54 protein-coding genes and 2 other annotated features (2 of these 56 running past the window's edge) are annotated in these 57,671 nt (G+C 43.4%); of the genes, 8 read left to right on the top strand and 46 right to left on the bottom strand.

Translation table 11 applies throughout. The features are described 5' to 3' along the window. On the bottom strand, nt 1-251 hold the 5' portion of the coding sequence (gene nadB, locus JOC78_RS09365; RefSeq protein ID WP_204554487.1) for an L-aspartate oxidase. The gene continues 1,348 nt to the left of window position 1, outside the view; 251 of the gene's 1,599 nt are visible here — the first part of the coding sequence; its start codon is at nt 249-251; its stop codon lies off the left edge, out of view. A gap of 106 nt (nt 252-357) precedes the next feature. On the opposite strand from nadB, the gene JOC78_RS09360 reads away from it, so the two are divergent. Both JOC78_RS09360 and JOC78_RS09355 read left to right on the top strand, forming a co-directional pair. Next, nucleotides 358-1,482 (top strand): IscS subfamily cysteine desulfurase, encoded by a 1,125-nt coding sequence (locus JOC78_RS09360; protein WP_204554485.1) that lies wholly within the window; start codon nt 358-360, stop codon nt 1,480-1,482. A gap of 71 nt (nt 1,483-1,553) precedes the next feature. Then, nucleotides 1,554-2,096, top strand: a complete 543-nt coding sequence (locus JOC78_RS09355) for a transcription repressor NadR (protein WP_204554695.1) — start codon at nt 1,554-1,556, stop codon at nt 2,094-2,096. A 45-nt stretch (nt 2,097-2,141) separates the two neighbouring features. On the opposite strand, the gene pheA is transcribed toward JOC78_RS09355, so the two are convergent. The 30 genes from pheA to JOC78_RS09205 all read right to left on the bottom strand — a co-directional run bounded on the left by pheA (nt 2,142) and on the right by JOC78_RS09205 (nt 29,081). Beyond that, nucleotides 2,142-2,996 carry a prephenate dehydratase gene (gene pheA, locus JOC78_RS09350; protein ID WP_204554692.1) on the bottom strand — a complete coding sequence of 285 codons (855 nt, stop codon included), beginning with the start codon at nt 2,994-2,996 and terminating at the stop codon, nt 2,142-2,144. A 72-nt stretch (nt 2,997-3,068) separates the two neighbouring features. After that, nucleotides 3,069-3,524: an ACT domain-containing protein gene (locus JOC78_RS09345; RefSeq protein WP_204554483.1), complete on the bottom strand. Its 456-nt coding sequence runs from the start codon at nt 3,522-3,524 to the stop codon at nt 3,069-3,071. Nucleotides 3,525-3,552: 28 nt separating this feature from the next. Next, entirely contained in the window at nt 3,553-4,842 is a 1,290-nt protein-coding gene (gene obgE, locus JOC78_RS09340; protein ID WP_204554481.1) for a GTPase ObgE, read from the bottom strand. A 35-nt stretch (nt 4,843-4,877) separates the two neighbouring features. Next, a complete protein-coding gene (locus JOC78_RS09335) occupies nt 4,878-5,435 on the bottom strand; it encodes a Spo0B C-terminal domain-containing protein (protein WP_204554479.1) in 558 nt (185 codons plus the stop codon). A gap of 384 nt (nt 5,436-5,819) precedes the next feature. Next, nucleotides 5,820-6,104 carry a 50S ribosomal protein L27 gene (gene rpmA, locus JOC78_RS09330; RefSeq protein ID WP_204554477.1) on the bottom strand — a complete coding sequence of 95 codons (285 nt, stop codon included), beginning with the start codon at nt 6,102-6,104 and terminating at the stop codon, nt 5,820-5,822. A gap of 15 nt (nt 6,105-6,119) precedes the next feature. After that, on the bottom strand, nt 6,120-6,452 hold the full coding sequence (locus JOC78_RS09325) for a ribosomal-processing cysteine protease Prp (protein WP_204554475.1): 333 nt from the start codon (nt 6,450-6,452) through the stop codon (nt 6,120-6,122). A 15-nt stretch (nt 6,453-6,467) separates the two neighbouring features. Beyond that, a complete protein-coding gene (gene rplU, locus JOC78_RS09320; protein WP_204554473.1) occupies nt 6,468-6,776 on the bottom strand; it encodes a 50S ribosomal protein L21 in 309 nt (102 codons plus the stop codon). 13 nt (nt 6,777-6,789) lie between these two features. Continuing rightward, nucleotides 6,790-6,868 (bottom strand) — a sequence feature (ribosomal protein L21 leader region). A 59-nt stretch (nt 6,869-6,927) separates the two neighbouring features. Next, on the bottom strand, nt 6,928-8,385 hold the full coding sequence (locus JOC78_RS09315) for an Rne/Rng family ribonuclease (protein WP_204554471.1): 1,458 nt from the start codon (nt 8,383-8,385) through the stop codon (nt 6,928-6,930). Nucleotides 8,386-8,444: 59 nt separating this feature from the next. Then, nucleotides 8,445-9,305: a M50 family metallopeptidase gene (locus JOC78_RS09310; RefSeq protein WP_338023194.1), complete on the bottom strand. Its 861-nt coding sequence runs from the start codon at nt 9,303-9,305 to the stop codon at nt 8,445-8,447. 1 nt (nt 9,306) lies between these two features. Then, nucleotides 9,307-9,966 (bottom strand): peptidoglycan DD-metalloendopeptidase family protein, encoded by a 660-nt coding sequence (locus JOC78_RS17730; RefSeq protein ID WP_204554467.1) that lies wholly within the window; start codon nt 9,964-9,966, stop codon nt 9,307-9,309. 190 nt (nt 9,967-10,156) lie between these two features. Next, on the bottom strand, nt 10,157-10,966 hold the full coding sequence (minD, locus tag JOC78_RS09300; RefSeq protein ID WP_204554465.1) for a septum site-determining protein MinD: 810 nt from the start codon (nt 10,964-10,966) through the stop codon (nt 10,157-10,159). Continuing rightward, complete coding sequence (gene minC, locus JOC78_RS09295) at nt 10,959-11,645, bottom strand: septum site-determining protein MinC (protein WP_204554463.1); 687 nt, start codon at nt 11,643-11,645, stop codon at nt 10,959-10,961. Before minC ends, minD begins: the two co-directional genes overlap by 8 nt. 72 nt (nt 11,646-11,717) lie before the next feature. Next, the gene (gene mreD, locus JOC78_RS09290; RefSeq protein ID WP_204554461.1) at nt 11,718-12,233 is read right to left on the bottom strand and encodes a rod shape-determining protein MreD; all 516 of its coding nucleotides are present in this window, start codon (nt 12,231-12,233) and stop codon (nt 11,718-11,720) included. After that, nucleotides 12,230-13,123, bottom strand: coding sequence for a rod shape-determining protein MreC (gene mreC / locus JOC78_RS09285; protein WP_204554459.1), 894 nt, complete (start codon nt 13,121-13,123; stop codon nt 12,230-12,232). The genes mreD and mreC overlap by 4 nt, the downstream gene beginning before the upstream one ends. Nucleotides 13,124-13,275: 152 nt before the next feature. Continuing rightward, a complete protein-coding gene (locus JOC78_RS09280) occupies nt 13,276-14,292 on the bottom strand; it encodes a rod shape-determining protein (RefSeq protein WP_204554457.1) in 1,017 nt (338 codons plus the stop codon). Between the two features lie 132 nt (nt 14,293-14,424). Continuing rightward, the gene (radC, locus tag JOC78_RS09275; protein ID WP_239587092.1) at nt 14,425-15,114 is read right to left on the bottom strand and encodes a RadC family protein; all 690 of its coding nucleotides are present in this window, start codon (nt 15,112-15,114) and stop codon (nt 14,425-14,427) included. A 19-nt stretch (nt 15,115-15,133) separates the two neighbouring features. Continuing rightward, the gene (locus tag JOC78_RS09270) at nt 15,134-15,727 is read right to left on the bottom strand and encodes a Maf family protein (RefSeq protein WP_204554455.1); all 594 of its coding nucleotides are present in this window, start codon (nt 15,725-15,727) and stop codon (nt 15,134-15,136) included. A 319-nt stretch (nt 15,728-16,046) separates the two neighbouring features. Beyond that, complete coding sequence (locus JOC78_RS09265; protein WP_204554453.1) at nt 16,047-17,021, bottom strand: hypothetical protein; 975 nt, start codon at nt 17,019-17,021, stop codon at nt 16,047-16,049. Between the two features lie 96 nt (nt 17,022-17,117). Then, nucleotides 17,118-17,579 carry a prepilin-type N-terminal cleavage/methylation domain-containing protein gene (locus JOC78_RS09260; protein ID WP_204554451.1) on the bottom strand — a complete coding sequence of 154 codons (462 nt, stop codon included), beginning with the start codon at nt 17,577-17,579 and terminating at the stop codon, nt 17,118-17,120. Continuing rightward, nucleotides 17,579-18,379 carry a hypothetical protein gene (locus JOC78_RS09255; protein ID WP_204554449.1) on the bottom strand — a complete coding sequence of 267 codons (801 nt, stop codon included), beginning with the start codon at nt 18,377-18,379 and terminating at the stop codon, nt 17,579-17,581. The genes JOC78_RS09260 and JOC78_RS09255 overlap by 1 nt, the downstream gene beginning before the upstream one ends. Then, nucleotides 18,376-18,996, bottom strand: coding sequence for a fimbrial assembly protein (locus JOC78_RS09250; RefSeq protein ID WP_204554447.1), 621 nt, complete (start codon nt 18,994-18,996; stop codon nt 18,376-18,378). Before JOC78_RS09250 ends, JOC78_RS09255 begins: the two co-directional genes overlap by 4 nt. A gap of 4 nt (nt 18,997-19,000) precedes the next feature. Next, on the bottom strand, nt 19,001-19,963 hold the full coding sequence (pilM, locus tag JOC78_RS09245; RefSeq protein WP_204554445.1) for a type IV pilus biogenesis protein PilM: 963 nt from the start codon (nt 19,961-19,963) through the stop codon (nt 19,001-19,003). Between the two features lie 34 nt (nt 19,964-19,997). Then, nucleotides 19,998-20,738, bottom strand: coding sequence for a prepilin peptidase (locus tag JOC78_RS09240; RefSeq protein ID WP_204554443.1), 741 nt, complete (start codon nt 20,736-20,738; stop codon nt 19,998-20,000). A 15-nt stretch (nt 20,739-20,753) separates the two neighbouring features. Continuing rightward, entirely contained in the window at nt 20,754-21,218 is a 465-nt protein-coding gene (locus tag JOC78_RS09235) for a prepilin-type N-terminal cleavage/methylation domain-containing protein (protein WP_239587091.1), read from the bottom strand. 97 nt (nt 21,219-21,315) lie between these two features. Beyond that, the gene (locus JOC78_RS09230; RefSeq protein WP_204554441.1) at nt 21,316-22,527 is read right to left on the bottom strand and encodes a type II secretion system F family protein; all 1,212 of its coding nucleotides are present in this window, start codon (nt 22,525-22,527) and stop codon (nt 21,316-21,318) included. Continuing rightward, on the bottom strand, nt 22,514-23,569 hold the full coding sequence (locus JOC78_RS09225; RefSeq protein ID WP_204554683.1) for a type IV pilus twitching motility protein PilT: 1,056 nt from the start codon (nt 23,567-23,569) through the stop codon (nt 22,514-22,516). Before JOC78_RS09225 ends, JOC78_RS09230 begins: the two co-directional genes overlap by 14 nt. Nucleotides 23,570-23,576: 7 nt before the next feature. Further along, entirely contained in the window at nt 23,577-25,235 is a 1,659-nt protein-coding gene (locus tag JOC78_RS09220) for a GspE/PulE family protein (RefSeq protein ID WP_204554439.1), read from the bottom strand. Nucleotides 25,236-25,246: 11 nt separating this feature from the next. Beyond that, complete coding sequence (locus JOC78_RS09215; protein ID WP_204554437.1) at nt 25,247-26,551, bottom strand: VanW family protein; 1,305 nt, start codon at nt 26,549-26,551, stop codon at nt 25,247-25,249. A 22-nt stretch (nt 26,552-26,573) separates the two neighbouring features. Next, entirely contained in the window at nt 26,574-27,293 is a 720-nt protein-coding gene (locus JOC78_RS09210; protein ID WP_204554436.1) for a PRC-barrel domain-containing protein, read from the bottom strand. Nucleotides 27,294-27,311: 18 nt separating this feature from the next. Then, nucleotides 27,312-29,081, bottom strand: a complete 1,770-nt coding sequence (locus JOC78_RS09205) for a hypothetical protein (RefSeq protein WP_204554435.1) — start codon at nt 29,079-29,081, stop codon at nt 27,312-27,314. A 120-nt stretch (nt 29,082-29,201) separates the two neighbouring features. Between JOC78_RS09205 and JOC78_RS09200 the strand changes: the two genes are divergently transcribed. From JOC78_RS09200 to JOC78_RS09190, 3 genes are read left to right on the top strand one after another with little or no spacing between them, the layout of a single operon-like run. After that, nucleotides 29,202-29,717, top strand: a complete 516-nt coding sequence (locus tag JOC78_RS09200; protein ID WP_204554433.1) for a type IV pilus modification PilV family protein — start codon at nt 29,202-29,204, stop codon at nt 29,715-29,717. After that, nucleotides 29,659-30,264 (top strand): PilW family protein, encoded by a 606-nt coding sequence (locus tag JOC78_RS09195; RefSeq protein ID WP_204554431.1) that lies wholly within the window; start codon nt 29,659-29,661, stop codon nt 30,262-30,264. The genes JOC78_RS09200 and JOC78_RS09195 overlap by 59 nt, the downstream gene beginning before the upstream one ends. Further along, nucleotides 30,264-32,468 (top strand): hypothetical protein, encoded by a 2,205-nt coding sequence (locus tag JOC78_RS09190; RefSeq protein WP_204554429.1) that lies wholly within the window; start codon nt 30,264-30,266, stop codon nt 32,466-32,468. The genes JOC78_RS09195 and JOC78_RS09190 overlap by 1 nt, the downstream gene beginning before the upstream one ends. Nucleotides 32,469-32,505: 37 nt before the next feature. On the opposite strand, the gene JOC78_RS09185 is transcribed toward JOC78_RS09190, so the two are convergent. From JOC78_RS09185 to JOC78_RS09175, 3 genes are all read right to left on the bottom strand, one after another. Next, a complete protein-coding gene (locus JOC78_RS09185; protein WP_204554427.1) occupies nt 32,506-37,032 on the bottom strand; it encodes a VWA domain-containing protein in 4,527 nt (1,508 codons plus the stop codon). Between the two features lie 133 nt (nt 37,033-37,165). Next, nucleotides 37,166-38,461, bottom strand: a complete 1,296-nt coding sequence (locus JOC78_RS09180; protein WP_204554426.1) for a bifunctional folylpolyglutamate synthase/dihydrofolate synthase — start codon at nt 38,459-38,461, stop codon at nt 37,166-37,168. Between the two features lie 59 nt (nt 38,462-38,520). Continuing rightward, on the bottom strand, nt 38,521-41,166 hold the full coding sequence (locus JOC78_RS09175) for a valine--tRNA ligase (RefSeq protein ID WP_204554423.1): 2,646 nt from the start codon (nt 41,164-41,166) through the stop codon (nt 38,521-38,523). 58 nt (nt 41,167-41,224) lie between these two features. Then, nucleotides 41,225-41,451 (bottom strand) — a binding site (T-box leader). Between the two features lie 150 nt (nt 41,452-41,601). Here JOC78_RS09175 and JOC78_RS17460 point away from each other — a divergent pair. Next, on the top strand, nt 41,602-41,793 hold the full coding sequence (locus JOC78_RS17460; RefSeq protein ID WP_239587090.1) for a hypothetical protein: 192 nt from the start codon (nt 41,602-41,604) through the stop codon (nt 41,791-41,793). A gap of 72 nt (nt 41,794-41,865) precedes the next feature. Here JOC78_RS17460 and ysxE read toward each other — a convergent pair whose 3' ends face one another. The 9 genes from ysxE to hemA form a co-directional block, all read right to left on the bottom strand. Beyond that, nucleotides 41,866-42,855: a spore coat protein YsxE gene (gene ysxE / locus JOC78_RS09170; RefSeq protein ID WP_204554421.1), complete on the bottom strand. Its 990-nt coding sequence runs from the start codon at nt 42,853-42,855 to the stop codon at nt 41,866-41,868. Nucleotides 42,856-42,882: 27 nt separating this feature from the next. Beyond that, a complete protein-coding gene (locus tag JOC78_RS09165) occupies nt 42,883-44,145 on the bottom strand; it encodes a LysM peptidoglycan-binding domain-containing protein (RefSeq protein ID WP_204554419.1) in 1,263 nt (420 codons plus the stop codon). An 80-nt stretch (nt 44,146-44,225) separates the two neighbouring features. Further along, nucleotides 44,226-45,284: an AbrB family transcriptional regulator gene (locus JOC78_RS09160; RefSeq protein WP_204554417.1), complete on the bottom strand. Its 1,059-nt coding sequence runs from the start codon at nt 45,282-45,284 to the stop codon at nt 44,226-44,228. Nucleotides 45,285-45,382: 98 nt separating this feature from the next. Then, complete coding sequence (gene hemL / locus JOC78_RS09155; RefSeq protein WP_204554415.1) at nt 45,383-46,672, bottom strand: glutamate-1-semialdehyde 2,1-aminomutase; 1,290 nt, start codon at nt 46,670-46,672, stop codon at nt 45,383-45,385. 33 nt (nt 46,673-46,705) lie between these two features. Then, nucleotides 46,706-47,686, bottom strand: coding sequence for a porphobilinogen synthase (hemB, locus tag JOC78_RS09150; RefSeq protein ID WP_204554413.1), 981 nt, complete (start codon nt 47,684-47,686; stop codon nt 46,706-46,708). A 6-nt stretch (nt 47,687-47,692) separates the two neighbouring features. Then, on the bottom strand, nt 47,693-48,469 hold the full coding sequence (locus JOC78_RS09145) for a uroporphyrinogen-III synthase (RefSeq protein WP_204554411.1): 777 nt from the start codon (nt 48,467-48,469) through the stop codon (nt 47,693-47,695). Next, nucleotides 48,466-49,398, bottom strand: a complete 933-nt coding sequence (hemC, locus tag JOC78_RS09140; protein ID WP_204554409.1) for a hydroxymethylbilane synthase — start codon at nt 49,396-49,398, stop codon at nt 48,466-48,468. The genes JOC78_RS09145 and hemC overlap by 4 nt, the downstream gene beginning before the upstream one ends. A gap of 15 nt (nt 49,399-49,413) precedes the next feature. Next, entirely contained in the window at nt 49,414-50,247 is an 834-nt protein-coding gene (locus JOC78_RS09135; RefSeq protein ID WP_204554407.1) for a cytochrome c biogenesis protein, read from the bottom strand. 13 nt (nt 50,248-50,260) lie between these two features. Beyond that, nucleotides 50,261-51,604, bottom strand: a complete 1,344-nt coding sequence (hemA, locus tag JOC78_RS09130; protein ID WP_204554405.1) for a glutamyl-tRNA reductase — start codon at nt 51,602-51,604, stop codon at nt 50,261-50,263. A gap of 289 nt (nt 51,605-51,893) precedes the next feature. Between hemA and JOC78_RS09125 the strand changes: the two genes are divergently transcribed. Continuing rightward, complete coding sequence (locus tag JOC78_RS09125) at nt 51,894-52,379, top strand: LiaI-LiaF-like domain-containing protein (RefSeq protein WP_204554403.1); 486 nt, start codon at nt 51,894-51,896, stop codon at nt 52,377-52,379. Between the two features lie 44 nt (nt 52,380-52,423). Then, on the top strand, nt 52,424-52,903 hold the full coding sequence (locus JOC78_RS09120) for a DUF2062 domain-containing protein (protein ID WP_204554401.1): 480 nt from the start codon (nt 52,424-52,426) through the stop codon (nt 52,901-52,903). A gap of 45 nt (nt 52,904-52,948) precedes the next feature. Here the strand turns inward: JOC78_RS09120 and yihA are convergent, their stop codons facing one another. The 3 genes from yihA to lonB all read right to left on the bottom strand — a co-directional run. Next, nucleotides 52,949-53,539, bottom strand: coding sequence for a ribosome biogenesis GTP-binding protein YihA/YsxC (yihA, locus tag JOC78_RS09115; protein ID WP_204554399.1), 591 nt, complete (start codon nt 53,537-53,539; stop codon nt 52,949-52,951). Next, nucleotides 53,529-55,859: an endopeptidase La gene (lon, locus tag JOC78_RS09110; RefSeq protein ID WP_204554397.1), complete on the bottom strand. Its 2,331-nt coding sequence runs from the start codon at nt 55,857-55,859 to the stop codon at nt 53,529-53,531. Before lon ends, yihA begins: the two co-directional genes overlap by 11 nt. 212 nt (nt 55,860-56,071) lie before the next feature. Beyond that, nucleotides 56,072-57,671: the 3' portion of an ATP-dependent protease LonB gene (lonB, locus tag JOC78_RS09105; protein WP_204554395.1), read on the bottom strand. It continues 62 nt past the right edge of the window; the window shows 1,600 of its 1,662 coding nt (coding positions 63-1,662); its start codon lies off the right edge, out of view; it ends in the stop codon at nt 56,072-56,074.

Here is a 57,671-nt window from a genome sequence, read left to right as displayed (position 1 = left end):
TCTACTAAACATTGAACCTCTTGAACGGAATGATGATAGCGGCCGGCCGAATAGGTATCGTTCGCATGGGCGGTGAAACTGTCCTCTTTATCTATCACTGCAGCGATCCCGCCTTGGGCATAGTAAGAATTACTTTCTCTGATCGATGTTTTTGTGAGAATCATCACATGGTACTGCAAACGTAAATGGCGAGCCATTTGCAAAGCGGCAACGCCACCCCCGATAATGATTACATTCGCTTGTCTAGTCACTTTTTTGCCCTCCTGTTTTAACAGGTGTCTTGACACATATATTTACACAACTTTACACTATTGACAAGTCTTTTTTACAAATCTCTTCGTTTAGGAGTCGAAACCGATGAAATATTTTGATTATGCAGCCACTGCTCCCATGTGTGAAGATGCCGCCCGGATCTATGTTGATATGAGCACTCGTATGTTCGGCAACAGTTCAAGTCTTCATGACTACGGCAGCCAGGCTGATTATTTATTGAATCAATGCAGAGAAAGCATGGCGGAGATGATTGGAGGATTAGCAGAAGGAATCTACTTTACCTCTGGAGGCACGGAAAGCAATATTTTATCCATCCTATCATTGGCTAGAAAAGCAAAAAACAAAGGAAAGCATATCATTACTTCTATGGCTGAACATTCGTCCGTTCATTCAGCAATGGCTATTCTTGAAAAAGAAGGCTTCGAGATTACAAGAATTGCTTTTAATCAATCAGGGCTCATTGACTTGAAGCAGCTGAAGTCTTCAATAAGAGAAGATACCATTTTAGTGACGATCCAATATGTCAATCAAGAAATTGGCACGATTCAGCCGGCAGCAGAACTCGGTGCGTTTCTTAAGGAAAAAGAGATTCTCTTTCATTCAGATTGTGTACAAGCGTTTGGCAAATTGGATCTGCGCCCGCTAGTTGCCGTTGCCGACAGCCTTTCCCTGTCCTCGCATAAAGTGCGCGGTCCTAAAGGTGTCGGAGCCGCTTATATCTCCCCCACCGTTTCATGGGAGCCTGTCTTTCCAGGATTATCTCATGAAAAAGGGTTTCGGGGAGGAACGGTGAATGTCCCTGGTATTCTCGCATTTACTGCCGCTGCTGAAAAGGCGACTCGATCCTATTCCCTCGACCACGAATGGAAGCTGCGCTCGGCATTTAAGGAACAGCTCCAGCGCTCAGCTTGTGTTTTTTTAGAGGCAGACACCCGTCACCAGCTTCCTTCGATCATTGGCATGAGACTTCCAGGTGTTGAAGGACAGTTCGTCATGCTTGAAGCGAATCAAGAAGGCATGGCCATTTCTACAGGAAGCGCTTGCCAGTCAGGAGTGGATAACGGGGCGAAAGCAACACTCGCTATGGGGCAAACGGAAACAGAAGCGAAACAATTTTTTCGGGTATCCTTCGGTGAAGAAACCACTGTAAGCGATGTGGCCGCATTAGCTGACGTACTAAACCGAATGCCTGTAATTATACAGCGTTAGAATGCATGAGCATCTTATGATAAAATAGAGAGAAATTAATGAGTGAAGATGCTGCTGGAGGGATAACAAACATGGCTCCTGGAAAGAAAATTTTAGGAGAAGAACGACGAACGCTGATTCTAGACTGGCTCAAAGAGAGTCCACAGCCTTTAACAGGAAGTGAATTAGCGAGGAAAACGAATGTGAGTCGGCAAGTGATCGTCAATGACGTAACGCTGCTTAAAGCAAGAAACGAGCCGATTATTGCGACAAGCCAAGGCTACGTTTATTTGCCGCCGCAAACGCCTGACACCTGGAAGGAACGCACTGTGGCTTGCACACATAATCCGGACCGGACGGAAGAAGAACTTAACTTACTGGTTGACCTCGGTGTTCTTGTCAAAGATGTAAAGATCGAACATCCGATTTATGGTGACTTAACCGCCTCAATCATGGTGTCTAACCGCCGGGAAGTCGCACAGTTTATTGAAAAAGCGAAAGAAACGAACGCCGCTTATCTGTCGCAGCTGACCAATGGTGTCCACTTGCACACGATTGCAGCTAAAACGGATCAAATGCTCGATGAAGCCGAGCAAGTCTTAGAAGACGCGGGATTCCTGCTTTCGGAAAATTAATTGTATACAAATAAAAACTCGCCGGCTGGCGAGTTTTTTTAGTGTTTAGGATTCGATGACATAAGATTCATAGCTTCCAAGAACCTGCACAGAGCAACCTAGCGCTTCCATTTCCGCAAAAGCACCTGGCAAGAGCACATCGTCCATCTTCTGTCCGATATCAATAATAAAGAAATAGTTTCCAAGACCCGTTTTCAACGGACGTGACTCTATTTTGCTTAAGCTGATATCCCGCCAGGAAAAAGCTGACAGCACTTGATGCAAAGCACCTGCACGGTCTGACGGCAGCGTAACAACAACCGTTGTTTTATCCGACTGTTTCTTAAGCGGAAGTGGCATTTCCTGATCCTTCCTAGCCAAGATAATGAATCGTGTGTGGTTAAAGCTATAGTCATGGATATTCGCTTTGACCATGGCTAAATCATACTGGGCAGCAGATAGAGAATTGGCGATCGCCGCATAGCGCTTCTCTGGATGCTCGCTGACAAATTTAGCGGCAGCGGCGGTGGAAGTCATCTGTTCGCATGGTACCCCTTGAAATTCCTTATGTAAAAATTTATGGCATTGAGCAATTGCATGAGGATGTGATAACACCTTCTCTGCCTGCTCCCATTTCTGTTCATGATCTTTATGTATGAGCAAATGCTGCTCGATCGGCGCAATCATTTCCCCAATAATCGTTAAATTCGCTTCATGGAACAGATAGTCAATCGTTAAATTCACTGTTCCTTCAAGAGCGTTTTCTAGCGGGACCACTGCCAGATCCACTTCTCCTTCAAGCACGGCATCCATACATGCCGGAATTGTTAGATAGGGGATTCTTTCGTCTTTTGGAAATGATCTTCTGACGGCTAAATCCGTAAATGTGGCCGCCGGTCCTAAAAAAGCGATTCTTTGCAACACAAGCTCCTCCTTTTGGTGAATAGTATAAATATTCAGTCTTAACTAATTATACAGAAAGAAAGCCGGCTCTTATGCTCCAGAGCCGAGTACTTCTACTGTATCCACAAATTCGAGCCGTTTCAGTTCAGCCAGCAGATGATCAAGATTTGTCTTCATATCCGTGACATTCAGTGAAAGGGTAACATTCGCTCTTCCCTGCAAAGGAATCGTTTGGTGAATGGTTAACACATTCCCATGATATTTAGCAACGACTCCCAGCAGTTCAGATAACGTTCCTGAGCGGTCTTCGAGGTGAAAGAACAGCGTAATGATTCTCTCTTTCACAATAGTGTGGAAAGGAAAGACCGTATCCCGGTACTTATAAAAAGCACTCCGGCTTAAATCGACTTTTTTCACTGCATCCCATACGGAATCCGCTTTACGGCGTTCAATAAGTTCTTTCGCATCAAGCGTTTTCTTCATCGCTTCCGGCAAAACATCTTCCCGTACGAGATAAAATTTTTGATCGAGTTCTTTTTTACTCAAGGTCCTTCCCCCACTTTGCTTCCCCTGTTTATTCTACAAATTCAAATTCGTAATCAAGCAATTTGACGATGTCGCCATCTGATGCACCGCGTTCTCTTAATGCATCGTCGACTCCCATCGAACGCAATTGACGGGCAAAACGGCGAATCGATTCTTCACGTGAGAAGTCTGTCATCTTAAACAGCTTTTCAACTTTTGCTCCAATAACGTTAAAGGAACCATCCGGATCACGAGTAATTTCAAATTCAGCCACTTTCTGCTCATGCTTATACACCACACGGTTCATGTCTTTTTGAGCTTCCACTTCTTCAAGCGGGAATTCAGGCGTCTCTTCAATCTTATCCGCAATCGCAAATAAAAGCTCTTTTAGCCCTTCACGAGTAATAGAAGAAATCGGGAAAATAACCTCGTCACCTTCTAGCTTTTCTTTGAAAGCTTTCAAGTTTTCTTCTGAATCCGGCATGTCCATTTTACTTGCCACAATAATCTGCGGACGCTCAGTTAAGCGCAAGTTGTATTCTTTCAGTTCATTATTGATCGTCACGTAATCTTCATATGGGTCACGGCCTTCCATGCCGGACATATCAACGACATGAACGATGACTCTTGTGCGTTCAATGTGTCGAAGGAATTGGTGGCCAAGTCCTACACCTTGGTGAGCGCCTTCAATTAACCCAGGAAGGTCCGCCATCGCAAAACTGCGGCCGTCTTCTGTCTCAACCACACCCAAGTTAGGGACAATCGTTGTAAAGTGATATTCGGCAATTTTCGGACGCGCAGCAGAAACGACTGATAAAAGCGTAGATTTCCCTACACTAGGAAAACCAACTAAACCGACATCTGCGAGCAGCTTTAATTCCATTATGACCGTACGCTCTTGTCCTGGCTCTCCGTTTTCTGAGATTTCAGGAGCCGGATTTGCTGGTGTGGCAAACCTTGAATTTCCTCGGCCGCCACGGCCGCCTTTGGCAATGATGGCTTTTTGGCCATGCTCAATTAAATCGGCAATGATTTCTCCTGTTTCCTCGTCTTTCACGACTGTGCCCGGCGGAACTTTAACCACCATGTCAGCAGAATTTCTGCCGTGCTGGTTTTTGCTCATTCCATGCTCGCCGCGCTCCGCTTTAAAATGACGCTTATATCGGAAATCCATCAGCGTTCTTAAACCCTCATCTACGATAAAGACTACATTAGCGCCTTTGCCGCCATCTCCACCGGCAGGACCACCGTTTGGAACGTATTTCTCACGACGGAACGCAACCATCCCATTACCGCCGTCTCCGCCCTTAACATATATCTTGACCTGATCTACAAACATAAAATCCTCCTGTTATCGCTTATGGCCCATTCAGGTTAACTGCCGAGAGAAGCAATGACTTCAAACTGCAATTCCCCGCTGGAAATCAAATGCATCTGACTCCTTTGAAATAAAGAGTCACGAAGCAGTTCTTCCACTTCCTGGCTAAGCGTTTTACTATCTGTTATTATTCCACTAAATTCAAAAAAGAAACGGAGTCCCTCTTCTGTTTTATCTACTAAAAGATAAAGATGATTATCCGCATACAGCTTTATATATTGTTCAAGTGTACGAAACAAAGCGGCGCACCAGCTGGTCAAAGCTTCATCACTGATATGAGCTTTCACCTCTTCGTTAAACACCTCATATTCCAAGTTAAAAGACCGGGCTTCCCAATTAAAGGTCAATAGCAATTCAGCAAACATCGGCAGCCTCAGGTTGCACAAATGGGACTCTTGATGCGCTTGAATAATAATATTCTCAATTGCCCTTTCCGCTTCCTCTATCTTACCAAGCGATATATATCCTTTAATTAACTGAATGTGATTCATCCAATCATGACGGGCGTGCCGCAGCGCTTGAACCACTGTCCAAGTATCATTTTTCATATCCATACGCACAGGAATCCCCTTACCTAACTTTTCGCTCAAAGAGGTCAAAAGCGTTTGTGCCTTCTAGCATTTCCTGCACTGCCTCCTCTCCCGAACAAACATGTGCTTCATCTATCATCCAGTACTTCTCACTTTATAAGCTAGTATAGCAGAAAACAGTAAAAATAGAGACTCTTTTCTTAGCTCAAGGGGTGAAAAGGCCGAGGCCAGACACCGATGTGGCTGGCCCCGGCTCGTGAATAATCAGCATCAGCTAGTCAAAGTGTGACAGACAATAATTCTTACGTCAATAAGAGGAAGTACGACTTATGTTTCGATGAAGTCAGCTAAAAACAATAAATAAAGCTCTAACCGATTGGTTAGAGCTTTATCGACAAAGCACAAGGCTTATTGAGCTGCTGGATACACGCTCACTTTTTTCTTGTCGCGGCCTAAACGCTCGAAACGAACGACGCCGTCAACTTTAGCGAATAGAGTGTCGTCTCCGCCACGTCCAACGTTTTCACCTGGATAGATCTTAGTACCGCGTTGACGGTAAAGGATAGATCCGCCAGTAACGAACTGACCGTCAGCACGCTTAGCGCCTAAACGTTTAGAGATCGAGTCACGACCATTCTTTGTAGAACCAACACCTTTTTTAGATGCGAAAAATTGAAGGTCTAATCTTAACATGAGTTTCACCTCCTGTTATTTGAAGGTTATTTTTATATATTTGCCATAATCACGTTCAATCGTTTGCAAGGAAACAATCATCCCTTCGAGCAGCAATTGGACCTGTTCCTCAGTAGCAGCCGGAAGATCATCCGGTACACTGCAGCGGAGGAAACCGCCGTCTTTGCCTTGATCAATGATCAATTTAGCGTCTGTTAAGGCGAAAATTGCATTGATTGCTCCGAATGAGACTGCTGATGCTCCGGCGCAAACAAGATCTTTTCCATGTTCAGCAAAGTCTGCATGACCATCCATCGTGAAAGATGCAATCTTTCCGGACGGCTGTTTCTTTACCTTGACACGAATCATCTAATCTTCAACACCTTATGCGTTGATTTTATCAACAACAACTTTCGTGTATGGTTGACGATGACCTTGTTTTTTACGGTAGTTCTTTTTCGCTTTGAATTTGAAAACCGTAATTTTCTTTTGACGGCCTTGTTTTTCAACTTTAGCTGTTACAGTAGCGCCTTCTACTAGAGGGCTTCCTACTTTCACATCTGAACCGCCAACGAATAAAACTTTATCAAAAGTGACAGAATCACCTGCTTCTGCATCCAATTTCTCGATGTAGATTGCTTGTCCTTCTTCAACTTTGATTTGTTTACCGCCAGTTTCAATAATCGCGTACATTCCCTGCACCTCCTTAATTACTCAGACTCGCCATCGAACAGGTGGTTTATAAATAAACGCTTATAACCTGCTATGTGCGGTTGTAGCACGGGTGCTACAATCAATAACATTAGAATCTTACCATAATAAAAAGGATCATGTCAAACACTTTTTAAAACGTTTGTCCCTTTGCTGCCAGTTCTTTCAGAGATCCGAACCGAATCATTTCTCCGACCGGAAACGGAGACTCCACGACAGAATAATAGATCTTTTTATTTAGCCATTCCTCTAAGTCATGATGCGACTGCTGGTTCTCACCGGCAAACACATCTCTCACTTCCTCCGTTACTTCCACAAGCACCGCCTCCGCCTCTTCCCTGCGGCGTTCCAGTAGCTGTCTTTCCAATCGAAAAGCGACCGTTTCCGTGCTTAGCACACGTCCCGTTCCCGCACATACGCCGCACGGCTCTGTCAGCGTTTCAGAAAGGGAGGGCTTTGTTTTCTTTCTTGTGATTTGCATGAGCCCAAGAGAAGTGAATTCTCGGATGAAGACAGATTTGAGGTCTTGTTTCACTTCTTTTTTCATTAGGTTTTCAACGGTGCGACGGTCTTTATCATGAAACATATCAATGAAGTCGACAATAATCATTCCGCTGATATCCCTCAGCCGAAGCTGTCTGGCAATCTCGACCGCCGCTTCTTTATTCGTTAGAAGCACCGTTTGAGACTGGCTGCTTTTCCCGGTGTATTTTCCTGTATTCACATCAATCACTGTCATCGCTTCCGTGCGTTCAATGACTAAAAAACCGCCGCTTGGAAGCCAGACGACCTGCTTCAGCGCCCGGTTGATTTCGTCCTCTAATCCAAGGCTTGTGAACAGATCTTCCTCTTTTGAATCATAGATGACCGGCCAATTGCTCTCACTGTAAAGGGAATCTGATTTCAGCTCCTGTATAAAGGCACTTTGATCACAGATTAGTTCACCTGACTTTAACGCGGTCATTTCCTTAAACACTTCTTCTTTGACAAGCGGCTTTTCTCTGAGCAATATGGGCGCTTTAACCGCTCTCGTTTCTTGAAGAAGGCGTGCATGCTCACCGCGCAGCTGATTCCACTCTTTCAGCAAATTGGCTTCATCTGATTCAAAAGCTTTCGTTCTAAGAATCAGTCCTTCTCCTGGCTCTTTATGCTGATCGATCCATGTCTTCAGTTTCGCTCTTTTTTCCTCATCAGCGACTTTCTTTGAGAGAGCTATGTAATTCCCTTCTGGCAAATAGACCACATGCTCTCCGCTCCACTCAATGACCGCTGAAAGCCTTGGCCCTTTTGATTCGGACTTATCTTTAATGACTTGGACAATGATCTTCTGGCCCTGATGAACAAGCTGGCTAATGGGCTTTCCCCCATGGTCTGGCAGCTGATCTCTATGTAAATAGCCATTTGGCAAGTGACCGATATTCACAAAGCAGGCGTTCATGCCTTTTTCCACTTTTGTCACGATTCCATAATAAATAAAGCCGACAAGAGATGTATGTGACGGCTGAAATAGATGGAACCGCTCTGCACGTCCATTTTGTACGACCGCCACACGCTTCTCTCTTCCATTCATGCTGATAATAATTTGATTCATTGCGAGACCTGCTTTCTCCATATTCGTATCTTCACTTTACTTGGAGATTGCTCGGTTCGTCAATCTAAAGGCAGCAGCAATTCATTCATCGTCGCAGACGTCCTTTTCTCAGAAAAGTACGCATGGAGGATTTCATTCTCATCAAGCCTTGTCTGGTCTTTGCCCTCATCTGAAATATAGACGATATGTTTGGAATTGCGCCAGAATCGTTCCAGAACTTGCAGAATCGGTTCATTTCCTGATACATACAGAGTCTTTAATTTCCCCGCCGTTCCTTTATTTCCATAGTGCCTCTCTAAAAGAAAACGGAGAAATGCATACCGCCGCTGCTTCCATTCCTGCCAAAGAGAGATGGCTAAATAGCCGAATAAAAGCCACGCTTGCAAGTGAAATGGAAAGAGAAGCACCACAGCCGCCTGCAGCAGAATAAGCACAGCCAAGGAAGAGATAATGGACCAATATTGGGCGGCAATAAATGATTTCTTCACCGAAAAATACAGCATCACCAATTTCCCGCCGTCCAGCGGATAAATAGGCAAAAGATTAAACAGAAAAATGGCGGCATTTAATTGGGTGATCTGACTGAAGAAGCTTTCAGAAATCACTCCGCCTTGGTATAAAAAAAAGGTGAGTGCGAACATCCAAATGTGCTGAGCTGGCCCCGCTAATATGACCATTAATTCTTCTTTCACAGGCCGATTCCCATGCTCATCTACTTCTGCCACTCCGCCAAAAGGGAGAAACATGACCCGCTTGATTCTCCACTTATAATAATGGGCCATCGCCACATGCCCAAGCTCATGTATAGCAATCATCGAGAACACAATCAGCCAGTCCATAAATCTCCCTGTCAGCGCACCCGCTCCGAGCATACACCAAGTCAAAGGATGCACATGTGTTTTCTCTGCCAGCTTCAGCACTTTATTCAAATGGGATCACCTGATTCGGGTCAACAAACTGCTCCCCTTGCTTAATGGCGAGATAAAATTCCCCTTCAGACTCTTCGTTCGCTTTTGCTTTCGCTAAAATACTTCCTGTTGTGACCTGATCATAGACTTTAATCGAAGACGAATCTAGATGGCCATACCAAGACTCGCTGTTATCGGCATGCTGCACGATGATGGTTTGTCCTAATCCTTCCTTTTGACCGTTAAAAATAACCGTTCCATCTTTAATCGCTTTGACAAACGGCTCAGGTCCTGTCGTTACCATAATTCCCTTGCCGTTAGTAGAGAAATCCTGCGTAACCCGCCCCGATGCCGGCAGCGCGTACTCAGGTTCAGCGAGTTCTTTTTCCTTTTTCGTCTCCCAGCTCTCCACCGCGAATGGCAGCGGCTGGCCTAGCTTTGATTCATACCACTCTGCCGCTTTGGAAAACTGAAATTCCTTCTCCATCGATCGCTTAAACCATTCACTCCCTTCTTTAAAAATGGGGGCGGGCTGCTGAAAAATGATGGCCATTGACAACACCAAGGCCGCAGCCGATAAACATTTAAAGAAAAACTTTTGACCATCAAAAAGCGGGTGAAGCACCTCTGGATCTTCTTTTACTAATAGATGATCTTTACTTTCTTCTTTCACGGACATTCACTCCTTCCTTCTTAATGAAACAAGCTTTTATGTAAATGATATGACTTGTCCGCTGAATTCAGAATCGGCAAACGCGCACACAACAGAAAAAAGGCCGGAAATTTTAAGTTAATAGCTTAAAATTTCCGGCCTTTTGAGATAAACCGTAAAATATAGAGAAATGAATATTCGCGAACGGCGCTTATTTGCCTTTCACGCCGAAGAATTTCTTGATTTTTGTTAGGAATCCTTCTTTTTGATCATCCAGCTGCTGCAGCGGTACGGATTCGCCTAGAATTCTTCTAGCGATATTCCGGTAGGCGATCGAAGCCCGATTTGATGGATCATGGGCGATTGGCTGTCCGTTATGGGAAGATTTAATAACGGCATCATCATCTGCCACAATTCCGATCAGTTCAATCGATAAGTGAGTAGCCACTTCATCGACATCTAGCATATCGCCTTGCTGCATCATATGGTTTCGGATCCGGTTAATAATGAGTTTCGGAGGCTCCATGCCTTCTTCTTTTTCAAGAAGACCAATCACACGGTCAGCATCGCGCACAGATGACTTCTCAGGCGTCGTCACGACAATTGCTTTGCTCGCGCCTGCTACCGCATTTTTGTATCCTTGCTCAATTCCAGCTGGGCAGTCAATTAACACATAATCAAAATCCTGCTTTAATTCCTCCACCAACGTTTTCATTTGTTCAGGGTTCACGGCTGACTTGTCCGTTGTTTGGGCTGCCGGCAATAAATACAGAAGCTCGTTAAAACGCTTGTCTTTGACAAGAGCTTGATGTATTTTGCAGCGTCCTTCCACAACATCAACTAGATCATAAATAATCCGGTTCTCAAGCCCCATCACGACGTCTAAGTTTCTGAGCCCGATATCCGTATCCACTAAACAAACTTTTTTCTCTTGCAGAGCAAGTGCTGTACCTAAATTAGCCGATGTCGTCGTTTTGCCGACCCCGCCTTTTCCAGATGTAATAACTATAGCCTCACCCACTATGGTGTCCCCCTTTAAACGTTGAAATATCCGGTCTCAGATGCCTTAGCACCTGCAGACGATCCACAACAATTTGATTAGAATCATCTATGTATGCGCACTCTGTTTCCACACTCTCTTCCTCTTCATAGCGGTCGGGAGCACGATTTAAATACTGACTGATTCTTAGCTGTGACGGCATCATTTTTGCCGCAACGACGACGGCTTCATTGTTGCCATAACAGCCGGCATGAGCAACTCCTTTTAATGCACCCATAATAAAGATGTTGCCGCCGGCCATAACAGTGCCGCCCGGGTTGACATCACCAATCAGCAATAGATCTCCTGGAACTTCCAGCACTTGTCCTGAACGGATTCTGCCTGAATGAGAAACAATCTCGTTTTCCTCTTTCCAGCGAACAGCCTCTTCCATCGTTAATACATTGGATTTGACGCTGTCCACTTCCAGATTCTTGCGCTTACGGATTAGATCCTTTATTTCTTCTGTATGCTCTTCTGATAAATAGCGGTTTCCCGCTTGAACAGTTACTTTAATCATAGACCCACTTTCCTGATCATTTACTGCATCCATTTTTTCCTTCAACTCTTCCAATAGCTCGTCGTAGGAACACTTATCATTCAAGTGTAATGTTAAACCGTCTTTCGTGCCTTTGATGACTACATTTTGTTTCGTTTTCATAGCATGCACTTCACCTCTATTGTCCGATAATTCGACAAGCACCCGTCGTTTTCCTCTTTTCTTAAGAGAGCTCTATTCATTAAATATCCGGCGCAGCTTTTCAAAACTGTTTTTAAGCGGAATGGAAAGAATCAGATAAAAGATCAAGTTTAAAATCAGCGTTGGCCACAGCCTTATATGAATAAATTCCGATAGCGTATATTGCGTCCGCTGCAAGAGAATATTCACCTCATACATAATGAATTCTAATAAGAAAAGATCAAACAAGATGATGAGTGCCACAATGAACAGATTATTTTGCAAAACTTTTACTAATTTCGATGTTACATAGACAATGAGCGGCAGAAAAAACATATAGACACCTAGAATGCCTGTATAGAAAAGATCAAACAGGAAACCAAATAGAAATCCATATTTAATCGCCGCATTGCGGTTAAAGAATATAGCCATCAGCATAAGCGCCATCGCAAACAAACGAGGGACTGGCACATACTTTCCATCAAACGCATTGTCGGGAAACCAAGTAAGAAAAAGACTGTCACTGTAAAAGCATGCAATCATCAAGAGAGGAAGAAGATAACGTTTCACATTCCTTCCCCCTCAAGCAATACTTGTTTCCGCTCTTCTTTCGCCGGCTTCACCGACACCATGTTGCGCTTCGAAATAATCACATGCTCTAAGTCGTAATATTTAGCAGCCGGCTCAATCAATGCGGTCTGTGTCAGGCCGAATTGATCCGGCACTAATTTCTTCACTTTCCCTATGATTAATCCTTTAGGGAATACGCCGCCAAGTCCTGAAGTCGTGACCGTTACTCCTTTTTCCACTTTCGCATTATAAGGAATTTTCGTCATCTTCAGCGTGCCTTTGTCTTTATCATATCCTTCAATTAAGCCATACACACTTTTCTTGCCTTGAATCACAGCGGACACCCGGTTTTTCGGATCGTGCGCACTTAAGAGCTGCACCGTTGACGTGAACTTCGACGTGCTTTTCACTTTTCCGATGAGCCCTTCACCCGTCACTACCGCCATATTCGGCTCAATGCCTGATGCCTGCCCCTGATCAATCGTAATCACATCGTACCACCGATCTGGATTGCGGGCGATCACCGTCGCATTTATCGGATCGTAATCTGCTAAACTCTTTTCTTTATCAACGACATTCCGAAGTTCCTGATTATCCTTCTCCAAGCGAGCTACGTCACTTTCCAGCTGGGCAAGCTGATCCAATTGAGCCTTCAGCTTCTCGTTCTCTTTGTATGTATTACGCAAGTTTTCCACGTCGGCAAAAAAACCAGACACGCCATTCGCAGGCTTAGAGACAATCGCTTGTCCAAGACCAACAATATCCTTTACAAATTGTTCAGGCCAGGAAATGTTTTCTCTGTCTCGCTGAGAAAAACCAATCAATGCCACAAGAACAATAATACTGCCAAGTAGAATGATGAGACGTTTATTCGTAAAAAATTGTGGCATGTACTCCACCTCTGTTTGTAAGCATTAGAATAATCGGGGCTGCCCTTCTATGCAGCTAGTTCGTATTTGATAGAGCAGAAGGAAAATCCCTTCTTACTATATCATATAAGATCCTAACTTAAGCATATTTAAAGGGCGGCCCCAATGTTTTTTTACTTGGATTTATTTTTAAATAAATGGATATGGTCAAGTGCCATGCCTGTACCAACTGCCACACAATCTAATGGATCTTCCGCGATCAGAACCGGCATATTCGTTTCTTTGCTGATCACTTTGTCTAAGTTGCGAAGCAAAGCGCCTCCGCCTGTTAAGACGATTCCGCGGTCCATAATGTCCGCAGCCAATTCCGGCGGTGTTTGTTCAAGCGTGCTTTTTACCGTATCAACAATCGAATAAACGGTATCTTTCAGTGCATCTGCAATTTCTTCGGCTGTGATTTCAATCGTTTTCGGCAAACCAGTCAATAAATCACGGCCTCTGATTTCCATGCTGTCAATGCCTTCAACATCTCCTGCAGACCCGACTTCCATTTTAATCGTTTCTGCTGTACGATCACCGATCAGAAGGTTATACTGCTTACGGATATAAGCGATGATCGCATCGTCCATCTCATCACCTGCTGTACGAAGTGACTGGCTTGTCACAATTCCGCCTAAAGAAATGATTGCGACTTCTGTCGTTCCGCCGCCGATATCAACCACCATGCTGCCCGTCGGCTCCCAAACAGGAAGATTCGCACCGATCGCTGCAGCAAATGGCTCTTCAATCGTATAGGCATCACGCGCACCTGCTTGGCGAGTGGCATCAATGACCGCACGTTCTTCAACCGCTGTGATTCCTGAAGGCACACATACCATAACATAAGGTTTGCTTGAAAGGAAACCGCGATTGCCTTTCGTTGCCTGCTTAATATAATAATTAATCATCGTCGCTGTTGTTTCATAATCAGCAATCACGCCGTCTTTCATCGGACGAGTCGCAACGACATTCCCCGGTGTACGTCCGATCATCTTCTTCGCGTCATTTCCGACAGCTACAATCTGCTTCGTATCCGTTTGCAGAGCCACAACGGAAGGTTCACGCACCATAATTCCTTTTCCTTTTGCATAGACAAGCGTATTTGCTGTGCCTAAGTCAATCCCAAGATCCCGACTTCCAATTCCAAACATACAAGTATCTCCCTTTCTTGATCCGTTACTTTTATAGTGATTAATTTGACATTATCATTCGTGTTTTCGACAAAAATAGCTGGCAAAAATCATAACTTATATTATAACTGAATGAAAATAAAAATCCTAGCATTATAAATACCCTTTTTCTTTTAAACTGACGTATTTTTTCTCCCCGATGATCAAGTGATCCAGGAGATCGATGCCAAGGATTTTTCCGCATTCAGCTAGCCGCTTTGTGACTTCTATATCCTCGCGGCTTGGCGCGGGGTCTCCGGAGGGGTGGTTATGGATACAGATCACAGAGGCGGCCGATCGGCGGAATGCTTCTTTAAACACTTCCCTCGGGTGTACGATTGAAGCATTCAAGCTGCCGATAAACAGCGTTTGTTTGTGGAGGACTTGATTTTTGGTGTTTAGATAGAGGGCAACGAAATGCTCCTGTGACAAAAAACGCATATCTTCCATCACATAATTCGCTCCGTCTTCAGGGGAGCGAATGACATAGCGCTCTTCGAATTTCAAATCACTGACCCGGCGGCCAAGTTCGAGCGCCGCCATAATTTGGATCGCTTTGGCTTCGCCAATCCCTTTAATGGCTGTGATTTCTTCAAGTGAGGCATCTTTCAACATTCGAAGGCCTTCAAATGCTTGGAGAACTCGATTCGCTACTTGCAGCACCGATTCATTCTTCGTTCCGCTGCGTAAAAGTATGGCTAATAATTCATGATTCGAAAGACTGCCCGCTCCACCTGTCCGCATTCGTTCTCGCGGACGGTCGGCAGGAGGAACATCCCGTATCATCATTATTTCTTCTGGCATAGTCAATCTCTCCTTTGAATCACTTTTCAGAAGGAGAAGATGTGGAACGCCCATTAAAGCCGAGCCGTTTTAAATGTCTGTACAATGAAGCAATCGGGAGGCCGACAACAGAGAAATAGTCGCCTTCAATGCTTTTAACATGAACGGCGCCAAGTCCTTGTATACCGTAAGCCCCCGCTTTATCAAACGGTTCACCGCTGTCTAAATAGGCTTCAATATCCTCATCTAGCAGCTCCCAAAACGTGACGTTCGTTTTTTCGTAAAAAGTAAATGTGTCATCATTGTGTATAATGGCCACGCCTGTATAAACGGCATGCGTGTGGCCGGATAGTTTCTTAAGCATATGCCGGGCTTCATCCCGGTCTTTCGGCTTACCGAGTACGACGCCATCTTGCACGACGACCGTATCCGCACCAATCACATACTTGTTGCTTACTTCTGCAGCTACGGCTCTAGCTTTTCTTTCAGCTAATTGTGTGACGATGTCTTCTGGAGATAATTCGTTGGAGATGGTTTCATCCACATGGCTCGTTTGAACCGTAAATGGAAGATGAATTTGTTGAAGAAGTTCTTTCCGGCGGGGAGATCCAGAAGCTAAAATAATGTCAGTCAAACTTAATCACCTTTCTTTCAAGAAAATGAGGGAGATACCTTCTTATCGTATCAAAGTTCTATATGGATCACAAATTTTTCCCGAGAAATAAGGCCTGGTTTCATCACGAGCAGGGGGTATCGTTCACGACTGTGGTTTCTTCACTTTCGTCATGCGTTTATTCGCTCTCGATTCGCGTTTTTTCACTTTCACCACGCATTTATTCGCCCTCACAAATCGTTATTTCGTCATCACCCTATTTATTCTTCACTATGTGATTATTCGCTCTCTCCCCATTTCCCCACAAAAAAGAAACCTTGTCCGATGAATCAAGGTTTCTTCATTTCAGCTTTTGGTAACTTGATAGAAAATCAAGCATTTTCTTTTGTGCCTCGACCCCTGCAGTTGGCTGTCCGCTTTGGATTTGCTCTAATGCAGCGGTTAATTGTTTATGAAGCCCGGTCATTTCCTTTCCTTCCGGCTGAATGATTTTCAATTCTTTCTCCGCCTTAGCAATCTTCTCAGTGTCAGCAGGCACACCGGCAGCTACCTTTGCGCTTTCTTCAGCTAAGACCGGCACAATCACAGCTAGTGCCCCAGCCTGATTGACTATTGATTCCGAAAAAGAACCAGTCGGCGCTTTCCATTCCACAGATTTCGCGTACACATCCGCTCCTTGTCCTTTATAAATTTCACTTAGCAACTTTGCTGATTCCACCGTTTGAGATACACCTAAAATTAAAATATATTGTCCGTTTTCTTCGATTAGCGCTGTAGGTACACCCATGTAGCCTGTCGCTTTTTCCACTGTTGTGGCGGATTCTTTCGTGGAAAATACCCCGCCTTGAATGATGGCTGTATTCAGAACTGGAAGAGAAGCGGGTGCGGCAGGTGTTTTAGCCGGTGTCTCTTCCGCAGCTGGAGGAGCAGCCGCAGGTTTCTGCTCTTCTTGAAGCGTGGCCTGCGGCTTTCCTTCATTCTTTTGAGTAACGACTTTCAGCATGCCATATCCGAGTATTAGTCCAATCAGCACCGCACTGATCACAATAAGCATGACTCGCCCGAGTGCCGAACTCTTCCCTTTCTTCTCCTGATACACTTCAGGCCGATACAACACTCTCGCATCTCCCTCAGTCCGGCTCGACTCATCAGGTAGCAGCCATTCAAACTCGTCCTCATCCCGCTGCGGTTCCGCTGCCGCTGACGCTTCTTCCCGCGCTTTTTTCCAGTCCTGGACGACAAGCGTCTCGTCCTCCTGTTTTTTCTTGCCGCCAAGCACCACAAACACGGCATTATTTTTCTTCTGCTTGTCCATTTACGCTCCACCCCCGATTGCCTTCATGCTAGCACAGCGCGCAAAAAAAAGAACAAGACTTTTGTCGTCTTGTCCGCAAAGATTTTCGGCAAATTTCTACTTGTCAGTGATGTTTTCTTCTTTCAATTCCGCAATCGGCACCGGCCCTTCGACCTTGCCGCTTTCCGTCTGATAAGAACATAGCTTTTTCGAGTTCCCTATTAAACAAATGGCTTGAATACGCTCGCCGCTAGCGATGGCGTAGGATTGCAGAGATGGTGTAATATCTGATTTAGTAAATGGGTCTTGGATCACTTCTATCAATCCCGCATCGTGCAACATCGAATAATCAATCTTTTCCGGCACTTCTTCCTCGTGGGCAACCCTGTCTTTCACATAATACCGAGCCGCACTTTTCAATGTTACTGCATTGGCGACAAACGCCTGCTCTTTCGACCGCTCAATAATTCCCCCGATTCCTATGACCGCAATCGCCGCGATAATCGCCAAGATCACAACGACAGCCAACAGCTCAACTAATGTATACCCCTTATCATTTAATCCCCCACGGATTCTCATTAGTTAATCCTCACGAACGGATCTTCTTTTTTCGCCGGCGGCGGTGTGTCTAGTTTCGGCGAATCTTCAAGCAGTTCAATTAAGTCAGGCATATAGTAAGCAGCAATCACAACATTGTAAGTGAGCGGCTCAGTCTTGCCTTCTAACTCACTTAATTCTTCCGGTCCCGTAAAAGTTAAATTCTCAATTTCAATAATCCGGATTTCATTCTCCATTTCCTCGAGAAACTTCTCCATTTCGAAATACCCAGGTGACTCCACGGTTAATTGAGCCGAGATTTTCTTGATCCCAGGCGGAAGCACTTCAGGAACAGGGGCTGGATCGACATCCACTTCTACATCTTCTTCCTCAGATTCCTCCTGATCTTCCTGCTCTTCATCACCGTCTGTTACACCTGCGGCACTGTCTTTCGTGGCACTAGTGTTCCGTTCTTCAAGATCTTCCTCCGCGGTATTCTCTTCAACTTCTGCTTCTCCTTCTGTAAAAGCAATCGTTTTAATGAGGCTGCTGGATAAAAGTTCAATCTTTTCAAAATCTAAGAGAAGCTTTTCGGTCATCGGCTTAACCGGCACTTGATGCTGCAAATTATTCGTCACTACACGCGTATCGGATGAAACGGGACCATTTTGCTTCTCAAGCGCTTTAATCAACTGTTGCTCGGCTTTCCATTGTTTTTGAGTGGTGTCCACTTCTAGTACAAGCGGGCGGTAGATGCCGAAATAATAATAGGCAGCACCCCCTGCAATCACAAGAATGAGCAAAAGGGTAAGCAGTGTCTTTTTTGTTTTTAATTGACTCACGGCTGCTCCTCCTCTTCTGCTTCTAGCGGATCTTCCGTCTTCACCACATTAGGAACAAAGATAATTTCATAGTCTGCGACATATCGCGGCAGCGCATTGTTTTTTTCAACGAGCGCTTTCGCATCTTCTTCCCCTTCTTCAACAGAAGTGTTCATCGCCGTCATCTTCGCTGATTCAATCCATTTAGATGATTTCAATTCGCTTAAATAATAGGCGGCATCCCGGCCGGTATCGAATTGGATGGAGAGAGTCATCGTAAAATTATCAGTATAAGATAGCGACTGAAAAAAACCGCGATCCGGCAATTTAGAGATTAAGTGTTTCAGAATCGGAACAGTCGGCACTTTTTTCTGATCGGCCCAGCGAATCGCTTGATTCAGCTGATCGACTTTTTCCGTGTCCGTATCTGGCTGATTAATATTGGCTTCCAATGTTTCCCGCAGCTGCACCGCTGTCTTTAGCTGTGATTTAGCAAGCTCTGCTTCATTTTGCTTCGTGTGATACATGAGAAATGCCCCAATAGCTGTTAATATAATCAGCAGCCCAATCAGAATGATAGAAAAGAGGGGAAATCGTTTTCTCTCTTTTTCAGGAAGCAAGTTAATATCTATTAGCAACGATTCACACCTCTTTCAATCCAAGCCCGACTGCTGTAAAAAATGATTCAGCTACCGGTTCTCCTGCTTTATCCATTACTTCCGCTTGCTCATCATTAAATGTCTCCAGTCCTAAATTCTGGCGAATGAAGGTGTGAACGTAAGACACATGAGAATGATCACCAACCACAAACGCCCTTGCAATTTGTACCTGACCTCGGTGAAGAGAGTTTTCATAGAAGTTAATAACGTTTTCTAGCTCTTTCATTGCGTCCAGTAAATAGTTGACTTCTTTATCAGCCATATCTTCACTGCCGATTGACACTTCCTCTTGCTGCTGTTCAAGCACAACCGGCTTAATAAACTTCGGCTGATGCTGATGAAAGATCGATATGGTTAATAAGTTTTGCTTTAAATCGATCAGGAGCTCATGGTCGTACGCATTGGTTACTTCTTGATGAAAAAACAGCCGGTACAAACTGAGCGGACCAATATCGGCAGCTACAGGCCTAAGCTTCGCGTCTTCAATCAGCTCTTTAAACTGGCGAACCTGCTCTTCAGGCGCGGCAATTAAAAGCACATCCTGCTTGCCTTCACTCTCACCAGTGATCACCGCATCAAAGACCGGCTCTTCAAACGGCAAATGAATCGTTGTGCCGATTTGGATAAAGAAATGCCCTTTGATCTCATCTTCTTCGAGGTCTTTTGACACCTTTTCATTCCGCATCGCAATATAATTGTCGGGTACGACAAAACGGACGGAGCGGCGTTTGATTCCCCAATCATCGACACAGTTCTGCAGAATGCGGAGCAGGCCTTCTGCGTCGATCAGTTCGCCATTCTTTATTAAACCGGCCGGCAGCTGCCGTTCCTCTGCCTTTTGCACAACGATCGGCGAAGTCTGCTTCATTTCGACCATTCGAATGGCATAGTCGGTAAATATTAAATTGACCGTTTTATCTATCTTGGCAAACAGCTGGATCTTCATGCCGAGTTCTCCTTTTATTCAAACTTTCTAATAGTTAGAAGAAAGCTAGATACCATGATAGCATCGCTTCTCCGTAAAATAACACCACAATCGCCGCGATCGCAATAAACGGGCCAAACGGCATCGGTTTTCCTCTTTTAACTATACCAAAAAACATCAGAAAAAGACCAATAACGGCACCAATCGCACAGGCGAAAAAAAACACGAGGAACACATTTTTCGTTCCCATCACAAATCCAATGACAGCAAACAGCTTTATATCGCCCCCGCCCATTCCGCCGTTCGTCACCAGCGCAATTAAGAGCAGAAGCAGGAACCCAGAAGCAGCCCCAAGGAGAGAGTCCCACCAAGGATCTAGCGGCATCAACATCCGTCCAATAACAAAGAAAACGGAGAAGAATAACAGAATTTTATCCGGTATCAGCATATAGGCAAGATCCGACACGGTAATGATGATCAGCATCGAAATGAACAACACCGCCATGCCAAACTCCAGCGTCCATCCGAAAAAAAGATACGCATATAAAAATAACAAAGCTGTCGAGAGCTCTGTTATCGGATAAAGAGGAGAAATGCCCGTCCGGCAGACGCGGCATTTCCCTCCTTGCATCAAATATGAAATTACCGGAATCAATTCCATCGCCGATAGCGTATGGCCGCAATTCGGACAAGCGCTCCGCGGCCTCACAATCGACTGCCCCATCGGCACCCGCATCCCGACTACGTTAAAGAACGAGCCGAATAGGAGGGCATAGAGAAACACAATAAACGTCAATACATACTAACCTCCTTAAGGGCTAGATACAGTAACTTCTTCAACTGCGTCTCTTTTTAATAGTTTTTGTGTTTTTCCGTCAATCTTCTTTTTGGAACCAATTAAAGTAACTGTATAATCGTAAGCATTTCCTGTTTTTGTAATAACTACCTTTGAATCATCTTTATCATAGGTATCGCCACCACCGTCTGGATCATCCATGTTATCAATCAATCCATCCGAAATCATGTCTTCTAGTTTTAGTGTTTTTCCTGCAGTTGGAATTGTTTCATTTGCATTTCCCGCAACCCATGTCTTGGCCGAACTAATCATCTGCTGCGCATTGGCCACATGTGCATCCTTCTTAGAATTATCAATCAAACCACCAATTGCCGGAATCGCAATCGCAGCAATAATCCCCAAAATTACAACAACTGCTAAAAGCTCGATCAAGGTCAAGCCTTTTTCGTTTTTAATTCTTTGCTTAACAAAGTTTATCAACTTGTTCTCCCCCTATTTATTTCATGATTTGGTATATTCTTATGTTAGTATTTTACAGCTAGTAAATCAACCAAAAGTTATAGACATTTCTTGAACATTAGGACTGTTGGACTGTATTGAATATTTCAAACATTGGCACAAGGATTGATGTTACGATTGTTCCAACGATGGCAGCAAGCAAGACAATCATTAACGGTTCAATTAATGATTTTAGCCGGTCAGTCGCCGATTCAACTTCACCTTCATAGAAATCAGCGACTTTCCCGAGCATCGCATCAAGGGAGCCCGTTTCTTCACCAATCGAAATCATGTGGTGGATCAGTGGCGGAAAGGCCCAGTGTTTCCGCATCGGTTCTGTCAGTGAACCTCCTCGCTCAAGTGATTCCTTCGACTGATGAATGACTCTCGCAATCACTTCGTTCTCCACGACATTTTCTACAATGTCCATCGCCTGTAAAATCGGTACCGAGTTGGAAAAGAGCGAGCTGAGCGTCCGGGTCATGCGAGCAAGCACCGCCTTTTGCATAAGCGACCCAAACAATGGCATTCGTAAAATAAAGTAATCCAAATATACTTTCGTTTCTTTTCGCTGGCGCACGGCCCAAATGGACGCGAAAAAAGCGAAAAATAACCCGATTATTACATACCAGTATTTCTGCATCCACTCACTCGACCCGATAACGAATTGAGTGATCGCCGGCAGTTCGCCTCCAAAGTCATCGAACATACTGACAAAGGTCGGCACGACAGAGACTAATAGAAAGATAACAACCCCGACAGCTATGAATCCGACAACTACGGGATAAGCGAGCGCAGAAATAACTTTCTGTCTCGTCCGATGCTGCCTTTCATAGTGCTCGGCCATATCATCTAGCGTTTCATCCAGACTTCCCGTCGCTTCTCCAGCCCGCAGCATATTAATAAACAGCGGTTCAAATACGTTCTTTTGTTTAGCCGCCGCATCAGACAGCGGTCGCCCAGCGCGAAGCTCAGATTCTATTGAAATAAGCGCTTTTTTTAATCCTTTACTTTCCGTTTGCTGCGACAGAATCACCGTGGCATCCACGACAGTCACCCCGGCTTGCAAAAGCGTCGCAAACTGGCGAAGAAAAATGACCATATGCTCAAGCTTGACTTGCTTGCCAATGACAATATCTTTCGTGAGCAAGGTTTCCGGCAATTGCTCAATCTCTGTTATGCGAATACCATTTTTCTGCAGCTTAATCAGCGCATCTTTTTTTGTTTCAGCGGTAATAACCCCGGCTTTCTTGCCTTTCCGGTCACGGCCCTTGTATTTAAACCGAGCCATTCTGCTGATCCCTTTCCGTTACATAAGGCAGGGCCACTTCTTTTAAGATGGCCCCCTGCTGTACCAGCTCTTTGATTTGATCGGTCATCAGCTGCATCCCCATCGCCTTGTTCGTCTGAATGACATTTACGATTTGATGGACTTTTTCCGAGCGGATTAAATTCGCGACAGCCGGGTTATTTACAAGGATTTCAATGGCTGCCCGGCGGCCTTTTTTATCAGCTGTGGGAAACAATCGCTGCGACACAACCGCCGATAAAACAGTGGCTAATTGAATTCGGACTTGCGGCTGCTGTTCAGCTGGAAACACATCAATGATCCGTTCAATGGTCGCCGGAGCGCTTGATGTATGAAGCGTCGCAAATACGAGATGCCCGGTTTCAGCAGCTGTTATCGCTGTTTGAATGGTCTCTAAATCTCGCATCTCCCCAACTAAAATAACATCCGGATCTTGCCGGAGCGAGGCCCGCAAGCCTTTGGCAAAGTTTCTTGTATCATAGCCGACTTCCCGCTGATTAATGACACATTTGCCGTGCTTATGCAAATATTCAATTGGGTCTTCAAGAGTAATGATATGCTTTCTCGTATTTCGATTTAAGTAATCAATCATGCTTGCAAGCGTCGTTGATTTCCCGCTGCCTGTTGGACCAGTAACAAGTACGAGACCTTGAGGCTTTTCAGAAATTGTCTGTAAGATAGGCGGAAGCCTTAATTCTTCAAGTGTTGGAATATGAGTCGGAATGACCCGAATCGCTAGTGAAATACAATTACGCTGATGGTAGGCATTGACACGAAAGCGTGAGACTCTCGGAATCCCATAAGAAAAATCCAGTTCTCCCTGTTCTTTAAAGGTCTCCCAAAGGTGAGTTGGAATAACCGCTTTTCCCATTTCCTCCGTATCCGCCGGCACAAGCGAGTCTTTGCCGTATCTTTTCAGTTCCCCATGGATTCTAAAGATGGGAGGAGATCCGACCGTGACATGAATATCAGAAGCGCCCAGTTCATGAGCAGACCGCAATAAAAATTCAATTTTTTCTTTCATCATATCTCTACTCCATTAAAGCAACGCGCAGTACTTCTTCTGTGGTGGTCAGACCTTGTTTAACTTTCAGCAGGCCGTCATCCAATAAGAAGATTGTTTTCTGCTTGCGCGCTGTTTCCTTCAATTTTGAAAATGGTTCTTCATTTACAATCATCCGCTTTAATTCTTCGGTCACCGTTAACACTTCATGAATCGCCACTCGCCCTTTGTACCCTGACATATTGCAGGAAGCACACCCGCGGCCGCGAACGACCTTTTCAATTCTCAGTCCCCGTTTGGCGAAAATATCCACTTCCCGTTTAGAAGCGGTTTCTTCGTATGCACAATCACGGCACACTCTGCGGACAAGGCGCTGAGCGATGATGCCAGTGACGGAAGAAGCGACAAGAAAGGTTTCTACTCCCATATCAATCAACCGGGTGATACTGCTAAGGGAATCATTTGTATGAAGCGTACTGAGCACTAAGTGACCAGTCAAAGATGCCCGAATCGCGACTTCAGCCGTCTCTTTATCTCGAATTTCCCCGACCATGATCACATTTGGATCTTGACGCAATATGGAACGGAGGCCGGCAGCAAACGTGAGACCGACATTTGAATTGACTTGAATCTGATTAATGCCTTCCAGCTGGTACTCAACCGGGTCTTCAACCGTAATAATGTTCACTTCTTCTTGGTTCAATTTATTTAATGCCGCATATAACGTAGACGATTTACCTGAACCGGTTGGGCCCGTGATAAGAACAATGCCATTCGGACGGACAATCATTTCTTCAAATCGCTTTAGATTGACTTTATTAAATCCAAGCTGATTCAAATCATTCAGTGAACTGCTTAAATCCAAGATCCGCATAACGATTTTCTCCCCATAAATCGTGGGCAGGGTAGATACACGCATATCAATCGGACGGAAGTCGATATTCATTTTGATCCGTCCATCCTGCGGAATCCGGTGTTCGGTAATATCCAAGTTCGCTAAAATTTTGATGCGGGCGGTCAGCATATTTTGCATATGCTTAGGCAGCTGGCGTTCCGTTTGCAGCTGGCCATCGACCCGAAATCGTACAACAATTTTTGTTTCTTGCGGATCAATATGCACATCACTCGCTTTTTCAGCCAGCGCATTGGACAACAGCTGATTGACGAGTTTGACAACTGGTGAGTCCTCTTCGACAATTTGCGGACTCGGCGTCTCGTCTTTCGCGTCCGGTGCCAGAAACTCTTCAAACGCATCTTCAATGTCATAATATTTATTCACCGCTCGGACGATATCATCCTTTGTGGCAATCGCCGTATCGATCTGAAAACCGGTAGATAGACGCAAGTCTTCAATCGTATAATAGTCCATCGGATCCGCCATAGCCACAAACAGGCGGCCATCTTCTTTTTTCAGAGGAATGATTAAGTTCTTTTTCGCCGTCTCTTTCGAAATCAGCGATAACAGCTTCGTATCAATCGGGTAACGATATAAACTCACATGTGGGATCCCCAGCTGAAATTCGAGCACTTCAATTAATTGCTGCTCGGTAATATAACCGCGCTGCAAAAGAGCATCCCCAAGCTTCTGTCCATCTGACTTTTCTTTTAAAGCCGTTTGCAGCTGTTCCTCTGTAATTAAGCCAGACTCGACTAATAAATCCCCTAATCGTTTTCGTTGTTTTCGCATACTCATCACCTTTATTTGGTTAATGCGTCTTTCGGATTATCCGGTTTGCCTTTTTCATTATCGGGTGATTCTTCTTCTCCTTTTGGAGGTTCTTCCTCTGAATCTTTAGGCGTTTCTTCACTTGGCGGATCTGGTTCTTCTTCCGGTTCAGCAACCGGTTCTTCAGGCGGTGGCGGCGGTTCTGCTCTAGAACTATGACGCTCCACCCGGTGCTCCGGCGGATAAAAATCTTCTGCAATTTTTTCTTCTTTTTTACCGTTTGTTTGTCGGAACATCTGAATCATCGTGCCTTTTGAGCCTGTCTTCAACACTGTTTTTTCCCCGAAAGGCAAATCAGGTGTAAATTGCAAAATGGTTTTCGGTGAAAATGTTTGTTTATTTTTTAACAAAGAATTATATTCACTGGCAAATGGAACTCCTTTGATCGCCCCGTACAGCTTATTATTCACGACCTTCATTTCCAATGTATAGTCGATATCATTGTCGTTCATGAAAACAAAATCGAGCTCTTTCACTTTACTGATTTTTGCTTCATAGCCCAGCTCAATAAATGACGGCAACTCAGTCCCTTGATTTTTCTCTAAAATCAGAAAATTGGTTTTCAGCACCAATCGATAAAATAAGGAGGACAGCATGTTTAATTCATCTTCTGTTAAGGTCGTGTCATTCGTGCTCTCCATCCATTGATTAAATGAGAAAGCCGTATGATTCTTCAGTGTGACAGAAGGAAAGTTTATAATAAATTCGTTGATATTAGGACTAACGCTTCCCAAGCTTACCAGCGCTTCAGAAACGATCGACTGCTTGTAATCCTCAGTCGCATACACAGTCAAATCAATGACTGATTCTCCCGTTTGCAAATACGCTCCTATATCTTGAAGGTCACTGGCAAGAGCTTCAAAATCAAATGCTTGGACATCGATTTTCGGAAATTCTAAAAGAATATCAGATTTTACCTTCTCAACAGGCACCTCTGTGAGCAAAGTATTTTCCTGCTCTGGAGCCGCTTCACTGACTGACTTTTTCTGCTGAAAAGAAATCAGCTTATGATCGAAAGCGCCTTTGTCTTCTACATATTGAACCGTTATTTTCTTCGTTTTCTGCCACTCTTCAATTTCATTATTCAGCGTCTTTAAGGCCTCAAGCTTCGTTTTTCCTGAGACATCTACAGGGCCAATTTTTGTTCCCTCATTAAAACCTACTGATAAATTAAATATTTTTTCATACGCATGGGCGCCGTAATATGAAAAACCTATTAAGTAAGCAGTAATCACAATTAAACTGAGCATGATTTTAATAAAGCTGAATGATTTCATATCATGACGCCCCTATCTACACTTATCCTTCTGAATGCATGCTTAATTCCACAAGTACTTCCGGGCCTGCTTCTCTCGCTGACTGAATATCTTGCTGACTAAGAACTGTTCCGCTTGGAATGATCACACCGCGGTTTCCGCCTTTAATATCCTTTTGAACCGTTTTCCCAAGCAGCAATTCTGCTTGCTGCTGTTCGATAGCTGCCAGTCCGTCCGCTTCCTTCACTTCCGCGGCTGTTTCAGTAATTTTAGTACGTGCGGCTGTTCCGATCTGATCACGAGCTTCTTCTTTAACAATGATAATATCCTTACCATAAGTCACGATATATTCAGATTTCACGGTTACGTGTTCGTTATTTGCCAATACTTCTAGTGCTGAAATCTTCCCTGTTTCTTCATCCACTACATACTCAACAGCCGTTCCTACTAACTGACCTTTACGAGTAATTAAGCGAACATCTTCAATTTTCGTTTTACGGTTTAATAAATCACTGGCAATTGGAATTTCATTTAAATCGATAATCGATCCTTCATCTTCAATCGTCAGTGCGTATTCACCGATCCCAATGACTTTTTTAAAAGGAATGGCTTTTCCTTCCGCTTCCCAGTCCTCATGTTCAATGGTGAAGAAGTCTACGCTTCCTTGTTCAGGGTTTAGGATAAGTGATTTAATCTTACCTAACTCCACCCCGTCCATAATACTAATAATCGGCAACCCTTTAATTTCTGCACTTTTTTTCATCGTTCGTTTCACCTGTCTCTATTGGATTTTGTCTTCTATAAATGATTTTGTTAATTGTAATTCCGATTGGATGAGCGGATAGCGCTCAAATCTTCCTTCAATCTCTTCCACCCATCCGAGTGCTTCTTTATACTTGGCCTGTTCGAGATAAAAAGTAAGCAGTAATTTTGCAAACATATAATGATCTCGATCATGAAGCGAAGCATTTAAATAGCCTCTCATTGATTGCTCCGCCTCTTTAAAAGGCAGTGACTCTTTCTTCCATTCTAATTCTTTCATTAGAATCGAAAGCCATTCATGAGCGAGCGGTTTCGTTTCTTCATTTACTTCTTCTATTTCTTCTTCGTTCAAGGTGCTTTCCTGCTCTTCCTCTGTTGCTTTAATATCCGGCCCTTCTTCGGTTTGTTCCGTAAGAGGCAAATGTTCCTCTTTATCAGCTTCGTCCTCAAAAAGCTCACTATCAAGTTCTGAGTCAATGACACTGCTTAAAGATTCACTCTCATCTATTTCAAGTATCGTATCGGTGTGACCGGCTAAATCTTCAGTGGAAGTATCTTCCTCATCCGTATTTTCTGGATCATCAAATAAATGGCTCTCTTCTAGTTGTGATACGATTTCTTGTTCCGATTCCAAATGCTCTGCTGCAGCGATCTCGAGCTCTGCTTCTTCTTGAGGATTACTTTCAAGTGAATCTTCATCCGTAGCATCTAAATCATCCAACGTTAATGGAACAAGTTCGCCTTCCGTCTCTTGAACTGGCTGAGTCTCATCCATCGCTTCATCTTGATCGTCTGTTTCTATACTAACGAAGGGAACAATGACGTCATCTTCTAGCGGTTCTTCATAGACTTCAGTTGAATCGGATTCAACAATCTCGTCCTGCTCTTCAATCGTAAGCAGTTCGAGGTATTCCACGTCGTCTTCTGGCGGCTCAAGTTCCGCCTCAACCAGCTCCTCATCTTGTTGAGGATCCTCCAGTTCCATGGATGAAAGAAAGTCATTTTCCTCTATTAAAGCTGGTGCTTCCGCCTGTTCATTTTGATCATGCGAAACATCCTCATGATTCACTTGCTCTTTATCCTCATCTTCTTCAAGCAATTCATCAAATAAACTAGCTAAATACATGTCTTCTTCATTATCAGTAGGCAGCTCTGTCTCTTTCACGTCCTCTTGAATCGGCAGTTCCCTATCATCTTCAAAAAAAGCAAGGTCATCTATTAAATCATCGGAGAGTTCTGCTTCCTCAGATTCTTCATCAGAAGATAAATGATTATACTCTTCCTCCTCTTCTAGCTCCTGCTTCTCATGTTCAAGCACCTCTAAATCAAGCACGCTAATCTCATTTTCTTCATCTAAAACAATTGGCTCCACATTCATTTCCTGAGCCTCCTCTTTATAAGATTCAGAGACATTTTGTTCTGGCTCTAAATCATCCAGGCTAGTATTTACTGAGGTAGACAAATCCTCAACAGAGTAAAGATCGTCTTCAGATTCATCCTGATGCTGCAAAGGAATTTCTTCTTCCTCCGCTTCACCCTCTTGACCCTCCTTAAATCGGCCAGCTGCGTACTTAAAGAATAAATAAGCGAATGACCCAGCGAGAATCAAGCTTAAAAGAATGTTCTGCCATAATGGGATATACGATTCAATTGCAAAGCTCAACCCAGCAATAACGAAGGCAAGCACAACCAATACCAACTTCCCTTTCACATTCATGCCCAGAGGCAGCCACGGCAATAAAGGAATTAAAAGTAAAAAAGCAATAAACATGGTAACTAAGCGGGTCATATGTAACGCCTCACAATTAGGGAAAGTTTTAATAAATATAGTTAAATAAAGTAATAGCAGGAAAAGCAAGCTATAAAATATTGTATAATAAAGTTATGTATTTTGAAAGAAGGGAAAGCGATGAACCTATTGAAATATGTACGTAATTCCGAAAAAGGTGTCACATTATTAGAACTTTTACTCGCCATGACGATTCTATCCATTGTCCTACTGACGTTCACTAGATTTTTTTACCAGGCAGGAACTTTTAATCATACGAATCAGAATAAAACGGTGGCGCTGAATGTAGCGAGAAATGCGATGATGTATATGGAGAAACAGCCTTTCATTAAAGTACGCACCGATATGGAGGAAGCCCTCCTAGATGAAAGCAAGAGAGCAGAATATTCTTATAAGTTAATGATCTGTAACGACAGCTATCAATATTTCTTGCCATCAGCCTCCAGCGGACCCAACTGTGAGCTTATAACTATTAATAGTGAAGACTACCAAGTAACTGTTTATCCTGAAAAGATGGAAGATCCTACGAAGAGAAAATATTATATTCCTGTAACAGTGGAGGTGAGGTGGGAAGCCGATGGAAATCCAAAAACGACGACACTGGCCGGCACTATTAAAAGCGAGGATTTACGATAATACAGGCGTAACATTGGTGGAACTTTTGATCACACTTGTCATCATGGCAATCATTTCTCCCATTGTGTACAACGTTTTTCTTGCTGGGCAGCAAACCTATAACCGGCAAGTATCAGAAGTCCAGTTTCGTGAAGATGCTGATTATATCACGACAATGGTGATGAATGAGTTTTTTGCGACACCGTTTGATTTCGTGGAAAAATGCGATACAGATTGTATACAAATTGTTGATTCAAAATCACTCAATGTTGAAAAAACAGGAGAAGGCGCATTCTACAAAATAGAAGAAAAAGATAAAGAGAGTGCTGATACTCAATTGATTCCCATACGTATAACCTCAGAAAATGAAAAAGGTATTATACAAATAAACGGAGAGACACTGGACACTGAATCGGATCTGACCGGTTCTTCTGTAGAGCGCAAATGTGAAATAACTCCACAGCCGGAAAACAGCGGCTGTGAATCGGGAGTGATCGTTTTGACTTTAAAAATGAGCAATTCAAAAACAAAACAAGAAATGACATTGAAAAGCGAGTTCGGATTTTAATGAAAAAAATAATGAATGAACAAGGAAATGCGCTCATTACAGTACTCCTTATCACGGTAGTCTTTACCACATTAGGCCTCGGGATTATCTCGGCAACAATCGGAGGCGCAAAAAGAACCGAAGTTCGCAAAGAAGACATTAATATTACGTATGAAGCGATTGAAGTGATTGATGACTTCACAGCTGAGTTATCTGAAAGAATTCAAGATAAGAACAGGAATTACCAAATTAGTGAATTGAATAAGAATATGATTGGCTTTAATTCCACTTTAGACTTATTAATGACTGATATCATCTCGACGGAAAAATACACAGATCGGCCAGGTGTAGAAAAAATAGAAGCAGAAATTGTCTCATCCCCTGCTATACAAGAAGATGAGACATTAACTCGGGTGGTAGATTTAAAAGTTACTACAAAAGCGGAAAACAGCAGCGCCAGTCGTACAGCAATAAAACGACTGATCGTCTCTCCTTTGCCAAGCTTTTTAAAGTATGCGCTCGGCTCAGAGGATGGTAAACTTTCACTCAATGGCTCTCCGAATATTGTCGGTAATGTATTTGCGAATAATTTAAAGTTGCAAAAAGAAGCAGAATACTATACCAAAACTGGTCAAAAGACAATTGACACGAATCACACTTCGATCATCGGTGACTTATACGCTGGTGAATATGAAGCCGGCAAGTTTAACGCTTCCGCCATGCTTGATTTGCTTAAACCCGAAAGATTTTACCACCAGCAAGTACCTGAGTGGAAAAACGACAGTCAATATCAGGAGATTTACTTCAATACTTCTTATGAACAGGAACGCACACAGTCTATGAATAAGAACGGTGTTGAAAATAGTCCACCTTATACCTCCTTATTTAATCGTAAAGATTTATCGGGAGTAGCTGGTATACCAGCTGTGCTACAGCCTCAAATTACCGAAGATAAAGATGGAAACCCGATCTATCCAGATCCCTATAAAGTGACGGATAGTCTAGTAAACGCAAGCTTTCCTAATAACCTTGAGTTAGAGGGAAACCTTCTCATTACTAATACCTCTCCAATGGTCATCGATACTTTAAGTGTTAAAGGAAATGTTATGATCGTAGCAAACGACTATCTGACGATTAATAATATTTATGCAAGCGGCAATATACAGATCATCAATAACCCTGATGGATACCTTACAATAGCTGAGAATATGATAACAGATAGAGAAATTTCAATGATGAATGAAACATCTGGAAAAATACAGATACAGGGCGTCACAGCAGCAGGAGAAGATATTACTATTTCAAATAAGAAGGAAAGTGAACTGCTAATTACCAATACATTAACAAGTACAGGATCTTTAGCAATTGAAAATAATGAAGGGACCGTTCATTTTGCTACTCCAGTGAAAGAACACGATTATGTGTATATTAGAAATTCAATACTATTAGCTAATAGCGGCACTCTGTCAGTCGATCATCACTTGTACGCGGAAGGAGCGTCTCCAAGTGTAACACCAGAAGGACAAACACTTTACATCGAATCAACCGCTGATGCAAGTTTGAATGGAAATATCTACTCAGGAAGCAAAAGTTTTGACTCTCATAACACCTCTCTCATTGTCCGAGACAGCGAAATGTCGTTCACAGGAGATCTCTTTTCAGAGGGTCCATTGAATATTCGAGGCGACCAGTCAGATAGCGGTAAAGAAGATGATAATTTAATTGCTGATGGTGTCATGTACGCTAAAGGAAAAACAACGGTCTCAAACTTGAACATTTTAGGCAAAGATGATGAGGACATAAACAAACAGCTGATTTTACTTTCAGGGGATGATTTAACAATTACTCGAATTAATGAATTTAGTAACTTTGAAGATCCTGAGGAAAAAACTGATAATTATTTACCTGATGAAAATAACTCTGAGCAAACCAATATTGTTCCGTTGAAAGCATTCTTTTATACAGATAAAAAGGCTGAATTGTATGGGGTTGGATCATTATTTTATATTAATGGAGGACTGTTTGCAAAAGGTGATATGACGGTAAATGGAATTCGAGGAACGGTTGAGAGTGAATCTAGTTTATTATCTAAACAAAACGACCAAAACAATCATCTCTCACGATTCATGATTAATTATAATGACGAGATCATGCTGCAGTATATTGATTCACTTCCAAAGGTTGAGTACCTTTCTATCTACAGCGGAGAATTAACAGTTGAATAAAGCAAAAGGATGGAGCGAAATGCTCCATCCTTTTTTGTTACCATTTGCTGTCATCAATGTCTCCGTTACTAGGATCGCTGCCTGAGCCCCCGTTGTTTGAAGTGTTTACTTCAAACACGGCAGAATCTTTCTTATCACTGCCTTCGATAATACGACCATTTTTGTCTTTTTGTTTGACAGTAACCGTGACGGTTGATGAACCTTTTTTATCTTTTTTATTTCTGATCTTCGTTTTCGAACTATTGACTTCAATGATATCCGGGCGGCTTGATTTGACATTAGCCACGAAGACATCTGTTGCATTCTCTGGTGTATAGCGGATTAAATCCTCTACACTTATCCACTCGTCTTGATCGGTGAAATCGTATCGGGATTCCTTAAACGCAACACCTTGGAGTTCTACAAAAGGATCTTTAAATACGATAGTGATCTCTTTTGTAATAGCGGGCTGTGTTTTTGAAACGAGCGTCATTGTGACTTCTCCTGCTTCAGTTGAAATCAATGACCATTTATCTTCATTACCTTTCTGATCGTCAACCAATTCATAGTTTACTGTCGCGCTATTTATGTCTAAGTCGTAGTCTTTCTTCTTAGTTGATGTCTCAGGGAGAAGTGAAACTTTAAATTCAGCTGTCTTCTCAGTATCAATTTCCCAACGGTCCTTATTGATTCCATCGACTCTGATCTGATTTCCGATTGGCTCGATGAAGAACTCTGTTAATGGTTCATGAACGGCTACTGGTGCCTCTGTCTTTATTTCAGGATTATCATTTGAAGTAACAAAGATTTTTGTTTCCCCTGGATTCAACCCCTCAAGTACCCAGCGATCACCATCACCATCAAGATCTTCCACTAAATAAGCGTCAGCCAAGTTTTGATTTTCATCTTCGAATACTAATTGGTAATCCCTCTGCGCTGTGCCTTTTGGCAACAAGTTAACAATAAACTCTGTCTCGGCCCCTGCATCTACTTTAAGCTCAGCAGGAGTCACTTGAATGCTTGTAATTGGTTCACCGACTGTAACAGGCACCTCTGTTTTAATCTCTGGTCTGTTTTTAGAAGTTACAATCATCGTTGTACTGCCAGCTTTCAACCCTTCTAAGCTCCATTCATCTGCATCCTTACCGTTATCATTTAATAGTTCAGCTTTTACTAAGGACGAATCTGCAAATGTCATTTCATATTTATCCTCTGTTGTATCTTTTGGCAGCAATTCAACCGTGAATTTCACGCTTTGACCTTTTACTACCGCAAGTGGAGCAGGATTGACAAGAATATTCGTGATTTTTTTTGCTATCGTCACATTTTTTTGATCTATGTTAGGCTGAGCAAAGCCTCCTTCTGCTTTAACTGACACATAGTTTTTACCTAATGTTTTTAAAGAAAGGAATCTTTGGTTGCCTATTGGATTAAACGGTACCCAGTCATCGCCGCTAGGGGCTTCTTTGAGACTGTAATAATATTGAACATTATTACCCGCAATAGGACGATTTAACGAAACATCCACTTCTTCATACACAGTCTCACCTGAAACTATAGATTTTTTCGATGTTTTCCCTGTTAGTACTGCTTGAGATGTGAAATATGCTTCAGCAGTATCGTCATCATAGAAAATAATTTGAACTCCTATATTTTGCGAACTGTTGACAGGGTCTTTAATGTAGATTAAGTCTTTGACTGGTTTCATTTTTCCTGGGAAAGATGCTTCAGCCAATTTCGTTCCCGCATAGTAATCTGATCCTGCATTTAAGTTTATTTTTTCAAGCTTTCCATTTTCAAGTCCGTCGTACGCACGGTCTGGATACTCCTTCAGCCTTACTTTCGCTATAATCGACTCACTGCCTGCAGAAATCTGCCCTTCATTCTTATTAGCAAAGCGGCTGTCTATATATTCTAAGTTGGCATCTGGCATTTTTGTATTAATTGCGTAATCGGCTTTCAGCTTTAATGAGAATCGCTGACGCTCGACAGTAAATCGGCCATTTGAGTATGGAATATTACTAATGGAGATCACGGCTTTCGAAACACCATTCTGAGTAGTAACAGTAACTCCACTTTGATTCGGCATAACGCTGATTCCTGGTGGAAGCGTCTGGATAATTTTGATATTATTTAAATTTCCAGAAGTTGTTACAGTCGAATCAATCCCGCTTGGAGTTAGTTCATAGTTTACACTAAATTGATTCGTTGTTTTTCCTGCTTCTTTAATAAGCCCATCGACAAAATATGGCATAGTGCCATTCATTCCGCCTTCAAAGTCCATTGTCCCTGACAAATTAAATGGAGCGTTTTTCTTTACAGTAACTGTAAATGGAGCATGGGGTTCTCCAGAAGGAATCCATTCACCCTGTGCATTTTTTTTGTATGCTCGAATGTCTGTGAAGGTGTATCTTCCTTCTTCAGAAAACTCTAAAGGCAGCTGCTTCATGATTTCATTCGGTGTTCCGCCGTTCACTTCATAGGTAATGGTTTCATTGAGGTAGGCAATGTTACCTGCTGTTCTAACACCAGCAGATTCCGAGACTGTTACCAAACCAGCTGGATTGTTTTTCCCTTCTAGTCTTTCAAATGCCACTTTAGAAAGATCCACTCGCACTTCAGTGTCAAGCTTCGGCGAGTCAATTTTTTCAGCAACTTTTGTCACAATTTGTGTCACATTATCTACAGTAGCTTTGGAGAAGGTTCCGCCAGTGGCAGATGCAAGCTGTTGTAAATAGGAATCGTTAAGTTGTGCCCGGTCATTACCAAAACCAATCGTATGCAACTTAATATTCTCATCTGCCAATTGCGTAGCTGAATCTAATCCAAAAGAGTTAATAAATTTCTGAATAGAGGAACGTGATTGATCTGTACTATACCAATTATTTTTATATGCAAAATTATAAGTGTTCCAGTCTATCCAAATATACGAAGTGTCATTAGAATCAAAATAGACATTTTTGAATTCTTGGTTATACTTATTTTTTGTAAGTAACTTCATTGAAGTTTGCGTCGGTATCCCATCCGTAATGAAGATAATATGCTTATCATTTTGAGATCCATTCATTAAAAGTTGTGCCCTATTTAACGGGTCAACATAATTAGTTCCGCCCCGAGACACTAGGCTATCTACTGTATAGTTAATAGCCGGAAGAGTATCTCTATTACCCATACTTACGAATTTATCAACTCCACTGTCAAAAGAGATAAATCCAAAACGATCTCCATTGGCAGCTGTTGAGTTAGAATAAAAATGCTGAGAGGCGCTTTTGAGGGCATTTTTGGCATTGGTCCATTTTTCCGCATTACCGTATGGAGAAATCGTCATTGAACCAGACTTATCAAATACAAAAACGACGTCCACAGGTTTTCTTTCTTTGCTCTTAATCTCTCCAGTAGGTGTTATTTTCACATTCAATTGGCCAGGTGCTTTGCCGTTTTCCGCCATAAGATACTGATTAGCTGATGGTGAAACAGAAATATTAACTCCTAGTTCCGGAGCAGGCATTACATTCACTGTCACATAACGATGAATAGTTGTTCCACCGGCTGTCAGTTTAATATCGAACACATAGCTTCCTGGCTGCTTAAATTGCACGTTGAAGTTTTCACTGTGGTTTATTTTTGCAGAATTTAAAGAGAAAGGTTTTGTTCTCTGTCGGGCAATGTCTTCTTTAAAGTTTACAAAGGCTCCGACATTCGCTCCACTGCTATTCTTCACTTCATCTAGATTTAAACTGATTTGACCTTCTTGAGAATCAAGCGGTTCATCAATTGCCTGAGCAATCTGTCCGTAATAATTCGCTAAGTTAGCAGAAGATCCATCAAACACTGTTCCACCCGTTTCAGTAGATAGTTCTTCTAGCATTCGATAATGAGAGCTGTTATTACTGCTATTATTAAAGGCCATGCTATGAACAACAATCTTATGAGCTTTTAAGTCTGGAATTTTATTTAGTAGGTCTTCTTTATTATTATTTCCTTTAAAATTTCCGTCAGACAAAAAGATAATATATTTATCGCGGTTACTTTCCTTACTCCCTAACAGACGAATAGCTTCCGAGAATGGCGGGGCGTAATTATTGTCGCCTGAGATATAGTCTTTATGGTCTAACACATTTGCTGCATTTCTGATGTTACTTAGTCCTTCAACTTGTTTAAGAATTGGATTATTCACAGGCTTACGGCTAATACCAGTGTCGAATGGAATGAATGTAAATGAGTCGCCAGTTTCTTGATTCCCTTCAAAATATTGCACACCTGCAAGAAGTGCATCTTTCGCTCTTTTTGCTTTAGCCACTCTATCATCTTTTTGGCTCATCCATTTAGAAGTTTCATGGATAAAAACAACATCGATTGGTTGGCGCTGACCACTTAATGATATGTTCGCATGCAAAGAACCCTCTGCATTTGCATTTACCCCCATCTGAACGGTCTCATCCTTTGCATTGGCAGTAAAATTCAGTCCTACCAAACTTTGAGATGAAGCCGAATTTGCTTTTGGCGTGCTAGGTTTTAACGGAACACTCGACAAAACCAATATAAAAACAAGAAATAATCTTAGTAAAACGACTTTCTTACCCATTCTTTCCCCTCCCTTACATTTCCTAACGATCCAAACTTCCCCTTATTTAATTATATCAATCTAACTACCCTTTTTACACTACTAAAGACCCGGAATAAATAAATATTTCTTGAATATTTTATAATTTGGTAGTTTATGGATTTAAATTCCCTCGCTTCACCTCAGAAATAAAGTAAAGCGACCCCGTCACCACAAGCAGTTCCTTCTCCCTTGCATTTCTCTTAAACTCCCGAACGACCTTCTGCCAATCTGCTTCTGTCATAATCTTTTCGCTTAAAAAAAGAGCAAAGTCATCCAGCCCAGCCGCTCGCGGAAAGTCAAATGTCGTCAGTACAATTTCGTCACAAGCTTGATCAAGCATATTAATCATCGCATCCAGCTTCTTGTCTTTCATTCCCGCAAATATCGCAGTCACCCGATAATCTGGATAGCGTGATTTTAGCGAGTCTGTCAACGCCCGCATTCCTTCTGGATTATGAGCGCCATCTAAAAGTATTATCGGCGTCTCTGATATAATTTCCATTCTTCCAGGCCAAAAAGCTTTTTCAAGTCCGCTTCGGATATGCTCTTCTTCTACTAAAAAGGAGTAAAAAGCATTTAAATACTGAATGCTCATGACAGCGAGAGCCGCATTGTCCACCTGATGCAGCCCATTTAATCCTATCTGAACTTCACCTAGCTTTCCAAACATCGATTGAAAATCAAATTCCTCTCCCTGTGGCAAAGACTGCTTCCATTCACCAGTAAACTCTTTTCCCAGCGTATACATTGCCGCTCGCTTTTCTTTTGCCGCTTTATCTATCACAGCCAATGCTTCCGGCTGCTTTACTGCCGTGATCACAGGAATGCCGCTCTTGATAATTCCCGCTTTTTCATAAGCGATCTGTTCAATCGAATCACCTAAAAACTGCATATGATCCATGCCGATATTCGTGATGACCGACAGCAGTGGATGGACGATATTCGTTGAATCTAAACGTCCGCCAAGTCCGACTTCAAAGATCACGACATCGACAAAATTAATCTTAGAAAAATAATAAAAGGCCATCGCGGTAATGATTTCAAATTCAGACGGTCCGCCAAGCTCTGTTGCCTCAAGTTCCTCAGCCAGCGGCTTAATTGCTTGAACAAGCTGAATGATTTCCTCGTCAGAGATCGGCACGCCGTTCACGCTGATCCGTTCGTTAAATGTTTCAATATATGGTGAAGTAAATGTGCCGACTTGATAGCCTGATTCTTGTAAAATTGAGCGTAAATACGTCACTGTTGAGCCTTTGCCATTCGTTCCGCCGACGTGGATCGTTTTTAAATGCCGTTCGGGGTGATTTAAACGTTCCATCATCCACTCCATCCGCTGGAGGCCTGGTTTAATTCCGAGACGCAGTCTTCCGTGTATCCAATTGATTGCTTCTTCATATGTATGTATCATATCTTTCTTCCTTTCTTGATAAAAAGGGCCGGACCATAATGGCCAGACCCTTCATTCATTTAGTTCTTTAATTCGTTCATCCGTGCTTCAACTGCTGCACGTTTTTCTAGATAATCGCTTTCCTTCGCACGCTCTTCATCCACGACGTTTTGCGGTGCTTTGGAAATGAAGCGTTCGTTGCCAAGCTTTTTCTGAACGCGTTCTACTTCGCTGTTCCACTTGTCCCATTCTTTTTGCAGACGGGCAATTTCCTCGTCAATATTGATCAGTCCTTCAAGCGGAAGCACAAGCTCTGCTCCTGTTACGACAGCTGTCATGGCTTTATCAGGTACGGTTAAGTCCGTTGCGAGTGTCAGTTCTTCCGGATTACAGAACTTTTCGATATACGCACGGTTTTTCTCTAGAACCGCCAGCACTTTTTCGTCTTTTGCCTTGATCATCAGCATGACTTTCTTGCTCATTGGCGTATTCACTTCGGAACGAATCGCACGGACAGCGCGGATGATGTCCACTAGCAGCTTCATTTCATTGGCTGCTGTTTGATCCGTTAATTCCATACGCACTTCCGGCCATTTCGCCGTCACGATGGTTTCGCCTTCATGCGGAAGGTTCTGCCATATTTCCTCGGTAATAAATGGCATGAATGGGTGTAAAAGTCGCATTGTGTTGTCGAGTACATAAGCTAAAATCGAACGAGTCGTTTTCTTCGCTGCTTCGTCTTCTCCGTATAACGGAAGTTTCGCCATTTCAATGTACCAGTCACAGAAGTCATCCCAGATAAAGTTGTAAAGGACACGTCCTACTTCACCAAACTCATAGCGGTCAGCAAGCTTTGTCACGGTTTCAATCGTTTCATTCAAGCGAGTTAAGATCCATTTATCTGCAACAGACATCTCGCCTGTTAAGTCGATTTCCTCATACTTCATGCCATCCATATTCATTAAAGCAAAACGGGAAGCATTCCAGATCTTATTGGCAAAGTTCCAAACAGACTCCACTTTTTCTACTGAGAAGCGGAGATCTTGTCCTGGTGAGCTGCCTGTCGACAAGAAGTAACGCAAGGCATCCGCACCGTATTTTTCAATAATTTCCATAGGATCGACACCGTTGCCTAATGACTTACTCATTTTCCGGCCTTCAGCATCACGAACCAATCCATGAATTAATACGTCATCAAACGGACGGCCGCCAGTAAATTCAATGCCTTGGAAGATCATACGGGATACCCAGAAGAAAATGATGTCGTAGCCTGTCACTAGTGCCGCTGTCGGATAGTAGCGCTTAAAGTCAGCTGCGTCTGTATCCGGCCAGCCCATTGTTGAAAATGGCCATAGAGCGGAACTGAACCATGTATCTAATACGTCTGTATCCTGCTCCCAGTTTTCAATATCTTCAGGCGCTTCATTGCCAACGTACACTTCGCCCGTTTGTTTATGATACCAAGCTGGAATGCGGTGTCCCCACCATAGCTGACGGGAAATACACCAGTCGCGGATATTTTCCATCCAGCGCAGATAGGTTTTTTCAAACCGGTCAGGAACAAAGTTGACCTTGTCATCTGACTTCTGCAGGTTGATCGCTTCATCAGCAAGCGGCTGCATTTTCACAAACCACTGAGTAGATAAATATGGTTCAACTACCGCACCGCTTCGTTCAGAGTGACCCACTGAATGCATATGCTCTTCAATTTTGAACAGTACGCCTGCTTCTTGCAGATCCTTCACAATTTGTTTACGGCATTCGAAACGGTCCATGCCTTCATATTGGCCAGCAAGCCCGTTCATCGTGCCGTCTTCGTTCATAACTAGCACGCGCTCTAAGTTATGGCAGTTGCCGATTTCAAAGTCGTTCGGGTCATGAGCCGGAGTGATTTTAACTGCACCTGAACCGAATTCCATATCGACATAGTCATCACCGACAATCGTGATTTCACGGCCAACGATCGGAAGTGTCACTTTTTTGCCAATTAAGTGCTTGTAGCGCTCATCTTCCGGGTGAACCGCTACCGCTGTATCGCCAAGCATCGTTTCCGGACGAGTCGTAGCAATTTCAATGTGCCCACTGCCGTCTGCAAGCGGGTATCTCATATGGTAGAACGCGCCTTGAACATCTTTATAAATGACTTCGATATCAGAAAGCGCCGTTTTCGTAGCCGGGTCCCAGTTGATGATATACTCGCCGCGGTAGATTAAGCCTTTGTTGTATAGCTTAACAAATACTTCCTTAACGGCTTTTGACAGACCTTCGTCCAAGGTGAAACGCTCACGGCTGTAATCAAGACCAAGTCCAAGCTTTGACCACTGCTCACGGATAAATGTGGCATATTCATCTTTCCATTTCCACGCTTCTTCTAAAAACTTCTCGCGTCCAAGATCATAGCGGCTTTTTCCTTCTTCACGAAGCTTTTGCTCTACTTTTGCTTGAGTCGCAATTCCCGCATGGTCCATGCCAGGCAGCCAAAGGACATCATAGCCCTGCATACGCTTCATACGAGTTAAGATATCTTGAAGCGTCGTATCCCAAGCATGTCCTAAATGTAGCTTGCCTGTTACGTTTGGCGGCGGAATGACGATTGTATAGGGATCTTTTGACTGATCGTCTTTCGCTTCAAAGAACTGACCCTTTACCCACCAGTCATAACGTCCTTGTTCAATGGACTTCGGATCATATTTTGTCGGCATCGTTAATTCGTTGCTGTTTTCCATTGCATTTCCTCCTTGTGCGGTTCATTCATGATTTTCTGCATAAAAAAACTCCTCTCGCCAAAAGGACGAAGGAGTAGTTCGCGGTGCCACCTTTTTTCACGAATAGCAAATAGCCATTCAGCTCTCATCAATTAACGGCTGTTCACCGGTTTCCACTACTTCCCATTTCGCAGAAACAGCTCACGGGCGACCTTCCGATGGCGCTGTTTAGAAAACCTTTCAGCCGTGGGTTTTCCTCTCTATAAATCAGCCTTCCATTGTACTCTTCCCGATCCTAGCTTTTATCTTATCAAACCTATAGTATCTAAAAATATGTAATTTCGTCAATCATTATTGCCGGAAAAAATGAATTTTATTCCCCATTCATTAAGAAGAAAACTCACGTCCCAAGCTCTCTCATCATACACTATTTTAACAATGAATGGGCAGGTGTCAATGATGAGAAAATACAACCCTTACCGGCTTCCTCCCTGGCTGCGAACCTGCCGAAGGATTTGCTGCCAGCTGTGTATTCCGTTTGCGATCTTCCAAGGGATTCGCACCCTTTTCTTGCCAACGTCCTTTGATGTGCTTCTTTTGTTTATTCTGATCATCCTTTGCTGCGCCCTTCACCTGGAATGGATCTAAAAAATATAAGGCTGTCTCACAGTGAACAGATTCCTGATTATCAGAGATCTGATACACGTGAGACAGCCTAAACTATTCGATAGATGGTGCTTGCAGCTGAACGACAAAGTATTCTAAGTTCTTCAACAGCCAATATTGGCGCTGAAGCTTCTCAGTAAACCTTTGTTCATTGTACTTGGTCGGGTCAGTAAAGTAAGAAACAATCGTTTGATACATAGCCCCCGGGTAAGCCAGGTAGCTTTGAAGCAAGGAGACCTCCCCTTTTTTTAAAGGAAAGTGTTCCGTGTAGTGCCGATAATGCTCTAAGTCTGTTTCTGCTTTTTTCGGAAAGGTGTCAAACGACCGTACAAAATAGGGAATCAGATCATGAAGAGGCGAAGCCGGCCTTGATTGTTCAAGGTTGATAAAATATCCTCCTCCACTGGCATCCATTAAAAAGTGCTCCGCTGCTAAATGCCCGTGAATATGAACAACCCGCGTCTTCTTCTCTTCCTTCGTTTCTTCTTTCCAGTCCTTCAACCGCTCCTTCGCATACGTAAAGCTTTGCGAGAGATCGCGATAGTATAGACAGAACATCAGCTGAAATGGAGACATGTACACTTCTTTCTCCGCCAGCAGCAAATACTTCTCGAGCTGCTCCTCCTGGCTCTCCCACTGCGCCTTCGTCCGGTTGTAATGCTCGAGACGGCTTTCCGGATCGGACTCTACCTCCCTGACAGACAACGTATGAATCCTCGCAGCTTCACGAAGCATTTTCCGTTCCAGCTCGTTATTCTCCCGGTGTTTTCCCGCTTCTACCCAAGGCATTAAATAATAAATGTACCCTCCGTCAAGCACGCCGTACCGCCCATCCAGTGCCGGATATACCGGAACGAGCCGATGATACCCGGACTGATACAGACGCTGCATGCCATGAATGAAGTTCATTCCTTTTGCCGCCGGAATTCTCTTTAAGGCAAAGGTTCCTTGTTTCGTAACCAGTTTTTGCACCCGGCCGTTTTGCTCGACATGCTGAGGTTTTAGTCCATAGCTTTGCCAGACAGCAGAAAGTGACTGCTTCACGCCTTTCACCTGCTTTTGGAAAAAATATTATTTTGCCTGTTTGACAGGGATATAAAGCACTTGTCCTGCTTCGATGTTCTGGTTTGTTTCCAGACTGTTTTCCCTGACGATATCCGACGGCTGCAACTCGTAGCGCTTAGCAAGCTTCTCCAGCGTTTCTTCTTTTTGCACGATGCAGACTTTCCACGTCACAGTTTTCGGCTCTTCTTCTTTTCTTGCAAAGAAATCTGCCAGTGACATAGATTCAGTCTTAGACTTCTTGGATTTTTTCTTTTCATGTACAGTGACTTTCCCAACAGATGCTTCTGCCGTCATTTCCGCAGAGGATGAGCTGCTTTCCATCGGATCATCGCTCATTTGCTGTTCTTCCTGCACAATCGCAAGAGCGTCCATTTCCGTTTCCACTTCTTCCGTTTCGGATGCCTCCTGCTCCTCATTTCTGGCATCGGCCATTGCGAAAAGGGAATCGTCTATCTCAGCTTTTGCCGCTGGTTGTGTCTCTTTTTTTGCTTTTGATGCTTCTGCCGTTTTGATTTCATTTTCCGCTTTTGCTAAGGCTGGGTTTGTTTCCGCCTTTTCCGCTTCAGCCGTTTCTTTCTTCATCTCATTTTCTGCCTCTCTGCCCACTTGCTGCAGCCACTTTTGAGTCAGCGTCACTTCTTTTTCTTCTATAGGCTTTTTCTTCGCTTCTATAGAAAAATCGGCGTCTGTCATCTTTCCATTTTCTTCAAATTGCTCTTTGACTAATGAGTCGAGCTTAACAATCGAATACTCCGGTTCGGTCAACACCGCTTTTTCCGTATTCTCACCAGGTAGATCAAGCAGCTTGACGATCGTTTCCTCCGTTAAGCGTACGGCTTGCTGCTCTCCGTAAATACCCGCAATCGACAAGTCCACCGTCAGCTTTAAGCGTGAACGTTCCGGTATTTCATAATCAAAGGAATCGATGTAGATTTCCACTTCTTCCATTCTTTCAATCCGGTTTTTTGGAATCGTAATATTGATAGGAAAGTAGTGGAAGAATTCACAGTCATTCTGTCCTCTGACAAGGACTTGATCGGCGTATCTCATCCCTTTTTGTTCAGGTGTTTCCTCCCCCTCTTCTGCCACTGGCTGATACTCACCTGACAGTTCTAAATGTCCATCAAGCTTAATATCCTGGCCGAGGTCCACAATCGTAATTTGCGGATCGAGCGAAATAGAATATAATTCTTCTACCTCCTGCCCGCTTCTAAATAAAATCGTTTCCTCTAATGAAAATCGTAAAGACGACTGGTCTTGTAAAGTCATTCATTGTTTCCTCCTTTCAATTACACTCGCTAAACCTTCTCTTTTCGAATGTATGCAGAAAGGCAGAAGAATATACTTTTTTAGTTTACAAGACTTCTTCTTCTCATCCACCAGGCGGTCAATGGAGAAACAAAGAACAATATATAAAAAATCCGAAATAAATGAAAGCTTGTTACCATGGCGATATCCGCTCCTGCAGACATGCTGGTAACTGCCATTTCTGCCACACCACCCGGGGCGAGGCTGATGAATAAATCGACAAGCGGCACATCTAAAAAGACGTGAAGCAAGTAAGCGGCGACTAAACAAAATACCACTAAACTTACATTCATGATCACGAGCAGCAGCAAATACTTCATCGGCAAGGATTCTTTTGAAAAAACCATTTTTAACCCTAGGTAAATTCCTAGAAGAACCTGAGCCGCATTCAACAAAAGCGCAGGCACAATAAAGGGGTCACCGCCGGTCATATTCCAGGTGATCACTGCCGCCATAGGTGCCAATAGAAAAGGGATCGGCATATGTATTTTGCGAAAACCCGCAGTGAAAACGATGAACATGACGGAAAGAATGACAATCGATAGCATCGGCAACGAGAAAAAAGATGGTATCGATGCTTCTTCTTGAAGAGGCGCTGCTGTTTTTTTAGCTAAAAAAGCGGCGGCGAACGGTACAATCGTTACCACAAAAAACACACGAAGCGTCTGCATCAGTGTAACGACGGACGCATCTGCTCTTTGATCTTCTTCTGACATGAGCACCATTTGCGACAGTCCGCCCGGCAGGCTGCCTAATAGAGCCGTACTCATGTCCCAGCTGGTCCATTTGGTCAGATACCAAGCCATGATGACCGTAAGCGCCACTACAAGGGTTGTCAGAATGAACATATAAGGCAGAAATTCTGCAAGCGGCTGAATCGCTTCTTTTAAAAATGAAGTCCCGAGACTGATGCCGATGATGATCAGGCTCGTGTTTCTCCAAAATTTCGGGATCGACAGCTTCATTTCTGTCCCCTGATTGATCAGCGCGATCACAATTAGCGGACCAAGCAGCCAAGGTAAAATTATATGCAGCTGAACGAATAAATAGCCTGCAGCTAGAGCGATCGCCACTGTTTTCATAAATGATTGAGTAAACATCAAATCTCTCCATTGCCAAAAAGACTGCTCCATAAATGCCAAGACCCCAAACAGGGCCTTGGACATTTGATTAGGAACAGTCTCTTAGAAGTTGTGTATTATTTTTTTATGCGGCTGAATGCTTTTTCTGCCGCGGCAATTGTTTTTTCAATATCTTCATCTGAATGAGCGACTGATAAGAACAGTCCTTCAAATTGAGATGGAGGAAGGAATACCCCTTCTTCAGCCATTTCTTTGTAGTAGTCGGCAAATAACTCTAAATCAGATGTTTTGGCTTGATCGTAATTCGTCACTTTTTCATTCGTGAAGAATAAACCGATCATTGAACCCGCACGGTTAAAGGAGTGAGGAATTCCGTATTTCTCAGCCGCTTGGGATAATCCTTCTTCCAAACGATCCGCTTTGCGTCCGAACTCTTCATACATTTCTGGTGTCAATTGACGCAGGGTTTCCAGTCCTGCTGTCATAGCCATTGGATTCCCTGAAAGCGTACCTGCTTGATAAATCGGACCGCTAGGGGCAATTTGCGACATGATTTCCGCCTTGCCGCCGTAAGCGCCAACTGGCAGACCTCCGCCGATTACTTTACCAAGACAAGTCAAGTCAGGTGTAATGCCATAGTAGCCTTGCGCACAATTGTAGCCCACACGGAATCCTGTCATGACTTCATCGAAGATTAATAAAGCACCATTTTGCTCAGTGATTTCGCGAAGACCTTCTAGGAAGCCTGGCTGCGGAGGAACAACACCCATGTTGCCTGCAACTGGTTCTACAATGATACCGGCAATGTCGTCGCCGAATTGTTCAAACGCATATTTCACTCCATCTAAGTCGTTATACGGAACGGTAATCGTATTGTTCGCTACCCCTTCCGGAACTCCCGGGCTGTCAGGCAAGCCAAGTGTCGCTACACCAGATCCTGCTTTGATCAGCAAGGAGTCACCATGTCCGTGGTAACAGCCTTCAAACTTAAGAATTTTATTGCGTCCTGTATAACCGCGTGCTAAGCGAAGCGCACTCATTGTCGCTTCTGTACCCGAAGATACCATCCGGACGATTTCAATGGACGGAACACGCTCAATCACAAGCTGCGCCAATTCATTTTCGATCAATGTAGAAGCACCAAAGCTTGTACCTGTTTCAGCCGTTTTCTTAAGCGCTTCAACCACTTGTTCGTTCGTGTGGCCTAAGATTAGCGGACCCCAAGATAATACGTAGTCAATATATTCATTGCCGTCGATATCATAGATTTTTGACCCTTTTCCGTGATCCATAAAGATCGGGTCAATATTTACTGATTTAAATGCTCGCACCGGGCTATTAACCCCGCCTGGCATTAATTTTACTGCTTCTTCAAATGCTTGCTTGGACTTTTCATAAGAACGCATCGATCGTTCCTCCCTTTTATTGTAGTGAAAGAATTATTCACTTAACCAGCGTGCTGCGTCTTTGGCGAAGTAAGTAATAATTAAATCTGCTCCCGCTCGCTTCATGCTTGTCAGTTTCTCCATGACAATTGCTCTTTCGTCCACCCAGCCATTAAGAGCCGCGGCTTTCACCATAGAGTACTCTCCGCTTACATTATAAGCCACAACCGGTGCATTAAATTCATTGCGCACATCGCGAATGATATCTAAGTAAGATAGAGCTGGCTTAACGATTAAGAAGTCTGCGCCTTCTTCCATATCAGACTGAGCTTCACGCATCGCTTCCCGTCGGTTAGCCGGATCCATTTGGTACGTTTTACGGTCTCCGAATTGAGGCGTAGAATCAGCTGCATCACGGAATGGACCGTAGAAGCTTGAAGAATATTTCACCGCATAAGACATGATTGGAACCTCAGTATACCCAGCTTCATCTAAGCCTTTACGAATGGCGGCAACAAACCCGTCCATCATGTTAGAAGGAGCAATGATGTCTGCACCTGCTTCCGCTTGGCTGACAGCTGTTTTCGCCAGCAGATCAAGCGTTGGATCGTTTAACACGTTTCCGCCTTCGATCACACCGCAATGGCCGTGATCCGTGTACTCGCATAAGCAAGTATCCGCGATGACGATAACGTTTGGAAATTGACCTTTTATGTATCGAGTAGCCCTTTGGACAATCCCATGATTATGGTAAGCTCCAGTTCCTGTAGCGTCCTTATCGCTTGAATTCGGTACGCCAAACAAAATCACGGATGTAAGGCCAAGTGCCACGATTTCATCCATTTCAGCATGCAGTTGATCCATGGAAATTTGAAATACGCCAGGCATCGAAGGTACTTCATTCTTCACTTGCTCGCCTTCCACAATAAACAAAGGGTAAATTAAATCTTCTTTACGCAAAAAGTTCTCTCTGACAAGCGCGCGCATATTGGCTGACTGGCGCAAACGGCGATGACGTGTAAATTGCAAATCCATATAAAATCATTCCTCTCTGAAATAATTGATGATTTGTTTTGTTAATGCATGAACGGTGTATTCTTCAGGACTCATTCGCACATTCATTCCTGCTTGAATCGCTGCCTTTTCAGTAACAGGCCCAATGCATGCAATAAGCCTGTCATCCGGCAAGGAATAACTTCCTTCTTCGCAGGCTTGAACAAAATGCCGTACAGCCGACGGACTGGTGAATGTAATGACATCGATCTTCTCTTCCGTCAGCAGAGAAAGCAGTCGCTGCTTTTCTTCCTTAGGAAAATAGGTCTCATACACAATCCATTCATCCGCTTCTATACCATGTTTTCTGCATGCAGCAGCAATCGTTTCCCTGGCCAAATTTCCTTTTGGGATCAACACTTTTTTCCCGGAAAATGCACCGGAATCAATCGACTTAGCAAAGTCATCTGCTGAAAATTTGCCCGGCATAAATTCAGCCGAATAACCGTACTGACGAAGAGCCTCTTCCGTTTTAGTCCCAATGACGGCAAAACGATTCGTTAAACTGTTTAAATCAATACCCGCCTTTTTTAAGCGGCTGAAGAAATAGTCCACTCCGTTTTTACTCGTTAAGATCATCCAATCATATGTATGGAGCAGCTGTAAATATTGATGCTCATGTTCGTCTTGAAATGGGCGAAAAGCAATCAGGGGAACGACGTGCGCCACTCCCCCTGCTTCTTCTATCATATCAGCAAATACAGCTGATTGTCCTATTGGACGAGTGATTAAAATCTGTTTGCCCAAAAGCGGCTGACCACTCATTGGCCATCCAACTCAGCCTTCACCTCATCAATTAACTGTTTCGCACCGCGCTCGCTCAAGAGTCTCGCTGCTTCCTCGCCAACCGCTTGAGGATCTTGCCCCATTACCGTTTCTTTATAGACCGTCTTTCCATCCGGAGACGCAACAAGTGCAGTCAGTACTGTATCTTCACCTGAAAGAACAGCATAGCCCGCAATTGGCACTTGGCAGCCGCCTTCCATTTTGTGCAAGAAAGCTCGTTCCGCTGTCACGGTTTGTGTCGTTTCTCCGCTAGCGAAAGCGCGCAATAATTCAAGCAGCTCTTCATCATCTTCACGGCATTCAATGGATAATGCGCCCTGCCCGACAGCCGGCACACAGAACTCGGCATCTAAGAACTCAGTGACCACATCAGACGTCCATCCCATACGTGATAGTCCCGCTGCTGCTAAGATAATCGCATCATATTCTTCTGTTTCAAGCTTAGAAAGTCTCGTATCAATATTTCCGCGAATCCATTTAATTTCAAGATCCGGACGCACAGCCAAAAGCTGCGATCCGCGGCGAAGGCTGCTTGTGCCGATGACTGATCCTGCTGGCATATCTTTAAGTTTTACATGATTCTTTGAAATAAACGCGTCTCTGGCATCTTCTCGTTCAGGAATACAGCCGATCGTCAAGCCCTCAGGCAATACAGCCGGCATATCCTTCATGCTGTGAACGGCCATATCAATTTCTTTATCAAGCATCGCTTGCTCGATCTCTTTCACGAATAACCCTTTGCCGCCTACTTTAGAAAGCGTTACATCAAGAATGCGGTCGCCTTTTGTCACGATTTCCTTTACTTCAAATTCAAAGGAAGGGTTGATCTTTTTCAACTGGTCAATTACCCAGTTTGTTTGTGTTAAAGCTAATTTACTTCTGCGTGACCCAACAATAATTTTTCTCATATTCGTCTCCCACTCCTATGCATACCAAAAGTGAAACGATGATAATCGGCTCACCAGGAAAAAGTTTATTAAAATAATCAGAAAAGCCGCGCTGTTTAATAAGGCCAGTGACTTTCCAAACATTTCTTTCCGCACTTTCAAATATAAAAACGTGCTGTAGATGGTTAATAATACGAGGGATGTGATGATCTTTAAGTCAAACCAGCTGACATCGGGAAGCTTAATAAACTTCCAGGTCAAGCCGAGAATTAAGCTTAACAGCAGCATTGGCACCCCAATTGCATTTAAAATATATGACAGTTTTTCAAGCTTCTGCAAGTCACCAAGCCGCCACAGGCGCTGGTTCCACTTCTTCATCTTTAAGAGACGGTGCTGCAGCAAGTACAGTGCTGAAAAGATAAATGATAGAGAAAACGCACCGTAAGATACAATCGCCATTGTGATATGTATAAGCAAAAGCTCTGAAACTAGCTTTTCTGCCATCGCCTGCGACTCAATCTGCACAGGGGCAAATGTGTGAATAACCATGATGACAAAGCCGATCACATTGGTGAAGAACACAGTGAAATCCATGCGCAGCAAGCGATTGATGACAAGCGAGAGGGTGATCAATACCCATGCATAAAAATAAAGCCCCTCAAAAATTGTGAGGACTGGAAACCTGCCTGTTCGCATCATGTATAGAAACAAAAAAATTGTTTGAAGAACCCAAACAATTGATAAAATCCAGAAGGCGATTTTATTCGCCTTCCGGTTTTGGTTTAAAAAATCAATAAAGTAAAATAAAATGCTGATCGCATAAATAATGACCATTAATTCATGAAGCCTTGTCATGCCTTGTTCAAACATCGTGTAACCTCACTTACGCTTGGAATACAGGCTGGGTTTGAATCCGCTCACCGAACTGTTCAGCAGTTCTTGTTTGCTTCTGTTCATTCACTTCATCTTCAATATTAAAAATCTGCATAAACAAGTCTAGTTTTTCAGCGGAATGCTTCTCTGATGCCAATTCCTTCGCTTGTAAAATAGGGTCTTTCAGCATTTGGTTAATGATGCTCTTCGTGTGCTTATTTAACACTTTTCGCTCACGATCTGATAAATTCGGCATTTTGCGTTCGATGCTTTCCATCGTTTCCGCTTGGATTGCCAGCGCTTTTTGGCGAAGGGCAGAAATAACCGGCACCACACCGAGCATATTCAGCCAGTCATTGAAAGCAACAATTTCGCCTTCAATCATCAATTCAATCTTCTCGGCTGCCTTTTGACGTTCAGCCATATTCGCTTGGACAATGCCTTCTAAGTCATCAATATCATATAAAAAGACGCTTTCTAATTCAGAAATGGCTGGATCAAGGTCACGCGGCACGGCAATATCGACCATAAATAATGGTTTGCCCTTACGCATTTTCGTCACAGCTGCCATTCTTTCTTTTGTAATGACATACTCTTCAGAACCTGTAGAACTGATTAAAATATCCGCTTCTGCTAATGCGCATTGCAGTTCTTGCAGTGTTTTCGCATTTCCGTCAAAACGTTCAGCAAGCGCTGCCGCTTTTTCAAATGTCCGGTTAATGACTGTCACTTTCGTGGCACCGCTGCCATGAAGGTTCTGAATCGCTAACTCGCCCATTTTCCCAGCGCCAAGCACTAACACGTGTTTTCCGTTTAAATTGCCGAACACTTTCTTCGCAAGCTCAACTGCCGCATAGCTGACCGATACGGCATTCGCTCCGATATCCGTTTCTGCATGTCCTCTTTTCGCCAATGTAATTGCTTGTTTAAATAAATGGTTAAATACCGTTCCCGTTGTCTGCATCTCTTGTCCGCGAAGGAAACTAGAACGAATTTGTCCAAGAATTTGCGTTTCTCCAAGCACCATTGAGTTCAAGCCGCAAGCCACTCTAAATAAATGTTCCACCGCTGCTTCTTTTTCATAGATAAATAAAAACGGCGTGAATTCTTCCTTATCAATATTGAACCATTTCGAAAGAAAATCTTTAATATAATAACGCCCGGTATGGAGCTGGTCGACGACCGCATAAATCTCCGTACGGTTGCATGTGGACACAATCACATTTTCTAGCATGCTCTTTTGACTTTGAAGTTCTGACATCGCTCTTTCTAAGTCAGATTCTTTAAAAGATAAACGTTCTCTTATCTCCACCGGGGCCGTTTTGTAGTTTAAACCCACCACGATCATATGCACTTTAAAATGACACCCCCGTAAAAATTATATTAGACCCATTATAACATGTTTTAAAAAATTCCTTATTTATAAATTGTGAACATATGCTAACATTAGATAGAAGATTAACACTAGTATGTCCAGCTTTTTCAATGAAAAGCAGAAATCGGTATGAAACTTTAAAAAGAACCGCTCGATTAACTTTCCTTGCTTTTTATTCAAGATTTTTATTATATTTGTCCCACTAGATAGCGTAACAAAACTGTCGTCAAGATTCAAGATTGTTATTCAGAAAGCGGGGAAATGTTACATGAAGCAGCAGCGTATTTTTCCAGGAGTGATTTTAATTGGATTCGGCTTGTATTTTTTCATGCAGCAAGCAAAGATCCTTTGGGTACAGCCTTTCTTAAGCTGGCCGACCTTATTGATCGTGATTGGAATGGCCTTTTTAGCTGAAGCCTATAGCGGAAAGGATGTCAGCGGAATTCTTCCAGGCGTGATTCTCGCCGGATTTGGCATTCATTTCCACGTTGTCAATCACTTTGGTTTTTGGTCTAATGATACCGGGGTCTTGATCTTAATTATTTCTTTAGGCTTTTTGATGCAGTACCAAAAGACGAGATCAGGTCTGTTTCAAGGATTGCTTTTTCTCATTCTCGCCGTGATCACGCTGTTTTATGATACGGTCATCCAATGGCTGGGCCTTCTTGAAAACCAAGCCTTTTCCATTTGGCAATTCTGGCCGGTTGTGTTAATTGTCATCGGCGGCTACTTATTATTTATAAAAAAGAAATAGCTTTATAAACTAAGAATATACACAGCTGAGTGTGGTGGAACATTATGCTTAATAAACTATATCGTAAAACAAGATACTTTCTTCTGAAGCTGTTCAGAATTCGCGATAGCGCCCACAGCATAGCTCTCGGCTTCGCGCTTGGGGCTTCTGTTAACTTTGTCCCTTCGTTCGGCATAGGTCTTGCCGCTTCAGTCGTACTTGCGAAAATCGCTCGAGGAAATGCTGTTGCCGGATTTATCGGCGGCGCTTCATTCATGATGACGTTTCCTTTCTTGTTCTATCTTAATATGCGAACCGGAGAATTTATTTTTCCGCAAGATATCGGTGAAGCTATAGAACACCATATTGACCGCAATATAGAAATGGGGTTAACTCTCGGCAAAACCTTTTTTACAGGCATGCTATTAAATATGCTTATTTTCATTACAACAATTTACTTCATTATTTATTTCATATCGACTCGGTACCGAAAAAGGATTTTGAGGTTTTTATACCTCAAATGGGTAAAGCGCAAACACGCATAAAAAAACGCATGGACTTGTAAGCCGTCCATGCGTTTTTTTGCGCTATTATTTTTCTCGCATTTTCTTTTGTATGATTCCCCATGTTTCATCTTTCCCTTGCCCTGTCTCGGAAGAAAAGATGACCATTTCATCGGATGGAACAAAGTTTAAATCCTGTTTAATCACTTTCAGATGCTTTTGCCATTTACCCTTCGGAATCTTGTCCGCTTTCGTCGCGATCACAACAGCCGGTATGTCGTAATGCTTTAAGAAGTCATACATCATGACATCGTCTTTAGATGGTGGATGTCTTAAATCCACAATCATCACACAGGCCTTCAATTGCTCTCTAGACGTCAAATACGTTTCAATCATCTTGCCCCATGCTTCTCGTTCGCTCTTAGATACTTTAGCGAACCCATACCCAGGAACGTCAACAAAATAGAGGGCTTCTTCAATCTTGTAGAAGTTCAATGTTTGGGTCTTACCTGGTTTCGAAGAGATGCGGGCCATGCTTTTTCGATTAATCATCTTATTAATAAAAGATGATTTCCCTACATTTGAACGGCCAGCTAGAGCGAATTCAGGCAAAAAGCCTTCTGGATATTGCTCTGGTCTAACGGCACTGTTCACTAATTCAACTTGGTTAACTTTCACTGATTTCACCTGCCAATGCTATTTCAAGTACTTCATCCATCGTTGTGGCAAGGACAAAGGCCAAACTGTTTCTTACACTTTCGGGAATATCATCAATATCTTTTTCATTATCTGCTGGAAGGATAATCGTTTTTAATCCTGCCCGGTGAGCGCCAAGTGATTTCTCTTTCACTCCGCCGATTGGAAGCACACGTCCGCGAAGGGTAATCTCCCCTGTCATGCCGACTTCTCGTTTGATCGGGCGGCCAGTTAAAGCAGAGACAAGTGCTGTCGCCATCGTGATGCCCGCAGATGGACCATCTTTCGGCACAGCTCCCTCTGGCACATGAATATGGATATCATATTTTTCATGGAAGTCATTTTCAATCTTAAGTTCTGCCGCTTTTGAACGGACGTAGCTGAAAGCTGCCTGCGCAGATTCTTTCATTACGTCCCCAAGCTTTCCGGTTAAAATAAGCTTGCCCTTACCCGGTGACAGAGAGACTTCAATCTGAAGCGTATCTCCACCCACTGCTGTGTAGGCTAACCCATTTGCTACACCGATTTGATCCACTGTTTCTGCTTGTCCATAGCGGAATTTCTTCTTGCCTAAGAAGTCTTCCAGGTTTTTGCTTGAAATGATCACACGCTTCTTTTCATTAGAGACAATGAGTTTAGCTGTCTTTCGGCATATAGCTGCCAGCTGGCGCTCTAAGCTTCGGACTCCTGCTTCACGCGTATAGTAACGAACAATATCCTGAATCGCTTCATCTTTCAGCTGCATCTGGCTTTTAGATAATCCATGCTCCTTGATCTGTTTCGTCAGCAAATGATCTTTGGCGATATGGATTTTCTCAAGCTCTGTATAACCGGCGATCGTAATGATCTCCATTCGGTCACGCAGCGGTCCCGGAATCGTCGCCAAGTCATTGGCTGTTGCAATAAACATGACTTTCGATAAGTCATAAGGTTCTTCAATATAATGATCGCTGAAATTATGGTTTTGCTCAGGGTCCAACACTTCTAGCATTGCAGAAGACGGATCTCCTCTGAAATCATTAGACATTTTGTCTATTTCATCAAGAAGAAAGACCGGGTTCACCGTTTCAGCCTTTTTCATCCCTTGAATAATCCGGCCCGGCATCGCGCCGACATAGGTACGGCGGTGTCCGCGTATTTCTGATTCATCACGCACGCCTCCAAGTGAAATTCGGACGAAGTTGCGGTTCATGGATTCGGCAATGGAACGAGCCAGACTCGTTTTACCGACGCCGGGAGGTCCTGCCAGACACAAAATAGGCCCTTTTAGTGATTGAGTCAGCTGCTGAACTGCTAAATATTCAAGCACCCGCTCCTTCACCTTTTCAAGCCCGTAATGATCTCGATTCAACACTTTCTCAGCTTTGGTGACATTTAAATCATCTTTCGTCGATTTCGTCCAAGGAATAGTAATGAGCCATTCTAGGTAGTTGCGGATGACCGCACTTTCTGCCGCGCTCGATGGAATTTTTTCATAGCGGCTGACTTCCTTCAGGGCTGTTTTTTCCACGTGCTCCGGCATGCCGGCTTCACCGATGCGGGTGATCAATTCTTCTACCTCACCTGTTTTTCCTTCCTTGTCGCCAAGCTCCTGCTGGATAGCCTTCATTTGCTCACGCAGGAAATATTCTTTCTGCGTGCGTTCCATGGATGTTTTTACACGCTGGCCAATTTTCTTCTCCAAGTTCAGAACTTGCTTCTCATTATTTAACACTTTGATAATTCGGTTTAACCGTTCTTTAATATCAAAGGTTTCTAATATTTCCTGCTTCTCTTTCAGCTTGATTGGCAAGTGAGAAGCGATAATATCAGCGAGCCTTCCTGGTTCTTCAATATCAGCCACGGTCGAATACGTTTCTGCCGAGACCTTTTTAGAGAGCTTGATATACTGCTCAAAATATTGAAGCAGCGTCCGCATAAGCGCTTCTTTTTCTGCATCTTTATCCGAAGAATCCGGATGCGTAGTAACAGTAGCTAAAAAATAGTCATCTTTATCTTCAAACTGTTCAATCGTCGCACGCTCAAGTCCTTCAACCAAGACCCTGATTGTGCCATTTGGCAGCTTAAGCATTTGTTTAACTTTTGTTAGTGTGCCTGTTTGAAATAGATCTTCCTCGTATGGTTCGTCAACATTTGTATCTTTTTGAGTGGATAAAAAGATTAAATGATTGTCCATCATCGCTTGCTCGAGCGCTTGAATGGAACGATCGCGGCCAACGTCAAGATGCAATACCATCGTTGGGTACACTAATAAGCCTCTTAACGGCAGGAGGGGGATCGTGTAATTAGATTGACTGCTCATTAACATAACCTCCATCTACTAAAACCTCAGACGTTTGAAACGCCTGTTATCTCTCAATTTCGAAACATAAGGATGCATTGTACAATTCTATCTTATTTAGTCAAGAGTGTCTATTATTGTGTGAATAGTCACGTCCTCTATTTTAATCTTCCTCAAAAACACCTAAAACAAACTAACAATCCCGCTCACATGATGTGAAACGGGACATTTCTTCATATTGATTTTTTAATATGATCAGCAAACAATTCAGGGCTTGACCAATCTTTCTTTTTTTCAAACAAATGATTAAAGGCTTCATGCAGATGAGAAATCGGAACTATTTCAATATCCTTCACCTTTTTCAGAAGCATTTGGTCATTCTCTTTTGGTATCAGCACTTTTTTCGCACCAGCCTGCTTCGCTGCCAGCACCTTCTGCAAGACGCCGCCTACCGGTTTAATGCTGCCTTTCAAGCTAATCTCTCCCGTCATGGCGACCGTGTGATCCACAGGGTGCTTGTAAATAGCCGAATAGATTCCCGCTGCCATCGCAGCACCAGCCGACGGCCCATCTACAGGCACACCGCCCGGAAAATTGATAAAGATATCAAACTGTTCTACTGGCACACCTAACGAACGAAGCACAGTCACTGCATTTTCTGCAGAGCCTTTCGCCATGCTTTTGCGTCTAATCGATTTAGATGCCTGGTTAAATGTTTCATCTTCCACGATCCCCGTCACTTCCACTTTCCCTTTTCCTAATGAGGAGATGACAGTCACCTCGATTTCAAGCAATGTTCCGCTGTTCGGTCCAGTGACGGCCAGGCCATTAATCATCCCAATTGCAGGAAGATCCGAAATTGATTTCGTCCACTTCGGAGTCAGCTGGCTTGAATGAATCACCCATTCCACATCTTCGTCCGTGATGTCTGTTCTTCCTTCAATCACCGCAAGACCAGAGGCTGTCTGCACTAAATTAACCGCTTCCCGGCCATTTCGGGTATAAGTCGCAAGCAGGTTCAACCCTTTCTCACTAATCGTCATTTGAGCTTTTTCTGCAGCCGTTTGGCCGATTTCGATTAGATCACTCTCATCTAATTCTTTGAAGAATACTTCCTGGCAGCGTGAGCGAATAGCCGCAGGGATTTCTTCCGGTCTTCTTGTCGTCGCCCCGATCAGCCGAAAATCAGCAGGCATGCCATTTTGGAAAATATCATGAATATGCTTAGGAATCGTTTCATTTTCTTCACTATAATAAATACTTTCTAGCCATACTTTCCTGTCCTCGAGCACTTTTAACAGCTTATTCATTTGAATATGGTGCAGCTCGCCAATTTCATCTAAAAATAAGATGCCTCCATGCGCGTTGCTTACAGCCCCTTTTTTCGGCTGCGGAATTCCTGCTTGGCCTAGCGCACCCGCACCCTGATAGATGGGGTCGTGTACCGAACCAATTAACGGATCAGCAATGCCCCGCTCATCAAACCGGGCAGTGGTCGCATCTAATTCGATAAATTCAGAGCTGTCAGTAAAAGGAGAATGCTTATTTTTCTTTGCTTCTTCTAACACAAGCCTGGCTGCGGCCGTTTTCCCTACACCTGGAGGTCCATACACGATCACATGCTGAGGATGCGGTCCGCAAAGGGCAGCCTTCAGTGCTTTAATCCCTTCTTCTTGGCCGACTACTTCTTTAAAAGAAGTGGGTCTTATTTTTTCAGAAAGCGGCTGGGTTAATGAGATGGCTCTCATCTTCCTCATCGCTTCCATTTCTTTTTTAGATTCACGGTCAATGGTGATTTTTTGTGAGTGCTGCTTTTTCAATAGCGTGAAAAAG

The organism is Bacillus ectoiniformans (assembly GCF_016908875.1).
GTDB lineage: Bacteria > Bacillota > Bacilli > Bacillales > Domibacillaceae > Bacillus_BX > Bacillus_BX ectoiniformans.
Note: the sequence above shows the minus strand (reverse complement) of the source record. Positions and strands in the feature narration are given on the sequence as shown.

Excerpts from the sequence above, each read along its gene's own strand:
- JOC78_RS09360 (WP_204554485.1), top strand. The coding sequence starts at position 358 with ATGAAATATTTTGATTATGCAGCCACTGCTCCCATGTGTGAAGATGCC.
- JOC78_RS09355 (WP_204554695.1), top strand. The coding sequence starts at position 1,554 with ATGGCTCCTGGAAAGAAAATTTTAGGAGAAGAACGACGAACGCTGATT.
- obgE (WP_204554481.1), bottom strand. The coding sequence starts at position 4,842 with ATGTTTGTAGATCAGGTCAAGATATATGTTAAGGGCGGAGACGGCGGT.
- JOC78_RS09335 (WP_204554479.1), bottom strand. The coding sequence starts at position 5,435 with ATGGATATGAAAAATGATACTTGGACAGTGGTTCAAGCGCTGCGGCAC.
- rpmA (WP_204554477.1), bottom strand. The coding sequence starts at position 6,104 with ATGTTAAGATTAGACCTTCAATTTTTCGCATCTAAAAAAGGTGTTGGT.
- JOC78_RS09325 (WP_204554475.1), bottom strand. The coding sequence starts at position 6,452 with ATGATTCGTGTCAAGGTAAAGAAACAGCCGTCCGGAAAGATTGCATCT.
- rplU (WP_204554473.1), bottom strand. The coding sequence starts at position 6,776 with ATGTACGCGATTATTGAAACTGGCGGTAAACAAATCAAAGTTGAAGAA.
- JOC78_RS09315 (WP_204554471.1), bottom strand. The coding sequence starts at position 8,385 with ATGAATCAAATTATTATCAGCATGAATGGAAGAGAGAAGCGTGTGGCG.
- minC (WP_204554463.1), bottom strand. The coding sequence starts at position 11,645 with ATGAAAACGAAACAAAATGTAGTCATCAAAGGCACGAAAGACGGTTTA.
- mreC (WP_204554459.1), bottom strand. The coding sequence starts at position 13,123 with ATGCCACAATTTTTTACGAATAAACGTCTCATCATTCTACTTGGCAGT.
- JOC78_RS09280 (WP_204554457.1), bottom strand. The coding sequence starts at position 14,292 with ATGTTTGGAATTGGAAGTCGGGATCTTGGGATTGACTTAGGCACAGCA.
- radC (WP_239587092.1), bottom strand. The coding sequence starts at position 15,114 with ATGCCAGAAGAAATAATGATGATACGGGATGTTCCTCCTGCCGACCGT.
- JOC78_RS09265 (WP_204554453.1), bottom strand. The coding sequence starts at position 17,021 with ATGGACAAGCAGAAGAAAAATAATGCCGTGTTTGTGGTGCTTGGCGGC.
- JOC78_RS09260 (WP_204554451.1), bottom strand. The coding sequence starts at position 17,579 with ATGAGAATCCGTGGGGGATTAAATGATAAGGGGTATACATTAGTTGAG.
- pilM (WP_204554445.1), bottom strand. The coding sequence starts at position 19,963 with ATGAAGATCCAGCTGTTTGCCAAGATAGATAAAACGGTCAATTTAATA.
- JOC78_RS09230 (WP_204554441.1), bottom strand. The coding sequence starts at position 22,527 with ATGGCTCGGTTTAAATACAAGGGCCGTGACCGGAAAGGCAAGAAAGCC.
- JOC78_RS09225 (WP_204554683.1), bottom strand. The coding sequence starts at position 23,569 with ATGAAAGAAAAAATTGAATTTTTATTGCGGTCTGCTCATGAACTGGGC.
- JOC78_RS09220 (WP_204554439.1), bottom strand. The coding sequence starts at position 25,235 with ATGCGAAAACAACGAAAACGATTAGGGGATTTATTAGTCGAGTCTGGC.
- JOC78_RS09215 (WP_204554437.1), bottom strand. The coding sequence starts at position 26,551 with ATGAAATCATTCAGCTTTATTAAAATCATGCTCAGTTTAATTGTGATT.
- JOC78_RS09210 (WP_204554436.1), bottom strand. The coding sequence starts at position 27,293 with ATGAAAAAAAGTGCAGAAATTAAAGGGTTGCCGATTATTAGTATTATG.
- JOC78_RS09205 (WP_204554435.1), bottom strand. The coding sequence starts at position 29,081 with ATGACCCGCTTAGTTACCATGTTTATTGCTTTTTTACTTTTAATTCCT.
- JOC78_RS09200 (WP_204554433.1), top strand. The coding sequence starts at position 29,202 with ATGAACCTATTGAAATATGTACGTAATTCCGAAAAAGGTGTCACATTA.
- JOC78_RS09195 (WP_204554431.1), top strand. The coding sequence starts at position 29,659 with ATGGAAATCCAAAAACGACGACACTGGCCGGCACTATTAAAAGCGAGG.
- JOC78_RS09190 (WP_204554429.1), top strand. The coding sequence starts at position 30,264 with ATGAAAAAAATAATGAATGAACAAGGAAATGCGCTCATTACAGTACTC.
- JOC78_RS09185 (WP_204554427.1), bottom strand. The coding sequence starts at position 37,032 with ATGGGTAAGAAAGTCGTTTTACTAAGATTATTTCTTGTTTTTATATTG.
- JOC78_RS09180 (WP_204554426.1), bottom strand. The coding sequence starts at position 38,461 with ATGATACATACATATGAAGAAGCAATCAATTGGATACACGGAAGACTG.
- JOC78_RS09175 (WP_204554423.1), bottom strand. The coding sequence starts at position 41,166 with ATGGAAAACAGCAACGAATTAACGATGCCGACAAAATATGATCCGAAG.
- JOC78_RS17460 (WP_239587090.1), top strand. The coding sequence starts at position 41,602 with ATGATGAGAAAATACAACCCTTACCGGCTTCCTCCCTGGCTGCGAACC.
- JOC78_RS09165 (WP_204554419.1), bottom strand. The coding sequence starts at position 44,145 with ATGACTTTACAAGACCAGTCGTCTTTACGATTTTCATTAGAGGAAACG.
- JOC78_RS09160 (WP_204554417.1), bottom strand. The coding sequence starts at position 45,284 with ATGTTTACTCAATCATTTATGAAAACAGTGGCGATCGCTCTAGCTGCA.
- hemL (WP_204554415.1), bottom strand. The coding sequence starts at position 46,672 with ATGCGTTCTTATGAAAAGTCCAAGCAAGCATTTGAAGAAGCAGTAAAA.
- hemB (WP_204554413.1), bottom strand. The coding sequence starts at position 47,686 with ATGGATTTGCAATTTACACGTCATCGCCGTTTGCGCCAGTCAGCCAAT.
- JOC78_RS09145 (WP_204554411.1), bottom strand. The coding sequence starts at position 48,469 with ATGAGTGGTCAGCCGCTTTTGGGCAAACAGATTTTAATCACTCGTCCA.
- hemC (WP_204554409.1), bottom strand. The coding sequence starts at position 49,398 with ATGAGAAAAATTATTGTTGGGTCACGCAGAAGTAAATTAGCTTTAACA.
- JOC78_RS09135 (WP_204554407.1), bottom strand. The coding sequence starts at position 50,247 with ATGTTTGAACAAGGCATGACAAGGCTTCATGAATTAATGGTCATTATT.
- JOC78_RS09125 (WP_204554403.1), top strand. The coding sequence starts at position 51,894 with ATGAAGCAGCAGCGTATTTTTCCAGGAGTGATTTTAATTGGATTCGGC.
- JOC78_RS09120 (WP_204554401.1), top strand. The coding sequence starts at position 52,424 with ATGCTTAATAAACTATATCGTAAAACAAGATACTTTCTTCTGAAGCTG.
- lon (WP_204554397.1), bottom strand. The coding sequence starts at position 55,859 with ATGAGCAGTCAATCTAATTACACGATCCCCCTCCTGCCGTTAAGAGGC.